Here is a 56,567-nt window from a genome sequence, read left to right as displayed (position 1 = left end):
ATGAACCTCCGCCCGGCGTATAGGATGAGCCGCCGCTCAGGAAACGGTCGAGCCGGGCCTTGCCGCGCTCGCGTTCAGCCAGTTCACGCGACTGTTCCATCGCGTCGGCGCGGTATTGCGCAGCAAGCAGCGTCTGTATCTGCATGATCTGTTCAGCGGAGAGCGCCGCTATCTGGTTGCCCGCCTGCAGCGCGGCGAGATTGCCCACCGCACCCTGACTGTCGCCGACAAGACTATGCAGTTTGTCGATGTCGTCGCGGATATTGGTGACGACCTGCGCCTGGACCTGCAGGGCGTGTTTGTAGGCCGAGCGCGACTGCTTCCAGGCATCGCGGGCTTCGGTGACGATAACCGGCGTCGGCGGCGGACTGGCCCCGTAGGTTTCGCGGTACACCACCTCATATTCGGTTTCGACTTCCGCAACCTTGTAGGAAATGCCTTCGGCGACCCTGATCAGCTGATCGACGGTGAGCATCTTATCCCGGATGTCATCGGCGATTGAGGATGGCAGGTTTTCGAGATCCTTGGCCATGTTATCCAGCATCTCGATTTCATGAGCGAGCTGCTGGATCTGCTGATTGATCTCCTGCAGGGAGCGAACGGCGGTGAGGATGTTCTGCGAATGATTGGCCGGATCGTAGACAATCCCGCCGAACTGGGCGTGCGCGGGCGGCGAAACTGCAACCGGCGCAACGGCCAAAACCAATACCATCAGTAAGCGTTTCATCATCGCCTCCTATTCCGCCGCCATGACCGGCGCGGATTTCACACAGGGCGCTTGCGCAAGAAGCTCTGCCGCCCACCCAAGATCCTTCGCTGTCAGGAATGCCGACGCGAAATCACCGCCTGCTTCGATCAGCTCATCCATGAGTTTCTGATCGCTCGGACTCGATGCGCCGCAAAAGGCGAGCGCGACGGGTCCAAGGCCGATTTCGAAAACGCGGGCGCCGCGCGATGACTGAAAGTAGTAGTCCCGCTGCGGTGTGGACTGAGAAATGATCTCGATCTGGCGCGGGTTCAGCCCGAAGCGTTCGTAGATTTCGCTTTGCTGTGATTCGACCGCGCGTTCATTCGGCAGGAAAATGCGCGTCGGACAGCTCTCGATGACGGCCGGGGCGATTGAGGAATTCGCAATGTCGGAAAGCGACTGGGTCGCGAAGATGACGGCAACGTTCTTCTTGCGCAACGTTTTCAGCCATTCGCGCAGGCGGGACGCAAACAACGGGTCGTCCAGGAAGAGCCACGCCTCATCGAGAATGATCAGTGTGGGGCGTCCATTGAAGCGATCTTCGAGACGGTGAAACAGATAGGTAATGACCGGGGCGACCGCGGAAGTCGACCCCATCAAATCTTCCATCTCAAAACAGACCGTGTCCGCCAGCGCCAGGTCGTCGTGGTCGGCGTCAAGCAGGCGGCCATGCGCGCCTTCCAGCGTATAGGGATGAAGCGCGGCTTTCAGCTCGTCATGCTGGATCAGCATGACGAGCCCGGTAAGGGTGCGCTCCGTGATATCCGCCGATGCGAGCGACTGGATTGCTGACCACAGGGCTTCTTTCTTGTCCGGCGTCATCTCGACGCCTTCCTTTACCGCGAGGCCGGCCAGCCAGTCGGCGGCAAACGTGGCGCCGCTATCGCTGTCCACATCACGCAACGGTTGAAGCGACGGGCTTGACGCGCCGCCAAGATCGATATGGGCGCCGCCCATGGCGAGGGTCGCTGCGCGCGCCGACCGGCCCTTGTCGAAAATAAAGACCTGCGCATCCGGGTAACGGCGCCATTGCATGGCGATTAGCGCCAACAGGACGGACTTGCCGGCGCCCGTCGGGCCGACAACCAGCGTGTGGCCAACGTCGTTGACATGCAGGTTGATCCGGAACGGCGTCGTGGAATGCGTGTGCCCTTGTATCAGCGCCGGTGCGTTGAGATGCCTGTTGGTCAGCTCCCCGGCCCAGACCGATGAGAGCGGCGTCATGTGCGCAAGATTGAGCGTATGCAGAACGGGCTGGCGAACATTCGCGTAAACATGGCCCGGTAAGGAGCCGAGCCAGGCTTCGACCCCGTTCAGGCTTTCACGAATGGCGGTGAAGCCGCGTGCTGAAATGACCTGCTCGGCGGCGCGCAATTGCGCATCAACGTCGGCGCGGCCTGCGCTCGTTACGGTTACTGTCGTGGTGACATAGCCGAACGAGACAAGATCACTGCCCAATTCCTGCAAAGCAGCATCAGCATCCGCCGCCTTATTGTCAGCGTCATTATCGACAAGGGCGGCCTGTTCATTGAACATCACCTCGCGGATGATGGCGCCCATATTCTTGCGTTTGGCAAACCAGTGGCGGCGCTGACGGGTCAGCACTTTTTCCGCTTCATGCTTGTCCATGGCGATGAAGCGAGTCGCCCAGCGATAGGAGAAGCCCTGACGATTGAGGTCGTCGAGGATGCCCGGCAATGTCGAAGCCGGAAATCCCAGGATGGTCAGCGTCCGCAGATGATGATCGCCGATCATCGGCTCCAGCCCGCCGGAAAAATCCTCATCGGCGAGAATGGAGTCCAGAAACACCGGAATCTCAGGCGGCGTCACAGAATGGCGTTTTGTCGAGACGCAATCATGCAGATAGGTGAGCGTTTCGGCGTCATCGAGGGGCGCGATTTCCTGCAGCGCATGTGACAGGAGATCGTAGGCGCGGTCACACTGTGAAACGAAGGCGTCGAGCCGGTCACGCCAGCCCTGCGCATCATGTTTTTCCGCGCGCTCGATCAATGCCTTCTCGGCGCGGCCTTTCGCGTCGGCGGGCGGCAGCCACAGGAGCGTCAGATAATAACGGCTCTCGAACTGATCCCCGCATTCTTCAAACCGCAAGCGCCGCTCCTGCTCGACAAGCCAGGATGCGGGATCGTCAAAATCCGAATGCGGATAATCATGGGCTTCCTGTCGCGCCGCTTCGAAGAACAAAGCCCAGCCGGAGCTGAAGCGGCGCAGCACATTGTTCACGCGCGCCATGACGGCCACCAGCTCGGCCTGCGTCGCGCTTTCAAGGTCAGGCCCGCGATAGCGATAGGTCTTCTGGAACGAGCCGTCCTTGTTCAAAATCACACCCGGCGCCGGCAGGCACGCCCAGGGCAGATAATCGGCAAGCAGCTTTGGCTTTTCCTGATATTCCCGGAGGTTCAGCATGTGAGATGCCCTTTGTGTCTGAGGGAGCGCATGGCGACGGCCATGAAATCGGGATCGGCCTTCGCCGCCCATACCGCTGCGGTGTGGCCGCAGATCCAGACCAGCAGGCCCGGTATCCAGAGGCGCAACCCAAGCGCCAGCGCTGCTGCGAGCGTGCCGATCAGGATGGCGGCCGAACGCGGCGCGCCGCCCATCAGGATCGGCTCAGTCAGCGAGCGGTGCAGCGGGATTTCGTAACCGTCCATTCTCCCCTCCGCCTACAGAACGACAGCGCCGCCGCCGAAGGAGAAGAAAGCGAGAAAGAAACTTGTCGCCGCGAACGCGATGGAGAGTCCGAAAACGATCTGGATCAGCTTGCGCATGCCGCCAGAGGTTTCGCCAAAGGCGAGCGCGAGGCCGGTCATGATGATGACAATGACGGCGGCAATCCGGGCCACCGGCCCTTCGATCGATTGCAGGATCTGGTCGAGCGGACCTTCCCAGGGCATGCCGGAACCTGCCGCATGAGCCGGTGAGGCAAGCAGGAAGACCGCCAGAATGAATATGGTGGAATGCACAAGCCACAGGATTTGACGGCTGTTATTGAGAACCATGATGACCTCCTTGGGGTTCGCAAATGAGTTCGGGGCCGGTGAGCGGCGCGAAGACATAATTGTCGTCATTGACGCCGGTGACGCGCAGGGCCTCCTCGACCCGGCGCGCGCCGTCGCGCCGAGCCATGAAGATGACGACGTCGATCGCTTCGGCGATCAGCTTGCGCGGGGGCAGATTGACGGCCTCACCGGCCAATTGTTCGAGACGGTCGAGCGCCGCCTCCGCAGAATTTGCATGCAGAGTCGTGATCCCGCCCGGATGGCCGGTATTCCATGCCTTGAGGAGGTCGAGCGCTTCGGGGCCGCGCACCTCGCCGACGACAATCCGGTCAGGGCGAAGCCGCATCGTGGAGCGCACAAGCTGCGTCAGCGTTACGCTGTTCCGATGCGTGCGGAGTGATACGGCGTTTACCGCAGCGCATGTCAGCTCGCGGGTATCTTCCAGGATGACGACGCGGTCATTAGCAAGGGCGGTCTCCGCCAGCAGCGCATTGGTGAAAGTTGTTTTGCCGGAAGATGTGCCGCCGGCGATCAGGATGTTCGATCGGTCCGCCAGGTGTCGCCTGAGCGCATCAGCAATGGCGGGCGCCAGCGCACCCTGATCGACATAATCCTGAAGAATGAAGGGAGTCGCCGCAGCTTTGCGGATCGCAAAGCATGGCGCCTCCGAGACAGGGGGCAGCAGACCCTCGAACCGCTCGCCTGAACCAGGAAGCTCGGCGGAGATAATCGGCGACGACCGGTCACACCTCTCGCCAATGGAGCTCGCCACCAGGCGAATGATCCGCTCACGCGCATCGCAATCCAGCGTTTCCGCCTCCCGGACAATCCCGATTCCGGCGCGCTCTATCCATACGCTGCCATCGGCATTAGCAAGGATTTCGATGACATCATTGGCTTCCAACGCCGCGCGCACAGCGCCACGGCAAGCTGAACGCAGCATGGTCTGGCGGCGGTTAGACGTTTCCGTATGCTGGGTGCCGTGCGACATTGGCTCGATCTCTCGAAGTCTGAATTCCGAGAGCGAGTGTCGGCCTGCAGCGTTTCAGCCGATAGATTGGAAAGCCGCAAATGGGCGGGCGTTCTTCATACGCGTTGCAAAGACTCACAAAGCCGTATGGTCAGTAGCGGTCCATGACGATTTCTGTGAGCAACGACCCTCACGAGGGCAAAGCCTAAGAGAAGGGCATAATGGTGTGGAAGCGTTTTGATATCGCAGTCCAAACAAACCTAATTCAAGCGCAACGTATTTCCACCCAAATCGCGAAAAGCACGTTGTCGGCAGGAAAGCACGAGAATTTGAAGATCGCCCGCCTGTCGATGCAAGGCGTCGAACATGGTTTCGATGCGGTCATCGTCAGTGAAGACAAGTGCGTCATCAAGTATGATTGGCGCGCTCTGTCCGCGCGTGGCCAACATGCGAGCAAAGGCCAGTCGAACGAGAAGAGCGATCTGTTCCTGGGTGCCGCCAGAAAGCACTTCGATAGATTCCTCTTGGCCGTCTCGGACCAGCGCTGTTGGGAGTAACGTCTTATCTTCCCAAACCAACTCGGCATCAGGCCAGAGCAGCTGGAGGAGTGGTCTAAGCTCAACCGCGACCGGTTCAAAATAGCGCTCATGCGCTTCGCTTCGCGCTTCCTCCAGAACTGACCCCAGCCTCTGCAGGATGGCGACCTCCCGCTCAATCGATGCAAAAACCACCTGTGCAGCCTTTAATTGCTGCTCAGTTTCAGCAAGTCGCTCTTCAACTGCATCTCCGGCGCTGCGCGTAATCTCGGTATCAAGGGTTGCGAGCGCCGGCTTGAGACGGGCTATTTCCGAACGCGCAGTCTCCTCAATTGATTGAGCACGTTGTAACTTTGCTTCTACCGTTTTCAAATCCGGCGCGGACTGAATTTTCTCTTTAAGTAAAGCTTCTGCAGCACGTAGCGCCGTTGCCGCGCGATCCAGCTCCTCCTCAAGGCTGTTTTGATCAAGATCGCCAAGCCTTTCCAATGAAGCTTCTGCCCGGGAAAGTCTTGCATGCGCGGCTTCAAACGCCGCATCAGCGCGCGATGACGCCGCTCGCGCGTCAGCAAGGTGCTCCACCGCCATGTTACGGTCCGCCTCAGCTTTAAGCCGCGCCTCGTCGGCTTCCAAAAGAAGCTGTTCTGCAACGGCCAGCGCCGGCACATCCTCTTCATCATCATCATCGAGAACCGGGATTGCTGCGAGTCTCGTCCTCAGGTCACCAATGCCGTCGGGCGCCAATGTCTCAAGACTCGCTTGCGCTTCTGCCCGAGTCCGTTCTGCTGCGTTCCGAGCCTCCGCAGCATCGCGCGCCTCTTCGATTGTAGAACAACCAAATTTTTGCAACCCGTCGAGCAGCGCTTGTTCCGCCTTCTCGACAGTGTTGTCATCCTGGCTTCCTGCACCTGCACGTATAGATAGTTTTCCTAATCCCTCAACATCGAGATCGGCTCCATGTGGGATTGCGACCGCTTGGCTATGAGGCAGGTCCGTACCATCAAGTTTTATCCGCGCAGAAACACCTGGGTCATAGGACATGACCAGTTGCGTCGCTTCACTGTCTCTGATGGACTGCGCCACAATCAAAGCCGAAGCTAGCTCTTCCAGCTTACGAAGAGCTTTGATATCCGGACCGCGCTGAGCGTTAGCCGCTGCCGCCTCCATCTCTTCCCGCGAGGCTTGGGCTTTCTTTATACGATCGCTGAGCTCTTGACGTCGTTCAGCACCATCTAACGCTGCCTGACGACGTTGAGACGAACGAAAGGCATCTTGCGCCAACTGATAGACGGATTGGATGTCGTCGAAATGCTTTTGGGCTTCAGCGCGTTTCTCTTCACACGAAGTCAGGGTGCCCTTTAATGCTTCTGCATCGCTCGTGGTGCCGACGACTCCCTCATTTGCTTCGTCGCGTTCCTTCAAGGCGTGCCGCAGACCGTCGAGACGTGACTGCAGATTCGAAACCCTTAGGCGACCAGCGTCCACTTTCCGAGCCTCAGCGTCCAAGGATTCAGCGTAACGCTCCGCAGCCTGAAATTCTGATGTTGCATCTTTCAAGCGTTGCCTTCGGGCTGCGCTGGCGTCAGCGTCTTCGAGTTCCACGAGTTCCCGACGCTTTCGTTTGCGTTCCTCAAGGTGTTCGCGCAGTTGTCGTACCATTTCAGCGAGCTCATCACGTTGCGCCTGAAGCCTTTCAACCCGTTCTTCCGCCTCTTTCCATGGACCTCCAGCTTTCGGCCGCCCGGTGGGCGTTGCGAAACCGAGCAGTTCTTCGCGACACCTTGCCAGCGCCATATCCATGCGCCTCCCACCGGTCATGGCTTCGACCTCGCCAGTCACGGAAGAAAGAAGATCGCGCCTCGCTTCCAGCGCCGCGTCTTTCTCCTTCTTAGATCCTTCGGACAGTGCAGTTAAACCCTGCCGCACCCAGAGGAGACCAGAAGGTCCACCATCTTCGCGCCCCAGCAAGTTGGTAATCCAGCTTTCGGCTTCGTCGGCTTGAGCGACCAGTCTACCTTGCTTTTCAATTGTTACGGCGGGTTTCGATATCCACCGCTTTGAAATGGTATAAATGCCATCCTCGATTTCAATGTCGATTGATACTTCAGGCGCACCACCGGCATGTGGACGAAGCGATTTGACCTCCTTGTCGCTCGAACCGTGCGCCTTGAAGAAAACCGCCTGAAGCGCATCGAAGACGGTTGATTTTCCGAATTCATTCGGTTCACAAAGTACATTAAGACCGTCGGTCAGACCTTCTATTCTGACAGGTTTGATAAAGCGCCTGACATTGTTGAGTGAGATAGATCGAATTCTCATTCTTCTGCCTCCTTCACATACGAATAGAGACGGGCAAGCGCGCCAGCGGAAATAGACCGGTCTTCCGATGAGAGCGACTCCGATTCAGCATCTTCTTTCAGGCGGCCTGCGGCCAATCTGAGTGCGCCGCCTTTATCGATCTCATCAATATCGGCCTCATTGTATGAGGTCTTCAGGTGTTCCTTACTGAGTTCGAAATGCGCGAAATTCGGTCCGCATTGGGCGGCGGCGGCGTCTAACTCTGATTGCGCTCGCAAGCTCGCCCAGCCTGTCGCTTTAACACGCATGAGAATGTCGCGGTGCCCTGCTTGCGGGAGAATATCTTCTAGCGCTGCAACAACATCTGTATCGGGAAGAAGTGGCAACTCATCTTCGGTCCAAAGGAATTCACCAATTTCAACATCTTCGACGAAAGGCGGAGCGCCTGGTGAGTCCAGTGAGATGACCAAGCAACATCCACGTCGCCCATGCTTGAATCGGTCTTGCTCTGGGCTGCCGCTATAATGAGTGCGCTCGGTTATCTGGAGACGGCCATGCCAGTCTCCAAGCGCCAGATAATCCAGGCCGGCTGTCCGGTCCCTATCGGGGGAGATATTTGCGCCCCTGTTGTTGAAATCTACGACGCCTGCATGGGCCAAACCAATACGCAATCCGCCATCATCTGTAGCCACGGAAGCGAGTCCCTCCGTCGGGTCGCTTCCGGACATTCGAAATGCGACAGGGCACGGGAGCAGCCGCACGCCTGAGGATAGTTCAATTGGTGAGGGGGTGATGAGCGCGTGGACATTCGAAGGCGCTTCTCGCCCGATCTTGTCCCACAGTGGCTCTGCATCCTTTAGATTGTCGTGGTTGCCAGGAAGGATCCACCACTGGACGTTCGCGTTTTCCGCCATAGCCGCGAGGGATTGTTGAACCACGGAGGCTGAAGGGGTGGATGTATCGAATGTGTCGCCAGCTAACAGTATGTGTTCGGCGCCACTTTCTACCGCAACCTGCGCCAGACGTTGGATTGACGCATGCCGAGCCTCCATAAGGCGCCCGCGAATGTTTCCGTCTGGTGCTTCGGGAATGCTCGCGAAACGACGACCGAGATGTAAGTCTGAGGAATGTACAAACCTAAATGCCATTATGATCCCAATTTATTGCCCCGCAGGTTTAGGATACTCTACCGCAATATAAGCCTCAAACGACATCGAGCTTTCGACTTTACTTACCATATCGATGGGCGGTGCGGTCCTCTTCTAGCGCTTGGTTGCGCTCAACTCTGTTCTTTGCACCACTGCACTTTACCCTTCCGCACCCAGAAGTGACTCTTACAGCCGACTTTACGCCAAACAGAAGGATGCAATGTCGGAGCTTTGGGGGCTGCGCTGGTCAATCTCCAGGAAGGGCTGGCCTCGGGAATGAGAGCTAACTCAATCCGCTCGCCGCATTTGCATGGACACATGAATGCCGCTGCCCATAGCTCGTCACCTTCACGTGCAACCACCATCTCGCCGCGCTTGATTTGGTCCGGAGGGGTGTCTCCCTCATGCCACTCAAGAATGAGATCGGGTCTTCCGCCGAACGCCCAGCGCCATAACTTTTGAAGCCAATTCATGCTACATCTCTTTCCGTCTCACGGGGGTTGAGAAGACCAAGAAGCGGGCGCTTCAACCCTTGACCAAAAATCCCGGAACGCCAAGCATTGCCAATGTCGGGTTCTCCGGCATGCTCTTCCTCGCCCGCAGCGAGGCTGAAATAGGTCGATGCGTACTTTTTATTCGCGTCGTGGCGGACTTCGTACAGCCTCGCTAGCCATTCGTTCACAGCGGCGCTCGCAGCACGCATATTCAACGAAATCACCGATGGAGCCTCCTCAGGCATCCCTTTCAAATATCCCTCTTGGATTTGACGGGCATGATCTTCGGGGTCAGCTCGGCGGAGGTATTCTTCCGCCAAACCTCCGCCAGTAACTTCTCCCCGCTGCCACAACGATGCACCGCCTGGCCGCACATAATCTATGCGTCCGCAAACATCTGCTATCTCCAATTTCCCGCCACGCAAACGCGTCGGAATTACAACACCCATGTCAATCAGAGGACAGAGAAACGCCTGCACCATCAGGTCGCAGTGATAGCGGCCCTCCATCGAATCCACGCAAGAGAATAGCACGTCGGCCTCACTGGCTGCTGCAATGACCGCTTCGTCACCGATCGATGTCTCAAAAGTCTCAACGGTTATATTTGGGGCATGCAGTCTGATAGCGTCGCGGAGGACATGCGTCTTGAACCGGCCGATATCTTGCGTCGTTGCATACAGGATTCTGTTGAGATTCCTTTTCTCAACCTTGTCGAAATCTATGAGAATGAGCCGCCCAACACCAAGCCTTGCTAGCGCTTCAGCTGTAATTGAACCCGTCCCAGAAATACCGATGATAACCGCGGTTTTCTTGGAAAGGTCGACTGTCATTCCTGAAGTGTAAGCAAGCAAGCTCCCAGCCGCAGCGATCTCCCGGGATCGGATATCGTGTCCAATTGTCGTAATTTTCAACACGTCGCGAGACTGTTGACTCTCATTGTATATCCGGGTGCGAACACGCCCATCGGGCAGCATGATAGCTGAGCCATGCGGGGCTCGGGGGTTTTGACACCCATGCTGCAGAACCGGGATCACGACACGGTCGCTATCGTCGTCGACTTCAGAAAAATGATCATGGCCGCCGGGATGCGAATGCATCAGGATGACAGCGCCATCAATGAGATCGGCTGCATCAATCGCTTGTTCCAGAAATTCGCCGGGCCATGTCAATCTTGTTGAAGTGCGAACTTGGCAGGCCTCGTGAGGAATGAGGATATGTTCCCGGAGCAGAAGCTGGTCCCTGTTGCGTCCTGCGACTCCGCAAACAAGGGCAGCCGCGGCTTCAAGCCCATCTCCTGGAAAGAGATGAGCTCGAAGGTCCGCATGGTGACGTTCGATCATTCGAAGTGCGGACACAATCACCCCCCCTCCACTTCTCGTAAGATGGCGTCCTCGATCAGCGCTATGTGGGTGATGAGACTGTCCGTCGCCGGATTCCAAGCGGTATTGCCATCGCGGTGGCGGGACCACCGCTGATATGACACGCCGCTGATGGTTTCGCGGCTCTCTGTAGCGGCAATTTTCCGCCCCGCTGCGAGCTGCAAGTGCGGCGCGCAATAGAACATGTCGAGTTGCGCAGCTGGGTATGTCGGCGGAATCAGGACAGCGATATCCGTTGTACTCTGACGGTAACCATCGGGCAGTTGATACGCCCTCCAGATGAACCACCTCTTTCTGCCTTCAATCAGCGTGTCCCACACGATCCCGCGGCTTTCGAGAAACCGCACATCCTCTTCGCGAAGACTGAAAACCCGGTGAAGCCCTGAAGAAGCTTCACCGTTGTTGACGTGGTTCGGACGAAGCCAGAGTTTCTCGATGCCCCTCCGGGAAAGGTCGATCGTATCATTGAGGTCCACAGGCTCTTTGGGCAAGCCAACAAACTTCAAGATAGCGGTCCATCCCTTGTCGGGATCGATACCTGCTTTGATGAGAGCGTCTTTAACGACCACCTTCGGCGTATTGAAGGTCAGGATCACGCCCTGAACAAGTAGCTCCCAGATACCTTTGCGGGTGAAGAGCCGCTCTAGCCCTTCGTTGTCGAGGGAAACCGTATCACCGGGATTCAAAACCCAGTCCGGCTCTGCCTGCCGTGTCAGAAAGATCTGGTGATGGTCGTCGACCTTGAAGATCAAGCGAAGCATATCTTCAGAGATATCTGGCGCGCCCCAAGGGAAGCGCTGGTCATTGAAAGCGCCGAACCAGAGGCGATCTGTGCGGAAGGCGAAGAACCTCTCTACCCGGCGCCCGGCAATTTCGACGACCTCACCGGGAGCAATTTCGCGAACTCCGTCTCGATCAAGTAGAAGAAGCACATACTCGTTCACCGGATGACGCCCGAAAGCATCAAGGACTTGGGCGCCAGTCGGGGAGGCATCCTTGATCAACCGCTTTTCGTCGAAACCATCGCCATCCCAGAGGCGCGCGCGGTAGGCCTTGGCGGCGGGGAGTTCCTGCTGGACGCTACCGCACGCCCACTGTTCGATGTCGATTTCATCAGTCATTGTGCTTCTCCATTACATTCGGCGTGATTGCCTGCAGCACAATCGACGTTTAGTCGGCGATTCGAGAATTGTCAATTATACCGACATTTATAATGTGCTTTTTCAGCACATTTTTGTGCGGTTCCTCCGCATCAGATTTGTGCTTCTGCTTGACAACCGTCAGATCTCGACGGATATCTGAAGGATGCAACAGACTGAATTCAATGAATCGATCGGTCGCCGAATTCGCGATTTAAGAAAGTCAAAAGGCCTGACGCAGGAGCAATTCGCGACCCTGTCCGGCTTTTCCCGCGGTACGATCGCGAATATCGAAACCGGCCGGCAGGCGATGTCTGCACACCAAGTCTATCACGTTGCAACAGTGCTTGGCCTGCAGAGCATTGGCGAACTATTTCCTGAGCTGCCGTTGCAAGAAGACGAACACGTTGAGGAAGTAAAAATACATCGCGCACCTGACCTCAGCGAAGACCAATTACGGCAGGTCCGCGCGCTCGCTAGTAAAGTAAGATAACGACAGCTATGCCTAGCAAACCTCAGATATCAATTGAAGACTGTGAACGTGCCGCACAGGCGTTGTTGCGCGATGAAGGCGTGGAGAGATGGCCCGTCAAAGTTGACCGCATAGCCAAACGGCGGGGAATAAAAATTCAGTACTCCCCCTTGGATGAAGAATTGTCCGGAATGGTCTTCTACAAAGACAATGTTGCGGTGATTGGTGTTAACTCGAAGCACCATGTCAGGAGACAACGCTTCACAATCGCACATGAACTCGGTCATCTTCAGCTGCACGACGACGTCCTGAGAAAAGGTATGCATGTCGACAAAGTCATTACCATGCTCAACAGAGATTCTAAATCAGCCGCTGGAACCGTGAACATCGAAATTGAAGCCAATCAATTCGCCGCTGAATTTCTCATGCCCCGAAAATTTGTGATGCAGTATATGGACGAAAACGACCTCGATTACGGCACGGTCGCGGACGAGCAAGCCATTGAGGACATGGCAAATGCCTTCAATGTGAGCTCGACGGCCATGACCTACCGTGTTGCAAAGATTCTTTAGTCGGGTGTCGCTGAAATGGCCTTTGTCTTCTACGACACCGAAACCACCGGGACAAATGTATATTTCGATCAGATCCTTCAGTTCGCTGCGATCCTGACAGATGATGAACTGAATGAACTCGATCGTTTCGAGATAAGGTCGCGACTGCAGCCCCATACAGTCGCCAGCCCGGGCGCTATGAACGTCACAGGTGTAACCGCTGCACAACTTGATGATCTAGCCCATCCCAGTCACTTCGAGATGGCCTGTGCCATTCATGCAAAACTTTCCGAGTGGGAACCTGCTCTATTTGTCGGGCACAACTCCATCCCATTCGATGAAATACTGCTCAGATCGCTTTTCTACAAATCGCTCCTACCGATCTATCTGACAAACATGAACGGGAATTCCCGTCTGGACACCCTGAAAATGTTGCAGTCGGCGTCTATCTACGAGCCAAGCCAAATCACTTTCCCTTTGGGGCTGAACAACAAGCCGATCTACAAACTGGACCAGTTGGCTCCGGCGAATGGCTTCAATCACGCAAACGCGCACGAAGCTATGTCAGATGTCGAAGCCACTATCTTCATGTGTCGGAAAGTTCGAGACTATGCGCCCGATACTTGGTCTCGCTACATGCGTTTCGCTAACAAGTCCTCAGTTCATGACTTCTGCGAGAGCGAAGAAGTTTTTGGTCTCACCGAATTTTATTTCGGAAAACCGTATACGTATCTACTGCATAAAATCGGTGTGAATCCTGACAACCCGAATGAGATCGTGGCGGTGGACCTCCATTTTCCGTATGGAGAATTGCTCCCCAAGTCTCACGATGATCTTGTTCGAATGGCGCACGGCAGTCCCAAGTTGTTCCGAAAGCTTAAAGCAAATGCCCTACCGGGAGTCATTGATGGCGAAGAGGCGCATCCACATTCCCGCCTCAGTAATGAAAACTTAGACCACATTGAGCACGCTGCTATGCAGCTTCGCGATGACGCGGTGTTGAAGGAACGGCTGTTCCAAGCCTTTCTCGCATCCGGGAAGGAATATGAACTGTCTCCGCATGTTGAAGAGCAGATGTATGCAGGCTTTGCCTCGTCTGCCGACCAATCCCGATTTCAATCATTCCATGAATCCGAATGGCATGATCGTTACGACATAGTCTGTCAGTTCGAGGACGAAAGGTTTCGCAGGATTGGTGAGTGGATTATATATTGCGAGCAGCCACATCTTTTGAGTTCTGAAAAGCGGCACCATTGGGATAGCTTTGTCCGGCAAAGACTTCTGGGCGAGGGAGATCCTTGCGACGCCTTATGCCTTCCGAAAGCGTTGGAACAGGCGAATGATTTGATATCAGGAGCCGAGGACTGGAAGTTGACGCTCTTAACAGGACACCGCGATAGAATTCTCAGCCGACTAGAAGAACTTGGTCCACCGGATTTCCACGGATTATGAGATTCGGCACGCTTATATCAGGCAGCTCGACCTGAACCATCATTCGCCCTTCCGGTCTGATTGTTCCACATGCGTTGTTTCAGGAAACAGCCGCGCCGATAAACTGTTGTCGCCCGACAGTTTGGTTGCGACCTGCTCGATGAAATAATCGAATCGCCGCTGCCCGAGATTATGCGCCCGGTTCCGTTCTCCTTCCGGCAACGGATCGGTTCGGGTCAGCCAGTAGAGAACGAACTGGCCGAGGGTTTCCAGGGTGAGCGCCACGTCCCGTTCGATCGCATCCTGACGCAGGTCGAACGCATTGAGGCGGCGCAACAGCACCGCCTCCTGGCTGTCGGCGCGCTCGGGATCGAAATAGAGGCGGATAGCCTCCTCGGCTAGCGCCGATTTGGTGACGCCCGGCGACGCGGCCGCCGCCTCCAGCCGCGCGAGCGTTTGAGGCGTCAGGCGGATATGAAGGCGCTGCTTTCTCATTTCAGAAATCCGGCAACAGGTCTTTGTCGACGCGGTCCAGCGTGGCGGCGCGCTGGAACCGCTTCACCGCCTCGTCGCCATCCTCCTGAAAATCATCCTCCGCCATCGACAGGTCGGGCGGCTCGGGATCGCGGCGCGGCGCTTCCTGATGCTCCCGAAGATCGGGATGGAGGTCTTTGCCATGACCGTCGCCGCTGTCACCTCCCCTGTTTTCCTCGGGGACCGGAACCGGCTCGCCGCCACGCGCTAGCACGCTGTCCGACCAGTCATTCGTGCGGCAGGGCGGATGCGTACCCGTCGCGGGCGCTGTATCGACGCGGCTGGTAAAGTTCGTATCGAGATAATAGCGCAGTTTGCGCGCCCGGATCGGCGGCGCTCCCGACACCATCACCACCGCTTCATCGGGCGGCAATTGCATGACCTCGCCGGGCGTGAGCAAGGCGCGCTGGGTCTCCTGACTGGACACCATGACATGCGACAGCCACGGCGCCAGGCGATGGCCAGCATAATTGCGCTGCGCGCGTTGCTCGGTGGTGGTGCCGAGTGCATCGGAAATTCGTTTGGCAGTGCGCTCGTCATTGGACGCAAAGGCGATGCGTACATGGCAATTGTCGAGGATCGAATTGTTCGGCCCATAGGCTTTTTCGATCTGGTTCAGCGATTGCGCAATCAGATAGGCGCGGATGCCGTAGCCCGCCATGAAGGCAAGCGCGCTTTCGAAGAAATCGAGCCGCCCCAGCGCAGGGAATTCATCGAGCATCATCAATACCTGACGCCGCTGCTCGCTGCGCCCCGGCAGATCCTCGGTCAGCCGCCGTCCGATCTGGTTGAGGATCAGCCGCACAAGCGGCTTGGTGCGCGAGATATCCGACGGCGGCACGACGAGATAAAGCGAACAAGGCCGCGCCGCGCCGACGAGATCGGAAATGCGCCAGTCGCTCGCCGCCGTCACTCGCGCCACCACAGGGTCGCGGTAGAGCCCAAGAAAGCTCATCGCCGTCGAGAGCACGCCGGAGCGCTCATTCTCGGATTTGTTCAGCAGTTCGCGGGCGGCCTGAGCGACGACGGGATGTTGTTTCGACCCCAGATGATTAGTGGACATCATCTTCGTCAGCGTCGCCTCGAAGCTGCGCGCCGGATCGGACAGGAAAGTCGCACACCCCGACAGGGTCTTGTCGTCTTCGGCGTAGAGCACATGCAGGATGACGCCGACGAGCAGCGCATGGCCGGTTTTCTCCCAATGGCTTCTGCGTTCGAGCGAGCCCTCGGGATCGACAAGAATATCGGCGATATTCTGTACGTCGCGCACTTCGTTCTCGCCGCGCCGCACTTCCAGCAAAGGATTGTAGCGGGCCGAATCCGGATTTGTCGGGTCGAACAACAAGCAATGGGAGAATTTCGACCGCCATGCCGATGTCAGCTCCCAATTCTCTCCCTTGATGTCATGGATGACGGCGCTGCCGGTCCAGCTCAGCAGGGTCGGCACAACCAGCCCGACGCCCTTGCCGGATCGTGTCGGAGCAAACGCCATGATATGTTCGGGGCCGTCATGGCGGAGATAATCGTTCTTCCAGCGGCCGAGAAACACTCCTTCGGGTTTCAGCAATCCCGCCCCTTCGACATCCCTGTGTTCCGCCCAGCGCGCCGATCCGTAGGTTGTCACATGTTTGCGTGTCCGCGCCCGCCAGACCGATCCAAGAACGGCGGCGACAGCGCCGAGAAACCCGCCCGCCGCCGCGATCATGCCGGCGCGGTTGAAGACATCGGGCGCATAAGCCTCGTAGGCGTACCACCACTGGAACAGCCGCCAGGGTTTGTAGATCGGCGTATCGGCGATCACGAACCATGGCGCGCCAAGACGCGGTTGGTATCCGAGTTCGGCGGCGGTCCATTGCGTGGCGCCCCACAGCGACAAGCCGATAATGGCGATCACGATGAAAAACTGTCCGATCAGGAGCTTTGTCGGCGTCATGGCGGCTCTTCCGAAATACCGCGCCATGGTCGGCGATAGACAAGCCGCGCGGCTAGTCCGGTTTCCCGCAAAAGCGTCGAAGGGGGAGCAAGACGACGCGGCGGCGTTGGAGGTCCGTCAGGGGGACGCCGCCGCGCCGCAGGTTTGGAGTGTTACCCGCCTGCCCCAGGTGAAAGAGCGAAGGACAGGTTGAAGGCGTCAGGTTTTTCGCGCCCTCATGAAACACGACGGGCGAACGCGATATTCATTCCAGATTTTTCCTCCGCAGTGTCAGCGGCCGATGCCGCGGGTCTTGCCGAGCGTCCAGGTCACGCCCTTGCCGGTGCGCTTGATGATCATCTGGCGGCCGCGATGACGCTCCAGCTCTGCGCGCCAAGGCACGAGGGTAAACTCCTTCGCCCGCGCGATCAGCGCAAACCGGCCCGTCGCCAGCGTCACCGGCCGCTCGTAAACACCCTCAAAGCTCGGGCCTTCGAGGCCGTCGACAAATCCGCGTCCGGACCGCGCCGCTTCTGAAGCCGCTGCCGCCCGCAGCACCTGCTGCGCCAGTTGGCCGCGCCGGGCCGGGTCAAGGCTTTGTGCGGTCTCCGACCACAGGCCTTCGCGCTGCAGATAGACCGCACGCCGCTGGCGGGCGTTCCTGACAGCGGCGCCGAAGCCATGCTCGGCGCACTCGTCAGGGTTGACCGTATCGAGCCAGGTTTGCGCGCGGACACTCAACTGGCTTTCAAGGCCGGTCCATGCCTTCACATCCAGACGCACGCGGGCGTGCGCTACGTCATGCCTCGTCGCGCGCTCGACATAATCCGGCCCGATCGTCCAGACGCCCTCGGCGTCGCGCTGGACAAGGCCCGCCCGCCGCAGCGCCTCCAGCCGTCTCTTGTGGGCTTCGATATAGGCGCTGCCTGCGCCCGGATCGTCGCGGGCGTGAAGCGCCGGTGAATATCGCCCGCCATTGATCGCTGCGATACCCGCAATGGTCCGGTCCGATGGTCGTGGCATGGGCGCTGGCGCGCTTACTTCGACAATCGCGCCGGCTTCCGGCAGCGTGCCCGGAAGCTGCTCCGCCAGATCGACATGCCACGTCTTGCCATCGAGACCGGCGATCACGATGGCGCGCCGGTCGCGCAATTCATCACCGGGCAGATCGGCGAGGAGTTTTCCGATGACGGTTGTCTGACCGGGGACGGCGGCGTCGAAGACGCAGAGGTCGTTCGGGTCGGCGGCGCGGCCGGCATGCGCCGACAGGGTGCGGATGATATCGCCGCGCTTGCCGAGACCGCGCAAATGGTCCTGCCAGCCCTCGCTCATCCGCCATAACGAACGCGACAGGGGCTTCGCCAGCCCGAGACGTTCCAGCGCCGCCATGCGCCGCAGCCGCAAGGTGCGTTCGAAGCGCGTCTCGCCGCTGGCGGCATCCGTCATGGAAATCACACCATCGCGTTGGAGCGCGCCGAGCCTGCGGTCGAGCCCGGTCAATCTTTCCTGCGCGATTTCATTTGCATTCGCCCGCGCAATCTCCAAATCGCGGCGCGGCCCGAGGCGATCCATCACCATGTCCTGCGCACGCTGGCGCAGCCCTTTGGTGAGATAGTCGCGCGCAATGACGAGATCGCGTCCGCGCGCATCCCTGCCGCGAATGACGATATGGGTATGGGGATGGCCGGTATCATGATGATCGACGGCGACCCAGTCGAGCCGGGTTCCGAGATCCTTTTCGACACCCGCCATGAAGGCGCGGGTCGACTCCTTCAGATCGCCGAGCTGATCGGCGTCTTCCGGCGAGAGGATGATCCTGAACTGGTGGCGGTCATCGGTGCTGCGCTCCAGGAAGCTGCGATCATCGAGCCTCTCATCCGACCGGTCGTAGAGATTTCCGGCGCGGTCCCGGCCCTCCGCCTTGTTGCGATCAACGCCGTCGCGCTGGATGTATTTGACATGGGCGCGGAAGGCGGCCTTGCCGACCCCGCGCGCCGCACGCGCGATATGGACCTTGACGATGACGCGCCGCATGCGGAATTTCGCGAAGGGATGGCCGCGCAGGCCGGCCATGCGGGCGGCGGCGACGCCCCGCCCGGTGCGCGCGCCGCTGAAGCCGCGCTTGCCTTTGGGTCTCGCAAGCTTTTTGGCCGCGCGCTTCACCCTGGCCACATAGCACTTCCCGGCGCCCGCCCCGCGATTGCCGGGACGCCCGAGTTTCGGGATGAACTCGTCACCCCCCATTGAAGGCTTGTGCGGATTTGTGGCGCCGGAAGTTCTGACTGAAAAACAGGCCAGTGGCGATCAGGCGACGCCACAAGAATATCAGGCTGGCGCTGAAAAAGAGATGTGCAGACAAGGCGGTGGCGGCGGTGTGGCGCCGTTGCTTTAATCTTGCCCTCCGGGTCCGCTTTCCATCCGCTTGCATCGCTTTCTGTCCTTTTGGATCGCTCTCTATTCGGACAATCAGTTCCAGCGCAGAAGGAGACGGGCGCCGCCCGTCACATCCTTCAAGTCGGTCGCGCCGAAATAGCGGCCATCGAGCGAGCGCGGATGACCATTCAGCAGGAAGACCTGGCTCGTGGAGAGCACGACACATCCCTGCCAGCGAGGGAGTTCGCGGCCCGCGCCATCGCGTTCCAGCGCGGTCGCGGCAGGGGCGCCGTTGATGAAAACCTCCAAACCGGAGCGGCAGATTTCATCGCCCGCCATGGCGCGCACCTGCTTGATGACGGGCCAGTCGCGCGCGAGATAGCCGTGACTGGAAATCCATTTAGACGACGCGGCCTTGCCGGAGACGACGGCCCACCCGTTGAGGGTGAGCGGCCCGTCGCTCCGCCAATAGAGCCCCTGCGGCGCACTCTCCGTCCGGTTCCAGACCAGATAATGTGTGGGAGGACAGACGCTGACCGCCGCCAGCGCCGCAAGACATGCAGCGGCGGCGCCGAGCGCAAACTGTCTCATGGCGCGGCCCGTGTCGCGGTATCCTGATATTGCCGCGCCTCCGACCAGGCGTTCAGTTCCTCCTCGGTATAGAAGACGCGCCCGCCATGTTTGCGGTATTTCGGGCCGCCGCCGACCCAGCGGTAATGATCGAGCGTCGAGCGTTTGAGGCCGAGATATTCCGCCGCCTCAACGACACTGAGAAAGCGGCATTTGGGGGATTTGTCCGACATGGGATGTCCTTTCACGGGTGGATTGAACCTGCGAAAAGTTTGCCGGGATTGATGGCGTCACGGCAGGGACGATCTCGAAACCGCCGAAAACGTCCCTCGGCCCGGGGCGCGTTCAGAGCAGTTTTCTGTAGCCGCTTTTCATCAGGGCGAAGCCTTTTTCGACGAGCCGCTTGGTGCGTTTCTTGTAGGTTTCATCACCATTGTCCCAGTCGCTGTCGATGCGGTCCTTGCCGAAAATCACCTCGGCGATGCGGCGGCGCCTGACCCCGGCAAGCGCGCCGTCGAGGGCGATAATCGTATCGCGGAGCTTTTCCGGGGACAGGCCGCGCAGGCATTTATGGCGCGGGCCAAGGCCGTGGCAGACCCGCGCAAATTCCTCAACATGCTGAAGATTCTGGCCGACGAGCTGGCCCGCGCCGAGGCGCAGCGAGAAATAAACCGCCTGCGGAATCGGCAGCGCCTGCGCATCGAGCGCGAGTTGCGCGGCGTAGCCCGGCGCTTCGATGACGAGTTTTTCGCGGCGGCCCGGCGTTATCAGGAAATGTTTCTCGCCGGGAATGTCATCCCAGCGCAGCAGCGCGCCGCCCCGGCGCAGCCTCGCCTCGATCTCGCTGGCCGCGTCGAAACTCGCCGACATGACTTCTGGCAGCCAGAACGGCGTCGTGTCGAAAGCCGACAGCGACGGCGGCGGAATGAAGTGCAGGCCGAACTGTTCGGCGACATAGCAGCGCTGATTGAGCCGGAAGATCATCGAGCCGTCGGAGCGATGCCCGCGGAAAGCGCGCACCGCGCCCGCGCGGCGATAAGCGGCTTTCAGGTCCGGATTGCGCCGCACATATTCCCAGCTCCAGCCGGAATAAGGCAGCGTCAGCAGACGGTCATATCCGGACTGATCCGGTTCCCAATGCCTTTGTTGCGCCATGACGCCTCCACACAGGCGACAGAAGCGGATGGCGTGACAGGTCACGAAGCGCTTGCAAAAGCCCCCGATATGATCGGAATACTCTTTCAAGTTGCGTGCCAGTAACGCCGGTTTTGCGCAGAAAAACGCCCGGATCGGATGATCCGGGCGCCTCCTGAATGTCATCGATGCGGAAGCCCTAGTCGGCAGGGTTCCAGAGGATGACGTGGCGGCCGTCCTGGCCTTTCACCGGCGCAATCGTCGCATAGAGTTTGCGCGGACCGATCATCGGCGCCGACAGGGTGAGCGAGACATATTCGCGTCCGCTGGAAGCGGCGGTGCGGAGCCATCCGCCGCCAATATCGGCGCTCGGCTGTCCGGCATAGACCCGGTAGTCGGGCTGCTTCTCGGCGGTCTTCCGGTCATTTCTGACGATGCGGATGGGCGCGGTCAGGCTCATCATTGCGAGGGTGCCTTCGAAGCCGGTTTCGGTTTCGTTGATATATCCAAGTGCGTTTGCCATGGTTTTCATCTTTCCTTGCTTGTCACGAGACCCCCATGGCCTCGTCGACGCCGAACCGTCCGGGCGATGGGCGGGACCGGCGAACCCTTCGGGCCGGAACGCATGTGGAGGACCGCCGATGGCGGCAAATTTGCTGCGCGAGGAATTGCGCGCGCAGCGCGCAAGGGGACATTTGGCGGCGGCGCCGGTTTCGCACGGGCGCACCCCTCGCCCAGGTTCACAGGCATAGACGTCTGGCCATTGGGCGGTCTCATGGGCGTCAGGCAAGGGATGAAAACCGGCTTGGCGACGGCAGGACCGGATCAACGCCGAGCGTGACCGGCAGGCGGCGACCACGATTCCCCACTGATCCGTGTTGCGCCCGTCTGGAGGCCGAACAGACATGAGCCGTCCGAAAGCCCGAGGCTCCCGAACGGCTCGACCCGCCCCTGACAGGAGGCGCTATCAGGGGGCGGGATGGTCGCGGGCTGGCGCATCCTCAGCGGCGCAAGGCGTCTCGCCCGGCTCAAACAGCGCTGCGATCCGGGTCCATGCCTCGGCGGGCGGCGATGCGGCACCTGCAACAAGGGCGGTTGGCGGCGTCATCATCCAGCCCGGCCGCCAGTCGGGTTTGCCCTCACGGCCATTGCCGGTGAGGCCATCGCGGATGATCTGCTTCTGCGTTTTCGCGGTGTCGGTGAGCACCGCCTTCGCGGCGGAGGGGCTCGCAATGTCGGCGACCATGGCGTTGATCGCGCGCTTGTCGCGCAGGAGGTCGAAGAAGGCCTCGTCCGGTTTCCAGTAGGCGCCCATGTCGGTGGCGGTGACATGCGCGACCGCCTCGACGGCTGCCCCGCCCGCTTCCAGACACGCGGCCATGACAAAACTCAGGACACGCATGACTTCCGCGTCGCACATTTTCATGAGCGCGGCGAAGACTTCGCAGAGCCGGTAATCGTCGCTGGTCCGCGTGATGTGGAAGCGGACGCCATGTTCGGAGAACAGGGTTTCGATTTCCAGTCCCTCATTGCTCATGGCGATGGCGGCTGGCGCGGCGGAGACGCTTTCGGCGGTCGCCGCCTTCGGCGTCCGCATGTCATGCGGGCGCACATCCCAGAGGGCGGACCCGGCGATCATGTGCGCGACGGTCAGCCGGAGCGCGATGGCGGGATGCTGCAACAGGCTTGCACGCGCTGCGCCATGGCGGTGCAACGCGATATATTGCGCCATCGGCCCGGACATTTCCGGCTTTGCCGGTTCAGTTACATCACCCGTTTTCGTTCGGGCCTTCTCAGAGCGCCGATGCTCGGCGCTGGTGACATAGCCTTCATGGAAGGTCACCTCGCCGTCATGGCGGATACTGACAAAGACCTTGCCGCCTTTCGATTTCGGGCATCTGACATGATCCCATGAATGGAAGAAGGCGCCGCGCTCCATGACGGTCACGTCCTTCCATCCCTTCTCGCGATAGGCGTCGATGCGGCCTGCAATCGCCGCCGACTGATGTTCCCAGAACAGGTCCGGGTCTTCGAACCGGGCGTGTTCGCCGAACAGGTCTTCGATCACGCGGCCCGGATAATCGGCCAGATCGAACAGCGCCTTGTCGGTCGCAATCGCCGCGCCGCCGAACAGCCAGTCCTTCAGGCGCTTGCCCAAGGGCGCGTGCTGGTCCTCGGCATGGTAGAGGTCCAGCCATGCGCGCTGCTGGTCGTGGCTCGCCATGGTGAGCGCGCGGATGGTGGCGGGGTCGATGGCGTCATCCGCATAGAGCGCCCTTATCTCCGGCAACACATCGGCAAGAGCCAGAATGCGTTTCACCTTGAGCGGCGTGACGCCGAAATAGTCGGCAATCTCATCTACCGAGCGCTGGGTCTTGGCCAATCGTCCGAAGGCTTCATATTGCTGCATTTCGGTGGCGGGCAGATGGCCGGTATTCTCAATGATCGAGGCTTCCATAGCGGCGGCGTCATCGCCGGGGGCCATGATGGCGCACGGGCCTTTGACCGGCCTGCCGGTTTCCTTGGCCTTGCGGCGCAGGGCGAACAGCCGCCGCCGTCCGGCGACCACGCCCCATTTCTCGCCCTCGCGGCGCACGATCATGGTTTCGAGCACGCCGGATTTCAGGACGGACGGATAGATGTCGTCGATGTCCGGCGGCTTTCGCCCGTGACGCATATTGAGCTTTGAGACTTTCAGCTCATCGATAGGAATATTCCTGAGTTGCATGCTTGCCTCCTCTTGATGGCGGTGGGTGAAAATTCAGCGGACGGATATGCCTGCGCAAAGCAGCCGGTAGGCCTCGTTCGCGGCGCGCTCGGTCTCGAACATGTGGTAACAACCGCAAACCAGCAGCGCCCAAAGGCCGAGGTCACCGGCATCGAGCGTCGAGCGCGCGATGTCGTCTGCGCTGATGCGGAAGGGCGGCGGGACGCTCATGCCGCTTCCTCCACGGGCGCGGCGTTCACCTCGGGCGCATTGTCCGACGTCTGAAACGCCAGAATATAATCGGCGGCTTTCGATGCCTGGCTTGCGGCGCGGAAGATCGCGCGATTGTCTTCGCGCAGCACGTCCAGCCATGCGCCCAGATAGTCGGCATGCCGCACGGTCGGGATGATCGATTGGGCCGCGCACAGAAAGGCGCTGGTCATTTCCGCGACCAGTTCCTCGCGCGCGTAATCCTTCGTTCCCTTGCTGGTCGTGAGGTCGCGGTCGAGGCGAGAGCCGTGGCCGGTCCAGTGGCCAAGCTCGTGAAAGCAGGTGCGATAGTAATTGATCTGATCGAAGAAGGCCGGTTGCGGCGGCACCTGAATGAAATCCTGCGACGGGACATAGAACGCCTTGTCGCCGCCGATCCTGAAATCAGCGCCCGTCGCTTCGATCAGCGCCTCGGCGCGGGGTATGGCTTCGCACTCGGGCAGCGGCACGGCGCGCAGGAGGCCGTCCGGCAGGCCGTCGCACTGGTCGGCATTGAACACGGTATAGCGTTTCAGGAACGGCACCTGCCGCGCCGCCTCGCCCGTTTCCCGCGCGCGCTCGCGTTCGTCTTTCGGTGTGAAGCGGTCGGCATAGACGACCGTCGTGCCGCGCTCGCCCTTGCGGACGCATCCGCCAAGTGCCAGCGCCTGTTTGAAGGTCAGCCAGACTTGGCAGGACCGCGCCTCCTCAATCGCCGCGCCCCACAGGAGCAGGATGTTGATTCCGGAATAGGCCCGCCCCGTCGATCCGTTCTCCGGCAATCCCACCGCCGCAGAGGCTCCGCCCCAAGGCTGCGCCCAAGGCGCGCGCCCGGCCTCCAGTTCGGCAATGATCCTGTCGGTCACCTCTTGGTAGAGGTCGCTCCCCTTCTTCCGGTTTCCGTTGTGTCGCGCCATGTCTCGCCTCCTTCTCCGCCTCGCACCAATTTCCCCGGCAGGCGGGGGTGGGCGGCGGAAAGGAGGGGCAGGCCGAGGGTATCAGGCGGACGGGCAAGGGGCTCCAGGTAGAACGACAACGACACATAGACGACACACAAACACCAGCCCCTTGCGCGGCCGGCGCCCTCGGGCAGACACGCCGTCCGCCCACCCCCGACTGCAGGGGAAATCACTCAAAAAGCCGGCGCGGTCAGCGCCGCCGATATCAGGCCCGAAGGGCCGTCGCGCCAGGGATCAACACCCGAAGGGCCGGGCCAATGGCCCGGTTCATGCGAGCCCGGCCGGCGTCAGCCGGCGGCGCCCGAATTCAGCAAGGCTTCAAGCGGCGCACGCGCGGCCGGATCTTTCTCCTGAGACAGGAACTCCAGGATGATCTGCCTTGTGGTGACGATATGCCCGTTGCAGAACCGGATGCGTTCAAGAAACACATGCTCGCGCCCGGGATCTTCGGTCACGACCTGATCGGCGCAGACGTAGACGTCATAGCCTTCCAGCAGGGATGACAGGGCAACCTGAGTCACCGCGCCCTCCAGCCATCCCCCGCATAGGATCAGGGTGCGCCGGTTCTTCTCGGCGATCCGCGCACGCAATGAATCGTCGATGAGGAAGTCGCAGCTGTCGACCAGATCGATCACCGGCGCGCCGATGGCGGCAGCGACCGCTTCCAATTGCACGAGCTCCACCTCGCCTACTGACATCAATATGTTCGGGCACGTCGCTTCGCCAATTATGACCAAGGCGCAATAGCGAGCAACGAGGATGGGTTCGCCAGCCATCAACACGCTCCTAAAGACAGATTATCGAATCCGGCGCCTCTGAATTCTCCAAGCCACCTAATTCAACGACGCGCGTGCGCGAGAGTTATTCCAGAAATCTTTGGTTGCGGGCCGTCACTAACGGGTGCCTACTTTCTTTTTTTGCTCGAGCCAAAATGACCTGCGCCCCGAGCACCCTCGTTTAGTTAGAGAGTCCTGCTGCTCAATATTCTTTCGGTGGGTTGATGGGAAGCGCGTCGGGAGCGGAGCCGTCAGATCACTCGAGCGCAGGGCTCTCCTGACGCAGCACCGTACCGCGCGCCCGCCCATTCATTTCAGCTGCTAGAATTGGGCTATTGCTGGTTCATTGAACAGTATGGAGGCAGATGACTGGTTTTATTCGTACAGCGCTGCTGTAGCAGCTCGTTCCAACGATTGTACTGCTCTGCTTTTTCAGGGTCTGGATCTTCAACGCCCATGAGCCAAAATTTGAACCAGTCAACGCTAAGTGACTGCAGCCTAAATTGATGCTTAGGCTGCACCGGCTTGTGAGGCGTGTCCGGAAGCAAAAAGTACTCTGCTGGTTCAGCGTTTTCTCTCATAGCAACGTAAGGTTCCCACCAAAAAGGAAGATACCTAGCGTCTCCATAAGCAGTGATAAGCAGTGGCAGTTGGAAGAAAGGCACTCGCGCAACCGGATCACTCGCCTCCCATTCATTCCGTTGACTAGAGAAGGGCGAAACTCCGCCTGATACCTTTAGCGGTGTCTCGCGCCAAGAGGCCCACCAATTATGATAGAACAAGTAAGACCATTTGCCAAAAGAACTGGCGTCAGAAGCTACTGCTGCAGCAAATAATTTATCGTCGGAAGCCATTGCTTCCTGTATCCAGTAGCCCGAGCGGCTCCAAGCAGCGACACCTACACGGTTCTCATCAATGATACCATCCAAACTCAGTGCGGATATCGCGGAGCGATACCCCTCGGCTTGCACTTCAAACTCATCGTCTGACCGCGTAATGTCACTTCTTTGAAATCCCACTGTAAGTACAGCGAAACCTTCAGACGCCAGTGCTTGTGCAGAGAAGCCGGCAGAAGAGCCGCGAGTTCCAGTTATAACAAACTCTTCTGGGGAGAATGTATGCGTTTGGATTATGAGCGGGAGGCGCACGTTCTCTTCGCGTATTTTCGGTAGGATGAGCCCACCTGACCAATTCAAGCCATTTTTATCAGTCCATTCAAATCGGGTTGCCGGATTGAACCGATCTTTGATCTCTCTATTGATTTCACCAACAGGTATTGGGTTTAACTCACTCGGACCAGTTAGAAATAATTGAGCTGGTTTGCTTACGCTTTGATCGACGAATAGTTGAAATCTATTTACGCTGTCGTTGGATAGGGAACCTGACGCTTCAACCTCGACCCAACCTCTAGACGATTGTTCGTAGAAATGGCTAGTGTCACCACGGATTACCTCAAGTCGCCGTTGCCCGATGTCATAATCTGCCCTTAAGAAAGGCCCGAGTCTTCCAACTTCGGGCACCGGCGATTCATCTATAACAGCGGTAACGCTTTTGGAGCTCAAGGAGTACTCAAGAATGGCAGGGTTTTGCTCACCTTCTACTATAAGAGCTGCCGCAATGTCTCGCGACACAAATTGATCGATGAGGAAAACACGATCGCTATCCTCATCCCAGACCACCTGGCCACTCGCAGTTGGGTTCGACATCGGTGCGTCGCTCAATTCATAGACATCACCGGTTGGCAAATGAACTAGTCGAAGTTTAGCAAGCAACGGGCCTGCGGGATCTCCCGCGCGAACACTGTCGTCGAGCACCGGGAATTCGATCCATTCTTTTGGTACAATTGGTGGACTGGTGGCAACGATAGCGTAATTGCCACTAGGTGACACGGATACAAAAGGCGGAAAGTAACTAGTCGCGTTTGAGAGGCCAATAAGTTCTCTAGGTTTTCCGCCATCGGCAACGTAGTACTGAACTGGCTCCAGGTTACGAATACTGATTTCGGCGAGCTCACTTAGGGTCCGGTTTCCAACAACGTAACCTGTCTCTGAAGCGAACTCATCAACAAAATGGGCTGCTTCGGGAACACCAAAAACCACTGTTCCACTATCCGACACATCAAAATTCGATCCTACATCGAGATGATCGTTTCGCGCATGGCTTCTTATTGCTCCGCTCAAATCGGACGTTAGAATATGCACCTCTCCGTCGATTTGCGTACCTATGAGGCCGATGCGCTCCTCTGACAACCAACGGAACGCGTAAATCGGGGGTCGGTTTGTTTGCGAACTAAAAGTAGCAAGCTCCTTGTGTACGAGCCTTCCGTTCTCAAACCTTACCAGATGCAACGTTCCAAGAGTAGAATTCGACGCAAGATCTGCGCTCCGTGTAAAGAATATTGCGCTTTCTCCACTTGGCGAATACTCGGCGATGCTTAAATAATCATTTTGAATGTCTGTATTTAAAACAACAGCGCCATCTGCAGATACATACCATTCCGCTTCCACCGCATTCTCTACACTAATGCCATCCGCAACTGCACTACTCTGGGCAGCGACATGGAAACAAGAAAACAAAATAAACAATAGCTTAGTCGAAATGGGCTTAAACATATCCTACAAACTCTCGGTATTTTGCAAGCACAGAGCGCCCACAAAGGCTTCGGCACGCTATTCCGTTTAGGGCGTGCCAACGTGTGCGACATTGAAGCCGTCCAACTAAACCACGATTCAAACTAGAACTTCTTTGATATTTCAAACGCTACGAAACGCCCAAGAGGTGAGGCGTTCGTTGGGTCGTACCCATCGACGTCTAAAACCGTATTTACTGGCGCGCTGGGCGGGTCTTCGTCGAACAAGTTAGTGACGGATAACCGCAAAGTCATGCCACTAAGAAGAGAATCTCTGCTTGTGAAAGGCACGGAATAAACGGCCGACGCATCTACAGTGATCCAGTCAGACAAACGTGGTGCGTTGGGCGTATTATCAATCGGATAATCATTCACGTAATTCACGAATAGGTTAAGTCCGAGGTTATTCGAACGATATCCCAAATTTGTTCGTAGACTCATCTCTGCTGGGTTAAATAACGTATTTACTTGTTCGACCAAGGGCGAGGTCTCTGCAGCCTGTTGCTTGAATTCTGCAAGGTATGTGCCGTTTAGGCCTGCAGTAATCTCGTCAGCGCCGATCTGATAAGAATATAGCAAATCGAAGTCTAACCCACTCACTTTTGTTCTACTCAAGTTTCTGACAATGGTAGCATTGTTGATAGCTATCGCGTCTAGCGGGTCTAGGCCGAAGGGGTTCCCAAAGTTATCGAGGCTGTCGATCAAGGTAGTTATATCTTGATCTGATGGATTAAAAATTACAGTTCCTGATGGGAACGCATCCGGATCCAAAAAAGCAATATTTACAGCTGCAAAATTTATCTGCGATCCAGGAATTGGTGTTGTGCCAAGTCGATTTTCGAAATCAATGTCAAAAAAACTGGCTGACGCTTCGAATCCATGATTGCCCCAGCTGTCGTTATAGTCGAAACCAAATGTAAAAGCCTCGGATTCTTCTGCATCAAGATTTTCCGCAGTACCGCTTCGGGTAATCACTGGAACGTCATCTAGAGACGGATCTGGTGACGTTAGACCAAAGATTTGATTGATTAAGGACGTAGGGAGCAAGGAAGCCGAACGGTCTATAGCCCCCACCCGTCCCAAAACAGGCGCTTTGAAGGAGGTGCTGTAAGAGCCGCGGAGTTTTAATGATTCAACCGGAGAGTATAGCAGCCCTATCTTTGGGTTCACAGTTGAACCAAAATCGCTATATTCTTCAAATCGACCTGAAATGTTCAATTCCAACCGGTGTACAAGCGGAATGTCGTTGTCTTTAGCAATGAGTGGAACGAACGCCTCACCGAACACGGCAAAAATTTCACGGGAGCCATCGCGATCAGTTCTCGTATCGCCAGTAGCGCCAAATGTTACTGTTTGATCGAGCTCCTCCTCTCTGTAGTTTGCTCCGACCGCCATCTGCACCTCACCGGATGGCAGGGTTACTATTGGTCCTGAAAAAACAACGTCACCGGACCAAATTGTTGAATTGGTTTGGCGGAGATCTTCGGTAAAAAGGGATGACTGATTGGAGGTATCAATGGTACTAAAGGTTCCCGAGAAGTCTAAGTACCAATCTCTGCTTAATTCCCAATTAAGACCAGCTGAAAGATTGAAGCTCTCCGACTCGGTGTCTTGGCGAAAGGTGTTTCCTGAAATATCGGACCGAATTTGTCGAGCTTCCCTTCTCGATGCCGTCATATCTGCGGATAATTCGAGCCTAGGGGCGATTTGCTGAGAGATAGACCCGAGCAAACTATTTCGCTCCTGGCTGGGCAGAAGAAAGCCCGGAATAAACGTCTTAGACGCGAAGTCACGATCTTCGATATTCAGCTCGTCTTGAGAAAAGTATTCATAGACAATAAGCCCATTTCCGTTTTGCCAATTTGTTCCTGCCGTCAAGCTTGCGCGGTATTGTGATGGTGTCGCCTCCTCGGTTCCTACTCCGTACCGAAACGCAGCTTCGATCCCATCAAAATCGTCGCGAAGAACGAAGTTTACAACACCGGCCACAGCATCGCTCCCATAAATTGAAGACGCGCCGTCAGTAAGTGTCTCCACCCTTTCGATGGCGGACGCTGGGATCATGGAGATGTCGGTGAAGTCTCCAATTACTGACGCAGGTGCCACTCGACGTCCGTTGAGCAAGACCAAGGTGGAACCCGAACCAAGCCCACGCAGATTGACGCTTGAGCCAAATGAACCAAATCCGCCGGTGTTTGAACCAGCGCCACTGTCATTTGGCAAACCACCAGGTATGTTTGCGTTAGAACCACCTGAAAAGTTGAAGGGAAGCGTTTGGATGAATTCTTGTGCTGTTGCTGCGCCGGTCGCGTCAATGTCTTCTTTTGTAAACGTTCTAACAGGCGAGCTATCAGGTGCTAATCCTCGAATATTCGTGCCTGTGACAACAATTACGTCTTGTCGCGCCTCATCGTCATCGTTATCGCGTCGATCTATTTCCCGAGCATTTTCTTCCTGATCCAGCTGAGCCAGGCGAAAGGGCTCGGGGGCCGGCTCCGTCGCTTCCACTGAAGCGAGCGTGATTGTGAAGGCGCCCGTCGGCAGTTCGTTTGATTTCAGACCGGACCCTGTGAGGATTTTTTCAAGGGCCTCCTCAGGCTCCATGGCGCCGCGAACCTCCGGGGCGCTCTTGCCTTGAACGAGATCGCGCGGCGCGGCGACGGTTAAGCCGGACTGCTCATTGAACTCAAGCAGCGCCTTGGCCAGCGGCTGCGCTTCGATGTCGAATTGCTTTTCTTCTGCCCAGGCATTCGCCGATGCCAGTGACAAAGCGATCAAGGATGCTGCACCCGATAGCGTAAGTCTGGTTGTTTTTGATCTGGTCATGAGTTCGCCCTCCCGACGATGTTGCCGTAATCCCTCGCGGCCAGGAGCGATACGAACACCCCGCACTTCCGGCCTCATGACAACGACGAGGACCCTCCATCACCGTTCCAAAAAAGTTTCACGAATACTTCATCATGGCGAAACAATTGCCGCTAGCGCTTTCTGCGGACGGTGATTTCGCCGGATGCAGGCTTGTCGATGGTGACGGGATAAATGGCTTCCATGACATCAAAGACCTGGTCGATCTCAGCGGTCTGAAACGCCATGGTCGCGCGCATATCGCCGACATCGGACGATGCTATCCGTATAGGGCGGTCATAATAGCGGTTCAGATCGGAGACGATTTCCGCAAGGCTTGCATCTTCATAGGCAAGCCGCCCCTTGCGCCAGGCACCTGGCTCGATCTGCTCGACTTGCTTCGCCTGCGGCAATGCCACGCGGCGCGCGGCGCTGACACGATCGCCTGCGGTCAATACCTGCTTGTCGATGCCGCTGGTGTCATCCGAGACAATAGCCTCTTCAATATCGCCGGGCTTCATCACCTCGACGACGCCTTCAAGCACGGAAACATGGACGATGTCCGCGCTACGCTTCACGTCGAATTTTGTGCCGACAACCCGAACCAACGTGTCCTGGGCAGCGACGAAAAACGGGCGATCCGGATCTTTCGTGACTTCGAAGAAGGCCTCGCCATCCAGAAGCGTGACCTGACGGCGGGTGGCGGTGAACTCCGTCTCGATGCGCGATTTGGCGCCCAGCGTGACGACTGTGCCATCTTCAAGCGTCAGCTCTCGGATTTCAGCGACCTGAGTCTGGAATTCAGGCGCGGCGACTACGGTAGGCGTACTGACAGGCGTTTGAATATTGGAGACGACGACCAGACCGATCGCTGCAACGGCCGCCAAAGCGGCGCCGCCCACAAAGGCCGGCTTGCGCAGCCATTCGGGGAACAATGCAGCCCACACTGACTTTCTGCGACCTAGAGCCTCGTCGACGTCGACGCCCGCTTCGCTGGAGACATAATCAAGATCGCGGTAGACCTGCTCGAATTCGCGGTAAGCGATCTTGTGTGCGCGGTCGCCATGGAGCCAGGCTTCAAAGCGCTCACGGGTTTCACTGTCGGCGTCGCCGGAGTGCATGGTGGTGAACCATTCCGCCGCCTCTGCTTCCAGCTCTTCTTCGGATTTGACCCGTTCGCTCATATTCCTGTCTGTCACGTCTGATCCGGCTCATTGCCGGTTTGTTCGTCTGCCGAACGCCTGATTCGCTCTGCCCGCTTGATGGCGATGACGAGCGCGGAGATCCCGGCATTCATGTTCCGGCTGATGTCGCCAGCCGACCAGCCCGTCTCCTCGCGGATTTCACGATAGCTTTTGCCCTCCAGCCTGCTCATGGTGAGAATGAGCTGTTGTTTTTGCGGCAGGCTGCGCATCGCCTCCACGAGCGTTTCGAAACGTTGTCTTGAGTCTACGACGCGCTCAGGCGTTATTCCTTCCAACTTCAATTCGAAATCGAGGGCGATCTGTTCGGCGATGTAGGCGTTGGCCACCTTGGCCGACCGCTTATGGTCGAGCACCACATTGCGCGCCGCGATATAGAGAAAGGCGCGGGGGTCCCTCACCTCTTCGGGATTTTCGAGGCTGGCGAACTTCGCAAAGGCTGTCTGGACGGCGTCTTCGGGCTCTGGCGGCCCGGAGCCGAATGACTTGCGGATATTGGCGCAGAGCTCGTCGAAATGACTGCGATAAAGATCGTCCATGCGGGCGTCGGCCTGGCCTGCATGGCTGGCGGGGGTCGCCGTTTTCCGGCCCCGGCCGATGATCCTTCCGCGTCTCACTCTATCGCCATCATCTCCCTGTCAAAAATTCAGGGTAGGATGCAATCCCTTTGACCGACAAGGGAATTAGCGAGCCAAACACCAGGCTTCTTCCAGAAATGGGGCTTTCCGGACACAAAGCGTGCGCGCGCAGACACAGCTTCAGAGAATGTTGCCTCGCAGCTAAAAAAAGCTGGAACGAAACCGCTCTTCGCCCGTCTACGCGCCGAATGCACGCGCGCGCCCCGTATTCACCTCGCCTGATTTGGAAAGCCTATGAGAGACGCGAATCGTCGAAGCCAGGGAGTTGAAATTGAGATCATCGCCTTGGGCAAAAGTGAAGGAACCAAAATTTCACCAGCGGCGAACAGCGCACACTTCTGAAGAGTAGCGGGCGCCGGGAAATGCACCTCGCCTTGCCCCCCCCCCCCAGAGGCAGGCATTTCCAGATAACATTCCTATACGCCGCAGGCGATAAAATCGAATTATACGGCACAGCGTATATTGACAAATTATGCGCCACGGCGTATATGAGCTTCGACCCAACAGGAACAGGCCCATGTCAGACCTTGTCAGATCACCAAAACAGCTCGGCGTCGCCTTGCGGCGCGTTCGCCGTGCAAAAGCCCTGACACAGGCTGATCTCGCCAGCCGGGCCGGCATGAGGCAGGGAACCGTTTCACAGATCGAGAATGGACTGGAAACCGTCAAGCTCGCCACGGTCATGGACCTCTTGCGGGCACTGGATCTCGAAATCGTTGTCCAGCCGCGCACGAAAGGCTCTCATAGCGACATCGAGGACCTGTTCTGATGGCGCGGTCGCGGCGTAGCGCAACACTCATCGTTGCCCTCAACGGGCGCCTCGTCGGTATGCTTGACCGGGCTGCGAACGGCGCGATTTCCTTTGCCTATGCAAAGGAGTGGCTTGCAGATACGGGACGGGCAATTCCCGTCTCGCTTTCGCTTCCTTTGCGGGAAGAGCGTTATACCGGGGCCGAAGTTTCAGCCTTCTTCGACAATCTTCTCCCGGACAATGATCAGATCAGACGTAAGGTGGCAGAAAGGGTCGGCGCAGACGGCACAGATGCTTTCAGCCTCCTCGACCAGATCGGCCGCGACTGCGTTGGCGCTCTGCAATTCGTATCAGAGGGCGATGAGATCACACCGCCCGGCCCGCCGGAGTATCTGCAACTGAGCGATGCAGACATCGCCGAAATCATTCGCAATCTCGCCACAGCGCCGCTCGGTGTGAGGCCGACCGGCGAACGGGAACTGCGCATCTCCATCGCGGGCGCCCAGGAAAAGACCGCCCTCCTCTGGCAAGAGGGCTGGTGCCTTCCAAAAGGCACAACGCCCACGACCCATATTCTGAAGCCAGAACTCGGCAAGCTTCCGAACGGACTGGACATGACGTTCAGTGTCGAGAACGAACATTTTTGTCTGACCCTGTGCCGGGAACTCGGACTCGACGTCGCGCAGAGCCAGATCGTGGATGCCGATGGCATTCGCATCCTCGCCGTAGAGCGTTTTGACCGCTTAAGAGCCGGCGATGGCCGATTGCTCCGTATACCGCAGGAAGATTTCTGTCAGGCGCTCTCGGTGCCGCCGACCCGCAAATACAATAATGAAGGTGGACCAGGCATTCGCGAGTGCCTCGGCCTGCTCGCCGGCAGCGACTATGCTGAAGAAGACAGGCTCGCATTTCTAAAGGCCCAGATCGTGTTCTGGCTTATCGGCGCAACCGATGGCCACGCCAAGAATTTCAGCCTCTTTCTGACACCCGGCGGGCGTTACAGGATGACGCCGCTCTACGATATCGTGTCCCTCCAGCCGAACTATGAAGCGAAGGAACTCAGGCGGAAGGAATTCCGTCTCGCCATGGCCGTAGGAGACAACAGATATTATCCTGTCGAAAGCGTTCTGCCCTACCACTTCCTGGAGGATTCAAAGGCGGCCGGGATGGCGCAGGATCAGGTCAAAGACCTCTTTGCGGACCTCAGCAAGACGGCTGAAAGCGCCCTCGAACGGGCCGTCGCCATCATGCCGGAGGATTTCCCGCAGCACCTGGCTGAACAAATCGGCGACGCCTTGTGCAAGCGTTCCGCCAAGTTGTTGAATTGAGAGAATGTAGGCTATGCGCATTCACGCCATCGAAATTGAAGGGTTCAGAGGAATACGCCGAGGCAAAGTCACTCTGGGTGACTTCACGGTTTTAATTGGCCCCAACAATTCCGGCAAAACGACAGTAATCGAAGCGCTGGCACTCCTCTTTGGACGTGATCGCCTCGTCCGATCCCTGACGGAACATGATTTTCATGGCTCAAATCCAAAGGCACCGGACCGGATCAAGCTTGTTGCGACGATCTCAGGATTTTCTCCCAATGATCCTGAGCGCCATCCTGATTGGTTTCGGCATGGCCGCGCCGTGCCCAAGTGGCTGAACCCGGCAGACTCGAAAATATACGCGCAGCAGCAGGGAGAAGGCGATCTTCTGGTTTGTCAGGTCGCATTCGAAGCCCGATTCGACCATGCGAGCCTGGACGTCGAAAGTATACGCTACTTCGTGGATGATGAGGCCGCAACAGACCCGTTTGCTGATGATGCCAGCGTAACTCAAATCCCGCTCAGCCTCGTCAAAGACCTCGGCTTCTTTCTGGTTCCTGCAAGCCGAACATGGGATCGGATGATCTCCTTCGGTTCCGAACTCTTCAGGCGCGCGGTAACTTACGTAGGCGGAAAACCGGCCGAAGCCGTCCTGGAAGAACGCGATCGCCTTCGAAATCCAGCATCCCCGCTCGAAGACGATGAAAAGATGAAAGCCCTCGTTGAGGCCGTAAATAAAGACATCCTCAGCCTGTTTGGCCGAAAGACAGAACTCAAGCTTCGTTTGACGGCAACAGATAGCGATAGCGTTCTCGAATCTGTGATTCCTCATTTCGCTGAAGGTGAGCAAATCCCTCTACCATCCCGCCGCCATGGCAGCGGATTGATATCGCTCCAGACGTTGATCTTACTGATGCGCTTTGGGGCTCTTCGGACAGCCAATGACGAAAACTTCCTGATGTGTATTGAAGAACCTGAGCTTCACATCCCGCCGCCTCAGCAGCGTCGCCTGCTACATCTCATGCAAAAGCATGCCTCACAGACCATCGTCACAACCCATTCACCCACAGTCGCCGCCGTTCCAAGCCCGCATCAACTTGTGCTTCTGGTCAACAACAGCGGAGAACTAACTGCACGCCCGTTATTACCAGGCCCGATGCCTCTGAACGCAACAAGTCCTCAAAGGGGACTCTTCCTCTCGGATAGAGATGCCACCGTCACAGCAATCATGAATCCAGCAGTGCTTATCCCAGAGGGCAAAACGGATGCCGCCTGGCTTCGGCTTTTTGGGAGGATCGCAGACATTTCCGCCGCCAATAATGGTCCGGCCAGTTTCACGCACGAGATTGGTGTTATTCCAACGAAAGATGCTCGCATTGCTGACGTCTTTGATGACCTGCAAAGTGTCCATCCGATGCTGACATGCCTTGTCGACGGCGACACGCAGGGCAAGACCTATGCGACGTCGCTTTCAAATAAGCGAGAACCGCCAACTAGAGTTATTTCGTGGCCTGATGAATGGACCATGGAACACGTCGTGGGCTGGATTGTCGCTGCCGATGAAACAGTCCTGCAGGATCCAGAACTCCAGCCTTTTGGCGTGCCACAAAGCGCCGGAGAATTGGCAGCATTCCTATCTCAGCAAGCGAATAAAGGTGATGAAGTGCTACATGGGATCATCGCGGACGCCATTTCCCAGAAGCCGCGATGCTGCACGCGCGTCACTCACGTGCTTACAGTCTTGGCATCGATTGCGATGGGAAGACCCGTGGCGCCAGAGATTGCCGTTCCCTCGACACGACCGAACGGACACACAACAATCTGGACATTTAACGATGACGTTCCGGGGGTTTGAAGGCCCTGCGGGCACAGGAAAAACATACCGGCTCATAGAAGAGGCCGGCGAGCATCTCAATCGGCATCCGCTCGGATCACACCAACGCGTACTTGCACTTACCTTTATGCATGGATCACGAAAGCGCCTCGACAGCCGCTTTCGTGATACCGCTCAACTGCGTGGCAGAGTGCAATGCATGACCATCGACAGCTTCGCTCATTCAATTTTTCAACGATGGCGTTCCATGGCAAGCACCAAACAATTGCAGGCAGAAGACTTTGACCAAACTTGCAACGCTTGCGGACAACTTCTGGAACAGCCACTGATTGCCAAATGGGTCGCGCAGAGCTTTCCCGTAATTGTGGTCGATGAAGCTCAGGAACTGAAACCTGAGCGCCTGCGAATATTGAAGGCTTTGACACCGCATGTGACGCTCTTTGTGGCTGCTGACGAGTTTCAGTGCCTTGATGAGCGGCTCGACACAGCTCCATTTCTCGAATGGTTTCGGGCTGGCAATATCGAGGAATTGACGTTTGTTCGACGCACTGGCCAAAGAGGATTGCTGGAGGCTGGTGTCGCGCTTCGCTCTCTGCAAAACCCCGCACCCGGGACGGGGCTTCGTATTGAATATAAATTCAAGAACGTCATGCCGTTTGCCGTTGTAGCTTCGCTGTCTCGATCGCGCGGCACTCGAGCCCTTATTTATGCGCCGTCAGGCCGTTCCTGGGCGGATGAAATCATAGCGAGAGCCGCACAAGGCATGCAATCTCAGGGGTACGGGACTATTAGACCTTTACGGCTCGTTCACGAAGATTCTCATCGCGAAGAAAAGGCGAAGATCTTGGAAGCTGTCGAGGGACGGGAACTCCTTGAACATACAGAATTCCTGGACCTGCTTTCGTCAATTGACGAAGAGCCCTGCTGGATGACGTCAGTAATTTCGGCCATCCGTCGGTCAGCCCAAACCCAGGGAAAGTCACAATGGACGGCATCGGAAGCAACGGATCTGATCGAACGGAAGGCTGCGCATCACCGTGCCTACGGTTTCAGTCGCATGAATGGTATTCCTGTGATGTCAATTCATCAGGCAAAGAACCGACAATTCGATCACGTTGTTTTACTCTGGCCACCCGGTGTTTCCGGAAGTGATGAGCAAAAAGCTCGACTGCTCTACAATGGCATCACACGTGCTGCGCATAGCTGCTCTGTTTTTGTCCGAACTCAGCCATTGCTTAGTCAACCGCCTTTTTTATTCGGGCATGCACCGACATAGTCACAAGTGGCTGCTGATCGCTTTCTACCTATCCTGGCGACTGAAAATAGCTGGTGCGGACGGCGGGACTCGAACCCGCACGGGGATACCCCCGACAGATTTTCTTACCGACTACGGTTTTCACCGCCGGCGCGTCGTGCGCCGTTTGTGGTCTGGACTATCCCTTCATCCTAGTCGCGAAGCGACCTTAGATGCTGCCCGTCTAGTCTCTACACCTTCCGGCCGTTCGACCGGCTTGGCTCGGGATTGGCATCGGCCGCAGGCGACCATTAGCTTTCCCCGAATTTGAGCAGTTCTACTCCCGGCGTTTCCACCGGGGCACTCAATGACATGGCTTAAGTCTGTTGTGTCTACCGATTCCACCACGTCCGCATTTGCACGCTCTTCTATTTCTGTTGACCCCCATTTGACACCCAGGGTCAATCATCAGGGACTATTTGGGCGCCGACTTATTCTCCTATTACGCTGCTTTCATTCAATTTTTTAACACCGCACCCATGACCAAAAAAGGACTTGCCGACAGATTTTAAGTCCCCTGTGTCTACCATTCCACCAAGCGCGCGAACCCTTGTGGTTGCCTTTCTGGCATACACGCCCGATCCGCGACAACACCATGTGTCATCATGAACTTTGAGCATGTCTCAGAATGACAAAGCCCGGATAATCCCCGAAAAATTCAGCTTCCACAGGTCAATCCGGCCGCTTCATCGCACCGTCAAGGAATCCTTCCCGCCGGGGTAGACTTGGCGGACCTTGCCGGGCGATGCTGCGCGAAGAACGCCGCACCCTGCCGTCCGGAGGAGACGATGCTCAAAGCCCTGCCCTTCCTGTGGTTCCTGCTCGCAGCATTGGGCGCAGCCGCACAGCTGTTCGTGGCACGCATGGCGGGCGGAGACGCCATGGGCACAATGCTGATCAGCGCGGCGTCCACCGTCCTCATCACAACCGTCAGCACGATCGGCATGGCGCTGGTCTACCTGCTGATCCTGCGCACGCGGCCTTCGCTGTCCGTGGCGATTATCGGCTACAGCCATTTCTTCCTGGCAAGCGCCGCCTATGTCGGCCAGACGGTCGGCACGCTGGAGCGCAACCGGTACCTGTCCGGCACGGGAGACATGACGGCCGCCGGCTTTGCTTACACCGCCAGCGGCCTTGCCAGCCTGCTGGCCGGCATTGTCTTCATCCTGGCGCTGATCGTGGCGCTGAACACGCGCCACGAACGCCTTGAGGATATTTTCTAGACGACGCGCTCGAAGACAGCAGCCAGTCCCTGCCCGCCGCCGATACACATGGTCTCGACACCATAGCGGGCTTCGCGGCGGTCCATCTCACGCAGCAACGTGGTCAGGATGCGCACGCCCGTACAGCCAACCGGGTGGCCCAGCGAGATACCGGAGCCGTTGACGTTCAGGCGGGTCATGTCGTCGTCACTGAAGTTCAGCGCCTTGGTGCAGGCGAGCACCTGCGATGCGAAGGCTTCATTCAGTTCGAACAGGTCGATGTCCTTCAGTTCCAGCCCGGCGCGCGCCATGGCTTTCTCCGAAGACGGAACCGGGCCAATGCCCATGACTTCCGGACCGACACCGGCTACCTGCCAGGACAGCATCCGGCCGAGCGGCTTCAGGCCATACTTGTCGGCCGCTTCGCGCGTGCAGACGATACAGGCCGCCGCGCCATCGTTCTGGCCGGAAGCGTTACCTGCCGTGACCGTAGCGTCCGGATCTGCCTTGCCGCGAATGGCGCGGAGAGAGGAAAGTTTTTCCAGCGTGGAATCGGCGCGGATATGCTCGTCCTTGTCCACCACCGTATCGGACTTGCGACCTTTCACCGTGAACGGAATGATCTCGTCATCGAACTTTCCAGCGGCCTGAGCGGCGGCGGCTTTCTGGTGCGAGTTGTAGGCGAACTCGTCCTGTGCTTCGCGGGTGATCTGGTAGTCACGGCGCAGGTTCTCTGCCGTCTCGATCATGCCGCCCGGCACCGGGTGGTACTTGCCGCCCGCAGTGTAACGCCCGCGGGAAAGGCCGTCATGCAGCATCAGGCCGTCGCCCTTGATGTCCCAGCGCATATCAATGGAGAAGAAGGGCGCATTCGACATGCTCTCTGCCCCGCCCGCGATGACGAGGTCGTTTGCGCCGGACCCGACCTGCATGATCGCATTGATCACCGCCTGCAGGCCTGATCCGCAGCGACGGTCGATCTGGTAGCCGCCAGTCGTCGTGGTGAGACCAGCGTCCAGCGCCACCATGCGCCCGAAGGCCGGGGCCTCCATGGTCGGGTAGCATTGCGCAAAAATGCAGTCTTCGACCGCCTCTGCCGGCAGGCCGGTGCGCTTCATCAGCTCGCTGATGACATGGCTCGCCATCTCATGGGCATGCACGGTCTTGAAGCTGCCGCCAAAGCCGCCGACCGCGGTACGTACGGGCTCACAGATTACAACGTCTCTCATCGGAACTATCCTTGCTGGTCGCGGCCACGGGCGGTGACCTGTTTACGGGCTTCTTCAACGGAATCGGCGGTGACGGAATTTGCGTGCTCGATCGAGCGGCGCACTTCTTCCTTCATCGCATCAGCGAACGGCATGCCGAAGCCGTCATCGATCAGCGCTTTGTATTTCTTCAGCAGCACAGGCTGCGTGCCACACATTTCATGGGCGAGCTTCATCGCCGCCGGCACGAGTTCGTCTGCCTTGTAGACGCGGTTGACGAGGCCCCAGCGTTCCGACATTTCCGCATCGATGAAATTGCCGGTGAAGGAGAGTTCCTTGGCGCGGCTGATGCCGATGAGGCGCGAGAGTTTCTGCGACAGGCCCCAGCCCGGCACGATGCCGACGCGGGCATGCGTGTCAGCGAATTTCGCATTCTCGGAGGCGAGCAGCACGTCACACATCAAGGCGAGTTCAAATCCGCCGGTGATGGCAAAGCCGTTGATCGCGCCAATGATTGGCCACGGATAGGCTTCCATAGCAGCGAGGATATTGATCGCCTTGGAGTCTTCATCCGCGCCAAGGGCGAAGCCGGTCTGGCCAGCCTCTTTCAGGTCGACGCCCGCGGTGAAGGCCCGGCCAGCACCGGTCAGCACGACAGCGCGGATCTCCGAATCGTCCTTCAGCTCGGTGAACACGCGCACGATTTCGGCGCGCAGCGCGCGGCTGAGCGCATTCAACGCGTCCGGCCGGTTGAGGGTCACGAGCGCAACCGGTCCGTCGCGCTCAACAAGAATGATGTCGTCAGCCAAGATGGCCTCCTTTGTTCGTCAGTCTGGGAATATTCAGGCCTGCTTCCGGCGAAACAGGTTCACGATGGCGATGATCAGGGCAACGAGCGCTATCGCCGCAGCCAGGAAGAATAGACCGAACTTCAGCGGCGTCAGCCACTCCTTGGCATCCAGCACGTCGGCAGAGCCTTTCAGGGCCAGCGCCTGCACCGTGTTTTCGGTCAGGTCCACAATGATGGTCGCAAAGGCCGGCATGGCGGCGGCGGTACCGAGGCTGCCGAAGAAACGCAGCGCCATTCCGGCAAGGAAGCCGCCATAGGCCAGCGGGTAAGCCGTATCCAGCAACACGGTCACCCAGAAATGCACATCGCGCTGTTCTGCGGTCATGCCCGCCACGATCTCGCGCGCCTGCACGGCGGAAGACGACATGTCGAGATAGGTGCCACCGACCGCCTCCTTGAACACACCGAATCCGGCACCGATCACGATCATCAGGACGAACAGCGTCCAGATGACCGGCGTTCTCTTCAGGAATTGTGTCATGTATTGGCATCCTCCAGCCGTTCGGGTCTTACGCCCGCTTGTTCGATGATCGCCGACAGTTTCGCGGCGACCTCTTCAATCAGCTCTTCATGGAGGGTGGAGGCAACGAGGTGGACCCCATTGTCGCCAACGGTCCGGAACCAGGGATAGGAGCCGAAGGAGACCTGCGGCATTTCCTTGGCCAGCGCGCCCAGCGGCTCGGCAATGTCCCCTTCCCTGAGGCCCGTGCCGCGGATCGTGATCTTGTGAACGACGGCGCCGGTTTCGAGACGAGGGCCGATGTCTTCCAGCATGGCGCGGGCCACTTGCGGGACGCCGGCCAGCGTGAACACATTGCCCGTCTGGAAGCCTGGCGCGCCGGACACCGGATTGGCAACGACCGACGCCCCGTGCGGGATGCGCGCCATGCGCCGACGGGCCGGCGTGTATTCGGTGCCCATGGCCTTGTAGCGTTCGGCCAGCATGGCGGTGACTTCCGGATGCTCCGAAATGCCGACCCCGAAAGCCTTGGCGATGGCGTCCGCCGTGATGTCATCATGCGTCGGGCCGATCCCACCTGTGGTGAAGACATAGGTGTATTTCACCCGCAGCTCGTTCACCGCCGCAACGATTTCCTCTTCGGTATCGCCCACCGTGCGGCTTTCCCGCACCGGGATGCCGAGCGGGGCCAGATAGGTCGCGATCTGCTGGAGATTGATGTCGCGGGTACGCCCGGACAGGATTTCATCTCCGATCAGGAGGACGGCGGCGGTGGGTGAACTATGCTCAGTCATGCCATTCCATCTCCCAAGCAGCGTCACTCTGCAAGCGCGCGATAAACGAGATCCGCCGATTGCGCCCGCATGGACCGGTCGAGACCGCCCGGAAACCGCTGGATCATGCCGATAAAAAAGAGGTCGTTTTCCGGATCGATCCAGAACCACGTCCCGGCCGCGCCGCCCCAGTAATAGACGCCCTGCGGCTGGCTGGCCCCGGTCAGCGACGGGTCGACAAAGACGGCAAAGTCCAGCCCGAATCCAATCCCGGCCATATCCGGATTGGGGCTGACGCCATCGGAAAACAGGCTCACACCATCCGGCAGGACATCGGTGCGCATCAGCTTCACCGTCTCCGGCTTCAGGATACGGGCGCCGTTCAACTCGCCGTCATTGACCAGCATCTGGCAGAAACGGGCATAGTCACCCATGGTCGAGACGAGGCCATGCCCGCCTTTTTCCATGCCGATCTCGCCTTCCCGGAATGCGAAGCCCGGCGCCTCCAGCGGCACCAGCTTGCCGGTCTCATCATCCGGCGTGAAGACTTCGGAGAAGCGGTCGCGTTTCTCCTCCGGCACATAGAAGCCGGTATCCACCATGCCGAGCGGCGCAAAGACTTCATCCTGAAGGTATTGGCCCAGCGGCTTCCCGCTCAGCTTCTGGACGATATAGCCCTGCACATCGACGGCCGTGCTGTAGGCCCAGTTGGTGCCTGGCTGGTAGAGCAGCGGCACGGTGGCGAGCCGCGAGATGTAGGTCTCAAGATCCGGCGACCCCAGCACGTCCGCCTCCGCGAACATGTTGTTGACCGGGTCGTCGCTGAACAGGCCATAGGCGAACCCCGCCGTGTGGCTCATCAGTTCACGCATCGTTGCCGGCCGGTCGGCATTGACGAGGATAGGCTCCCCGGCCTCATCGAAACCTTCGAACACTTTCAGGCCGGCCAGTTCGGGAATGAATTTCGTGATCGGATCATCCAGGCTGAACGCGCCGTCATCATAGAGCGTCATCAGCGCCACGCCGGTGACCGGCTTCGACATGGAATAGATCCGGAAGATCGTGTCCTCGGTAATAGGCGCCTCGTCGGCGGCCCGCCGGATGCCGTACTGGTCGTAATTGATGACCTGTCCATCCTTCACCAGCAGGGTGGAAACGCCCCGCACCATCCCGTCATCAACCGCCTGACGCATGGCGCCATCCAGCGCGGCCAGTCCGCTGGCGGAAAATCCGGCTGGAGATTCCGTTGCCTCCAGCTGGCCAAACGTGATGGCGTCCGGTTCCTCCGCCCCGGCGGTGGGACAGGCCGTCAGGCTCAAAATGGCCAAAGACGACAGAAAGACACTTGGACGCCAGTTCACCGGATGCTCCTCCCAGCCCCTCATCGGAGACTTTTTTCCTTGGTTGCGGGCACCCTACAGAAATCGGACGCCGCGCGCCAAGCCGGAACGTTGCGGCATGTCACGCATTGTTTCCCCAGGTCCTGCAACGAAAGGAGATCCCCATGAAACGCACCGCCACCGCCGTCTGGAAAGGCAACCTGCGCGAAGGCACCGGCACGCTCGGCACGCAGAGCGGCGCCCTTGCCGACCACCCCTATTCCTTCAAGGCGCGGTTCGAGGATAAAAGCGGCAAGTCCGGCACCAATCCGGAGGAATTGCTGGCCGCCGCACATGCCGGCTGTTTCACCATGCAGCTCTCCCACCTGCTGGCCGAGGCGGGTCATCCGGCGGAACGGTTGCTTACCGAGGCCACCGTCTCGGTCGAGCCCAAGGATGGCGGCGGCTTCCAGATTACGCGCAGCGAGCTTGGGCTTGAGGCGAAGGTCCCGGGCATTGAATCCGACGTGTTCGACGCGATCGCTGGCAAGGCCAAGGCCGGATGCCCCGTCTCCGTTGCGCTTGGCGCCATCGACATCACGCTCGAGATGAAGCTCGACAGCTGAGCAAGGGTGGAAATTTCCCCTGTTTGCTGCCACATTGCAGCGCTTAAGCAGAAAGTTTCCTGATGACCGATACAAACCTCCTCCTGCCCATGCGCACGGGCGAAATCCGCATCCATGATGCTGAAGGCTTCGCAGGCATGCGCAAGGCCGGGCGCCTCGTCGCGGAATGCCTCGACATGCTGGTGCCGGAGGTGAAGCCGGGCGTGACGACCGAGCACCTCGACAACCTGATCCGCGACTTCGTGCTGGACCATGGCGCGACCTCCGCGACGATCGGTTATCGCGGCTACCGCCACGCCTCCTGCATCTCGCTGAACCACGTCATCTGCCACGGCATTCCAGGGCCGAAGCCGCTGAAGGAAGGCGACATCGCCAATATCGACGTGACCCTCATCATCGATGGCTGGCACGGCGACCATTCCCGCATGTACGGCGTCGGCGAAGTGAAGCGGAAGGCCGAGCGCCTGATGGACGTCACCTATGAAGCCATGATGGCCGGCATCGCCCAGGTGAAGCCGGGCAACCGCTTCGGCGACATCGGCGGCGCGATCAGCGAGATCGCCCGCAAGAACCGCATGTCCGTGGTCGAGGATTTCTGCGGCCACGGCCTTGGCCGTCTCTTCCATGACGAGCCGAACGTGATCCACTCCGCCGACTACAATACCGGCCCGGAACTGAAGCCTGGCATGTTCTTCACGATCGAGCCGATGCTGAACCTCGGCCGCAAGGACGCGGCCATCCTGCCGGACGGCTGGACGGCCGTGACGCGCGACCGCCAGCTCTCGGCCCAATACGAGCATTCGGTCGGTGTCACCGAAGACGGCGTGGAGATCTTCACGGCAAGCCCGAAAGGCTGGCACCAGCCGCACAAGGTGGTGCTCTAGGCCCCTATTCCTGTTCCGGCGGAGGCGGCGGCGCATAGTACGGCGCGGCCTCGGCGGGCATCTGTTCCATTGATATGATGATGCCGTGCTCTGCGGCGAGCTGGCCGATGACGGCGCCGGCCTCTTCCGCATTGGCTGGCTTCGCTTCAGCGATGCGCGGTGCGGCGGTCTTCATGAACGCTTCGAACGAGCTGCCGGTCGTGGTCATGATCAGTTCGGTCGGCGTATCGCTGCCATTCCAGAACATGTGGGCATGCCCCCGGTTCAGGGCGGCGAAGTCCCCCGGATTGAGGCGCAGCGTCTCACCATTCGACAGCACGTCGAGCGTGCCGGAGAGGACGTAGAAATACTCGTCTTCCAAGCTATGGGTGTGCGGCGGCGAGCCCGGGCTCTTCGGCGGCAGCAGGAATTCGTAGATCGTCACCTCGCCAGACGATTCCTCGTTCGACAGCAGGAGCCGGATCGGATGGAACGGATTGTCGACCATTTCGCCGGTGGCGGCCCGGACCAGCTTGTCGGGATGGTCGGCATGGTCCGTTATGGTCATGGCATCATCATCCGCATGCGTGTGCGGGTGGGTGCCGTGTGCACAGGCGGCGAGACCAAAGGCCAGTGCTGGCAGGATTGCATTTGTCAGTTTCATGCTGGTGTCCCCTTTTTCTCTTTTCTACAGGCCTCTTGGCGGGCCATGCGCTTGACGCTTCCACAGGATTCCGGCTCCGGCAAGCGCGCCAAACCCACTTTGTCGAAACGAATTTTCGTGGTTTCTCCGCTAAGGATGAAAACCGGAACAGACAAACCTCACCAGCAGGTCCATTGCGAGCGCCGGCGCGGCAAACTGCTGGCGCGCGGGGCCGCGGCGCTTGACGAATAAGAGATTCTCGAAGTCCTGCTGATAGCCTTCCTCCCCCGGCGGGACGTGAAGCCATCGCCAAGGCGCCGGAAGCGAAATTTGGCAGTCTCTCCGGTGTCCTTGCTGCGCCAGCTGCCGATCTCGTCAAGGTAGATGGGAGCGGTGAGACCGTTGCCGCCTATCTGAAAGCCGTTGCCGAACTGCAGAGCCGCGCCAGTCTTCAGGAAATCCGCAGGCGCGAGGTGATCTCGTCCTGGTCTGCCCTGCTGGAACATGTCCGCCGCGAGATGCCGCACGAAACGCGCGAACAGTTCCGCGTGCTTTTCCTCGATGGAAAAAATCAGCTGATTGCCGATGAGGTGATGAGCCAGGGCACACATCGACCATGCGCCGGTCTATCAGCGCGAGATCGCCCGGCGCGCGCTGGAGCTGGCGGCGTCCAGTCTGATCCTGGTGCACAACCACCCTTCGGGTGACACGACGTTCTCCCGCGCCGACATCGACATGACACGCGAAATCATCGACGCGCGCATTCCCTTCGAGATTGAGGTTCATGATCATCTGACCGCCGGAATGGGCTGTGTGACCAGCTTCCGCTCGGCCGGGCTGATATGACAGTTCCCTTACGATAAGGCTTGCAGCGGGCGCGCGGGGCACTACCGTGGTGACATCGCCAGCAAATGCTCCGATCAGAAGGGCAACGCTGCATCGGAGGAGACTACATGAGCGATACGACAGCCGGCCAGGCAGCACAGCCTGGCCACATCACCGGTTTTGGCTCTCGTGGCTACAGGACGTACGTCCTGATGTCGCTCATGCTGGTTTACACGCTGAACTTCATCGACCGGTCGCTGATCGGCGTGGTCGGCCAGCCGATCATGGATTCCTTCGGCCTCAGCGACGCGCAATGGGGCCTGCTGAACGGCCCGCCCTTTGCCCTCTTCTATGCCCTGATGGGCATTCCGATCGCCATGTGGGCCGACCGCGGCAACCGCGTGTTCATCATCGGTCTCTGCATCATCATCTGGTCGATCATGACGGCGCTTTGTGGCCTGGCCGCGGGCTTTATCTGGCTGCTCCTCTTCCGCGTTGGCGTGGCTATCGGTGAAGCCGGCTGTACGCCGCCTGCCAACTCGCTGATCACAGATTACTACCCGCCGAAGAGCCGCGCCAACGCGCTCGGCATCTATTCAATGGGCGTCACCATCGGCGGCGTCCTGGCGCAGCTGTTCGGCGGCACGATCGCCTCCATCAAGGGCCCCGACATGGGCGACTGGCTGCATTCCCTCGGCCTCGGCTTCATGTTCGACCACCTGAACTGGGAAACGGTTGAAGGCTGGCGCATTGCCTTTGTCGTCATCGGCACGCCCGGCGTCCTCATCGCAGCGCTGATCTGGTTCACGATGAGGGAGCCGCCGCGCGGACACTCAGACGCGCCGTCACTCCATATTGAGAAGGCCGGCATTCTGGAGGCCTTCAAGGAATTCGGGCGCAAGCCGACCTTCTGGACGCTATCGCTCGGCGCCGCCTTTGTGGCCTTTGTCGGCTATGGCCTGTTTGCTTTCCAGACGCCGTTCCTGATGCGCGTGCACGGGGTCAGCCTGCATGATGCCGCCGTGAAGTTCGGCGCGCCGCTGTCCGCAGTTGCCGCAGGCGGGACATTCCTTGGCGGTTACCTGTCCGAAAAACTGTCACACCGATTCCCGGCCGTTTCGGCATGGCTGCCCGGTGTCGGCCTGCTGATCGCTGTGCCGGCCTATTCCTTCGCGTTCCTGACCTCGTCGCTGACCCTGGCGATCTTCTTCTGGGTCATCGCGGCCGTCACGCACTATGCCTATCTCGGCGCCCAGTACACGGTGGGCACTGGCATCGTCAGCCCGCGCGCCCGCGCAACCACCATTTCGGTGCTGCTGTTCATCGTGGCCCTGATCGGCAACGGCATCGGCCCCATGTTCACCGGCTGGATGAGCACGCATTTCATGTCTTCGAGCCTGGCGGCCCAGGGCCTTTCGGACCAGTTCGCCACCTTCGAGCCAAAATTCTGCGGCGTGAATGTCGACCAGCTCGGCGCGGACGGCCCGGCCCTCTGCTCGGCCTATGCCGAAGGCCTGCGCCATTCCATGGTCGCCACGGTCATGATCTTCATCATCGCAGCCGCATTCTATTTCCTTGCTGCTCGCACCTTCATGCGGGACCGCTACGATCCGGCCGCACCTTCCGGACAAGGATGATTTCGAACCCGGCCCAATAACAGGAGACGCCCATGACTGACGCCGCCTTGACCCGACCGGGACACGAAACGGGATACGGATCCTCCGGATACCGTGCCTATGTCCTCAGCGCTCTGCTCGTTGTCTACATCTTCAATTTCATTGACCGGTCGATCTTCGCGATCCTGACCGAGCCGATGAAGACTTCGCTGCAGCTGGAAGACTGGCACATGGGCGTGTTGGGCGGCCTCGCCTTTGCGATCTTCTACACCACGCTCGGCATTCCAATTGCGCGCCTTGCCGAACGGCGCAGCCGCATCGGCATCATCGTGGTGGCACTCACCCTGTGGAGCCTGATGACCGTGCTGTGCGGCTTTGCCATGGGCTTCATGTCGCTGTTCATGTTCCGCCTCATGGTGGGCGTCGGCGAAGCGGGCTGCACCCCGCCGGCCCAGTCCGTCATTGCCGACTATTTCAAGCCCTCCAGCCGGGCGACCGCGGCTTCCATCTACGCCCTCGGCGTGCCGCTGGGCGGCATGGTCGCCGGCCTCGCCGGTGGTCCGATCAACGACTATGTCACCGGCCACAATGTCCACAATCTGCTGGATGGCTGGGGCTGGACCTGGGCGCGTGATGCCATCGACTGGCAAAGCATGGAAGGCTGGCGCATCGCCTTTGTCGCCGTCGGCTTGCCGGGCGTGCTGATCGCCGCGATCATCGGCTTCACCATCAAGGAGCCGCCGCGCGGCTATACAGACCCGCCCAACGCTTCCGGCATGCCGACAGAGCGCTCAAGCTTCGTATCTGCCTTCAAGACGCTGATGAAGAAGCCGACCTATGTACATGTCGTCGCCGGCGCGGCCATTGCCTCCTTCGCCGGCTATGGCATCGCACAGTTCTCGACCTCCTTCCTGCGCCGTACGCACGGCCTCAGCCTGACGGAAGCAGCGCTGATCTTCAGCCTCGTCATCGGTCTGATGGCGGCCATCGGCGTCTTCCTGTCCGGTTTCCTGGCCGACAAGATGTCGGTGCGCCATCCGAAGGCCCTGTCCTGGATGCCGGCGCTCGGCATGGGCTTGTCCGTCCCGCTTTACTGGCTGGGCTACCTTGCCCCGACCGTGCCGCTGATGCTGCCGCCGCTGATGGCGGCTGCAACGCTGCACTATTTCTATCTCGGCCCGATGTATGCGGTGTCCACCGGCGTGGCTGACGCCCGCACCCGGGCCACGGCCGTCGCCCTCACCCTGTTTGCCGTGAACCTGATCGGCATCGGCCTCGGCCCGACCCTGATCGGAATCCTGTCGACTGTCCTGAAGACGATGATGCTGGGCGGGCACGATCTCGGCCTGACGCTGGAAATCTGCAAGGACGTCACCGGCCTGCCGGACGCCCAGGCAGCGGCCTGCAACAGCGCCAATGCCCGCGGCCTGCAATGGTCGATCATCATCTTCGCTACGCTGTATGGCTGGGCGGCCCTGCATTATCTGTGGGCCGGCAAGACACTCCAGCGTGACATGATCACTCGGGCAGCTTAATCCGGCTGTATGGCTGTCTACACTCAGGTTTCCGACGAGGCGCTCGCCGCCTTCCTGACCGAATACGATCTCGGCGCCCCGCTTTCCTTCAAAGGGATCGCGGAGGGCGTCGAGAACTCCAACTATTATCTTGAGACCGAAAAAGGCCGCTACATCCTCACCCTGTTCGAGAAGCGGGTGAATGCGGACGAGCTGCCTTATTTCGTCGCTCTGAAACAGCACCTTGCCGCCAAGGGCTATCCCTGCCCCTCGCCCATCACCGCGCGGGACGGAAAGGCCCTGCGCGAACTGGAAGGCCGCCCGGCGCTGGTCGTCACCTTCATCGATGGTCTCTCTCCCCGCAGACCGAACGTCTCCCAGTGCCGCGAACTCGGCGCCGGCATGGCGCGCATGCACCTCGCCCTCGCTGACTTTGACATGGAGCGCGCAAACAGCCTTGGCCCGGCATCCTGGCCGCGGCTCTGGGCTGGACGCGAAGCCGATGCCGACGCATTGCAGCCCGGTCTCGCGGACGCCATCGCAGGCGACCTTGCCGCCACCGCCGCGGCGAAGCCCGCTTCGCTGGACCTGCCACGCGGCACGATCCATGCGGATCTCTTCCCCGACAATGCCTTCTTCCTCGGCGATACGTTTTCCGGCGCCATCGACTTCTACTTCGCCTGCACCGATGCCCTCGCCTATGACCTCGCCATCTGCCTCAATGCCTGGGCGTTCGAAGATGGCGGCGGCGCCTCGCTCGACTATAATTTCTCCAAGGGCGCGGCCCTGATCGCCGGCTATGAAAGCATGCGCCCGCTGGAGGCCTCGGAGCGCGATGCCCTGCCCGTGCTAGCCCGCGGCGCGGCGCTGCGCTTCTTCCTCACCCGTCTCGTCGACTGGTCGTCGACACCGGAAGGTGCCCTCGTAAAGCCCAAAAACCCCCTCGAATATGCCGGACGCCTCGCCTTCCATCGCAAAGTGGAAACGGCGGAAGGCTATGGTGCATGACACGAGACTGGAAACAGTGGCTTAGGCTCACCCTCGCCGTCCTGTTTGCCCCCATCCTCGCTGCAGGCCTCGTCGCGGCGCTCCTCGCTATGATCATGGTGCCTGAACTCGTGTTCCAGACCGAGATCAATTCCGCAACTTACCGCCCGGCCACGGCTCCCGAAATCATGGCCAGCCTGTTCGGCTTCGGTGCCATTGGTGGGGCGCTTGGCATTGTCCTCGGCTGGCCTGCCATGATCCTTGGCGGCCTGCCAGTGCATGCCTGGCTGATTCGCAAGGGCCGGACGGACTGGATGCCCTACGCCTTGATCGGCCTCGGCGTCGGAACAATCACCATGCTGATCTATCTCCTTGCCACGGGCAGCTTGCAGGATCCGTTGCGGGCGCTGGATGTCGGCCCGCTTCTAATGTCCGGGCCGCTGACTGGCTTCCTCGCTGCGAGCCTGTTCTGGCTGATCCGCCTACCCGGCCGAATCCCGGCGCCATGACACCGGCGCCCGAACCCGCCGAGCTTCCCAGCTATGCCGGACCGGCTGCGCGGCGCAGCTTCAGGCGCATCAAGCTCGCCCTGTTCCTGTCTTCGATGGCGGCCTGCCTGTTCGTCACCCTTATCGGCGTCGTCTGCACACGCATTCTGATGCTGGCTATGGGCATCACCGGCGCGGCGACCAATTACAGCATGCTGAGCGGCGGTGGCTTTCTCGGCGGGATGAGCGGCGCGTTCCAGCTGGCGAGCTATAATTTCCTGCTCTTTTTTATCAACGTGCCAGCCGCCTGGCTGGCGCTCGGCCTCTCCATCGGTCGCCTGCCCTATCGCGGCATTATGCACCGCAAGCCTTACGTCCGCTGGGGCAGTATCTGGGGTGCGATTCTTGTCGGCGGCACGACAAGCCTGTTCGGTTTCCTGGCGGGCTTTGTCAGCGGCACCGGCGCCCTCCTTGGCGGCGCCTTTATCGGTGCCATAGCAGGCGCGCTCTGCGGCCTGCTTTTCTACGCCATCGTGAAACCCGCCAACCAGCTTGCCGATGTGGACATCGACGTCTTCTGACGCTTGACGCCTGTCCCGAAGCCAACCACCTGAAAAGCCATGACCGATATGATCGAAATCTGGACCGATGGCGCCTGCAGCGGCAATCCCGGCCCCGGCGGCTGGGGCGCGCTGATGCGCTGGAACGGCCATGAGAAAGAATTGTGGGGCGGCGACAGCGCCACCACCAATAACCGGATGGAAATGCAGGCCGTGATCGAGGCGCTGAACGCGCTGAAGAAGCCGTCAAAGATCACGCTGCACGTCGATTCCACCTATGTGAAAGACGGCCTGACCAAATGGATCCATGGCTGGAAACGCAATGGTTGGAAGACGGCTGCCAAGAAGCCGGTCAAGAACCAGGACCTCTGGATGGCGATGGACGAAGCCTGCCAGCGCCACGATATTACCTGGAAATGGGTGAAGGGCCATGACGGCGACCCCGGCAACGAAAAGGCTGACGAACTCGCCCGCCGCGGTACCGAAGAAGCCCGCGGCCGCTAGAGCCAGCGAAGCGGCGGTGCGTCGGAGCGCAAAGTCTCCACTGTGGATCTCAGCTGGTCCATGAAACCCGCCTTGTTGCCGGACCATTTGAAGGCCGATCCGACAATTGCACTGCAATTGAACGGCACGAGGACTTTCGCGCCGCGCGGCAGCACCCTGCCTGCGCCCTGAATGTAGACCGGCACGACCGGCACTTCCGGAAAGGTCTCGGCAAGCCGCGCAACGCCAGACTTGAACGCGCCCATCTCTTCTGCCTTGCCGCGGGAGCCTTCCGGGAAAATGATCAGGATCTCGCCCCGGGCGAGCGCCTCCTTGCAGCCGGCCAGCACGTCTTCACCGCGCCCACCGCCCTTGCGGTTCACCGGCAGAATGCCGACGACTTTCCTGTAGAACCAGCTCGAGACCGGTGTGGACAGGAAATGATCGGCCGCGGCCACCGGCCGGATCTTCGGCAACAGACGGGAATGGAACAGGCAGATCAGGATCAGTGTATCGATGTGGCTGTTGTGATTGGCCGCAATGATGGCCGGACCATTTTTCGGCAGGTTCTCCTCACCATGGACATCAAGACCAATGACCAGCCGCGCAAACGGCTTTGCAATCAGCACAAGGACGAGACGGCGCAGTAACTGGATCATCAGAAGCGCTCCAGGGCAAAGTAAGCGAGCATGTGGAAATACCAGGGCGCCGTGAACATCAGGCTGTCCAGCCGGTCCAGCGCGCCGCCATGGCCGGGGATCAGGCGGCTCGTGTCCTTGACGCCCAGGTCCCGCTTGATCGCCGACATGGTGATGTCACCGAAGAAGCCGAACACCGGCAGGGTCAGGCCAACCCAGATGCTGGGCCACAGGGTCAGCGGTGTGAAGTAAGGCGCAAGGCAGACGAACACGAGCGCCGTTGTCAGGAAGCCACCGATCGCCCCTTCCCATGTCTTGTTGGGGCTGATGCGTGGACTGATCTTGTGCCGGCCGAGCAGTTTTCCCCAGACATACTGGGTCACATCGTTGAGCTGCGTGATCAGGATCAGCAGGAAGACCAGGCCCGCCGGGCCGGCCTGCGGCACTTCCTCTGCCGGAACGCGCATCAGGAATGCGACATGTCCCAGATTGAAGACACAGACCACCATCGCCCACTGCATGATCCCCGCCGTCGCGAGGAAGCCTTCCGTCCGGCCTGACAAGGTGAGCAGCAAAGCCGTCAGCAGGAAGACGTAAACCGGGATTGTGACGAGGAAATAGGCGTAATTGTTGATCCAGACGGCGAAATAGCTCGCCACCAGCGCAATATAGGCAAACAGGACGACAAGCCGGTCTTCCCGCCGCGTCGGGGCGAGGGTCATGAACTCCTTCAACGCAATGAAGCTGATGAAGGCAAACAGGATGGTGAAGACCTGCCAGCCAAGGATAAGCGCCCCCCCGACCAGCAGGCAGATGACCCACCAGCTGCGCATGCGGGGCACCAGGTCATCCCATTTACCGGGCTTGATGCGAGGCAGCACGATCGCCGCGACACTGCCCAGTACGAGCAGGACAAGCAGGCCGGCAAATCCGACGGTCAGGGGCAAAGGCAGAGTTGACAACATCACCGTATCTCTTGCATATAAGTGTGAGTAAACACTAACTTACTTAGCAAGGCAAGTGCCAACCATGTCCGTCAGACCATCCATTTTCAGCCACACGCTAGTGCATGTTGGTTTCGCATTCCTTGCAATGGGAAGTTGGGCCGTATTCGCCAATCGCACTTATGCCTTTCCGGATCCCCTGATCGCCGGCGTGGTTCAGGGTACCCTTTCCGCGACCATCACCCTGGTCATGAAGAAGTCCCTGGAAGCGCTGTCTTCCTATTTTTTCCACAATAACAACAGAATATTGGCGCTGATCGCTCCGCCGCTCACCGTCTGCGCCGTTTCCTTGTCCGTGCTGATCGGCTGCCATGTGGCGGCCGGAACGCCCGAAATCGCTGCGACGATCGCTGTTCCATTTAGCGTAGCATTCACCTATGCGTGCTTATACACGTTCGGATTGTGGCGCCAGGAGCCCCAGGAATCATGACTGAACCGGACGCCCGCAGGCCAATCGCCTCACGAGACGCCGCCTGGTCCAAGCGCACCGCCGCCTGGCTGGCCCGCACCGGCGTGACGCCAAACCAGATTTCCGTCGCCAGCATGGTCTGCGCAGCGCTGGCCGCCGCCCTGCTTTACGGCGCGGCCCACACGCTGGGCGGTCTGCGGACCGGATTGCTGATTGGCGCTATTGTAGCCTGCCAGGGCCGCCTTCTGTGCAATCTCTTTGACGGGATGGTGGCGATTGAAGGTGGCCTGGCCGCAAAGGACGGCCCGTTCTGGAACGAATTCCCGGACCGTGTGTCTGACACCCTCATCCTCGTCGCAGCAGGATACGCAGCTGGCAGTCTCGCGCTCGGCTGGGCGGCCGCCGCGCTCGCCATCGCCACCGCCTATGTCCGCGAACTCGGCCGGGCCGTCGGCGCGCCTGCGGACTATCGCGGACCGATGGCCAAACAGCACCGCATGGCCCTTTTGTGTGCGGCCCTTGCCGTCTCCGCGATTGAGCCTTTCTGGAACTGGCAGGGCGAGAGCCTGCAGATCGCCCTGCTTGTCATCGCCCTTGGCAGCGGCCTCACTGTCCTGCGCCGGGCCACGGCCCAGGTATCGGCGTTGAAATCAGGCTGACCCGGGATCTTTCAATCACGCCAGCAATTGCGTGGCGGCGGCGCTGAAATCTTCCTTGCCGGTTCCCGCCATCTCGATCACCGTTTCCGGCTTGTCCTCCCGCCGCTTGCGGCTGCGGGCGTAGAGCGGGTCGTAATGCTGCTGCATCAGCTGGCGTGCGAGTTCGGTGAAGTTCTTCTGCGCTGCAAGCGCCAGCCAGTCCTCAATGGTTTCCTTGGACTGGATGCCCTTCAGTTTACCGATGGCCGCTGAGAGTCGCGGTGACTCCGCGATAATGTCCGCATACGTTCGAACAAGATAATCCGCCCGCACGTCGAGGCTCATATGCATCTCGATGCGCGGCGCGGCCAGCATGGAGCGCCACAGGCGCCTTGGCACGCGGCGGCGGCCGACAAGGGCCGACTCCGCTTCCACAAAGACCGGTTTCGTCAGGTCCATCCGGCGGAGTGCATCCCAGATCTCCGTCTCAAACAAGCGTTGGGCAGGCTGTGCCCCGTCCACATCGCCGAAGGCGGAGCCGCGATGATTGGCGATGCCTTCAAGGTCCAGCACCTGCCCGCCCTGCTCCGCCAGAGCATGAAGCAGCGCCGTCTTTCCCGTGCCGGTCTGCCCGTCGATGAGGTGCACCGGCAAGAGCGGTTCGTCGCAATCGAGCCCTTCGACCACTTCCCGGCGCCAGGTGCGGTAGCCGCCCTTCACCACGCCCGTCGGCCAGCCGACCGAAGACAGGATCGTCGCCATCGCGTTCGACCGCATGCCACCGCGCCAGCAATAGATGAGCGGCCGCCAGCTTTTCGGCTTGTCGACCAGCGCCGTTTCCAGATGCTGGGCGATATTTCGGGCCACAATGGCGCCGCCCACGCGGTTCGCCCGGAACGGGCTCTCCTGCTTGTAGATCGTGCCGACCTTCGCCCGCTCGTCATTCGACAGCACAGGCAGGCTGATCGCGCCTGGCATGTGGTCGTCCGCGAATTCGGCCGGCGAACGCACATCCACGATGTCGTCATAGCGGGCCAGGTTTTCCGGGCTGAGATCGGAGACGGTTTCAAGATAGGGCATCGGTCACAGACCTATCAGGTTTTCCCCGGCGCACCAGAGCGCTAGAGTGCGAGGAAAGCAGGAGAAAACAGAATGGCCGATACACTTGTTGAGCCCCGCCTCACCTCCCTCGCCCATGGCGGCGGGTGCGGCTGCAAGCTCGCGCCCAACGTGCTGGCCGACATCCTCTCCGAAATGCCGCTCGCCATCGGCTCGAAGGATTTGCTGGTGGACGCAGGCACCAGCGATGATGCGGCCGTCTACAAGATCAACGAGACGACAGCGCTCGTCGCGACGACGGACTTCTTCACCCCCATCGTGGACGACCCGCACACGTTCGGGCGTATCGCCGCCACGAATGCGCTCTCTGATGTGTTCGCCATGGGGGCCAAACCGATCTTTTCGCTCGCTATTGTCGGTATGCCCATCGGGCAGATCTCACCGGAGACGATCCGCGCCATCCTCGCAGGCGGGCAATCGGTTGCGGAGACGGCCGGCGCGCC

The 56,567-nt window shown here is 59.2% G+C and carries 55 protein-coding genes and 2 pseudogenes (1 of these 57 running past the window's edge); 21 read left to right on the top strand and 36 right to left on the bottom strand.

Going from position 1 to position 56,567, the window contains the following annotated elements; all coding sequences use genetic code 11:
* The 11 genes and pseudogenes from trbJ to HY17_RS06590 all read right to left on the bottom strand — a co-directional run.
* A protein-coding gene (trbJ, locus tag HY17_RS06630) for a P-type conjugative transfer protein TrbJ (protein ID WP_051599794.1) crosses the window boundary here: on the bottom strand, positions 1-727 show its 5' portion. 2 nt of this gene lie to the left of the window's left edge; 727 of the gene's 729 nt are visible here — the first part of the coding sequence; the start codon lies at positions 725-727; only part of the stop codon is in view: it crosses the left edge, with 1 base visible at position 1.
* A 9-nt stretch (positions 728-736) separates the two neighbouring features.
* Positions 737-3,172 carry a conjugal transfer protein TrbE gene (gene trbE, locus HY17_RS06625; RefSeq protein ID WP_034764633.1) on the bottom strand — a complete coding sequence of 812 codons (2,436 nt, stop codon included), beginning with the start codon at positions 3,170-3,172 and terminating at the stop codon, positions 737-739.
* Entirely contained in the window at positions 3,166-3,417 is a 252-nt protein-coding gene (locus HY17_RS06620) for a VirB3 family type IV secretion system protein (protein WP_034764631.1), read from the bottom strand. Before HY17_RS06620 ends, trbE begins: the two co-directional genes overlap by 7 nt.
* A 12-nt stretch (positions 3,418-3,429) precedes the next feature.
* Positions 3,430-3,765: a TrbC/VirB2 family protein gene (locus HY17_RS06615; RefSeq protein ID WP_034764628.1), complete on the bottom strand. Its 336-nt coding sequence runs from the start codon at positions 3,763-3,765 to the stop codon at positions 3,430-3,432.
* The gene (gene trbB, locus HY17_RS06610) at positions 3,752-4,756 is read right to left on the bottom strand and encodes a P-type conjugative transfer ATPase TrbB (protein ID WP_051599782.1); all 1,005 of its coding nucleotides are present in this window, start codon (positions 4,754-4,756) and stop codon (positions 3,752-3,754) included. Before trbB ends, HY17_RS06615 begins: the two co-directional genes overlap by 14 nt.
* 239 nt (positions 4,757-4,995) lie before the next feature.
* Positions 4,996-7,590, bottom strand: coding sequence for an AAA family ATPase (locus tag HY17_RS06605; RefSeq protein WP_034764625.1), 2,595 nt, complete (start codon positions 7,588-7,590; stop codon positions 4,996-4,998).
* The gene (locus HY17_RS20510; RefSeq protein ID WP_233348677.1) at positions 7,587-8,261 is read right to left on the bottom strand and encodes a hypothetical protein; all 675 of its coding nucleotides are present in this window, start codon (positions 8,259-8,261) and stop codon (positions 7,587-7,589) included. The genes HY17_RS06605 and HY17_RS20510 overlap by 4 nt, the downstream gene beginning before the upstream one ends.
* A gap of 144 nt (positions 8,262-8,405) precedes the next feature.
* Positions 8,406-8,717: pseudogene (locus tag HY17_RS20685) on the bottom strand (exonuclease SbcCD subunit D); the annotation flags it as partial.
* Positions 8,718-8,848: 131 nt separating this feature from the next.
* Positions 8,849-9,082 (bottom strand): DUF6527 family protein, encoded by a 234-nt coding sequence (locus tag HY17_RS20680; protein ID WP_369802180.1) that lies wholly within the window; start codon positions 9,080-9,082, stop codon positions 8,849-8,851.
* Positions 9,083-9,186: 104 nt separating this feature from the next.
* Positions 9,187-10,551, bottom strand: coding sequence for a ThiF family adenylyltransferase (locus HY17_RS06595; RefSeq protein ID WP_034764619.1), 1,365 nt, complete (start codon positions 10,549-10,551; stop codon positions 9,187-9,189).
* Between the two features lie 17 nt (positions 10,552-10,568).
* Positions 10,569-11,711, bottom strand: coding sequence for a multiubiquitin domain-containing protein (locus HY17_RS06590; RefSeq protein ID WP_051599779.1), 1,143 nt, complete (start codon positions 11,709-11,711; stop codon positions 10,569-10,571).
* A 184-nt stretch (positions 11,712-11,895) separates the two neighbouring features.
* On the opposite strand from HY17_RS06590, the gene HY17_RS06585 reads away from it, so the two are divergent.
* From HY17_RS06585 to HY17_RS06575, 3 genes are read left to right on the top strand one after another with little or no spacing between them, the layout of a single operon-like run.
* Entirely contained in the window at positions 11,896-12,222 is a 327-nt protein-coding gene (locus HY17_RS06585) for a helix-turn-helix domain-containing protein (protein WP_051599778.1), read from the top strand.
* 8 nt (positions 12,223-12,230) lie between these two features.
* Positions 12,231-12,773, top strand: a complete 543-nt coding sequence (locus HY17_RS19880; RefSeq protein ID WP_034764616.1) for an ImmA/IrrE family metallo-endopeptidase — start codon at positions 12,231-12,233, stop codon at positions 12,771-12,773.
* Between the two features lie 15 nt (positions 12,774-12,788).
* On the top strand, positions 12,789-14,204 hold the full coding sequence (locus tag HY17_RS06575; RefSeq protein WP_034764613.1) for an exonuclease domain-containing protein: 1,416 nt from the start codon (positions 12,789-12,791) through the stop codon (positions 14,202-14,204).
* Positions 14,205-14,243: 39 nt separating this feature from the next.
* On the opposite strand, the gene HY17_RS06570 is transcribed toward HY17_RS06575, so the two are convergent.
* From HY17_RS06570 to HY17_RS06500, 15 genes are all read right to left on the bottom strand, one after another.
* Positions 14,244-14,678 carry a ribbon-helix-helix protein, CopG family gene (locus HY17_RS06570; RefSeq protein WP_051599775.1) on the bottom strand — a complete coding sequence of 145 codons (435 nt, stop codon included), beginning with the start codon at positions 14,676-14,678 and terminating at the stop codon, positions 14,244-14,246.
* A 1-nt stretch (position 14,679) separates the two neighbouring features.
* Complete coding sequence (locus tag HY17_RS06565) at positions 14,680-16,650, bottom strand: conjugal transfer protein TraG (protein ID WP_034764610.1); 1,971 nt, start codon at positions 16,648-16,650, stop codon at positions 14,680-14,682.
* A gap of 270 nt (positions 16,651-16,920) precedes the next feature.
* Complete coding sequence (locus HY17_RS06555) at positions 16,921-18,873, bottom strand: DUF3363 domain-containing protein (protein ID WP_034764605.1); 1,953 nt, start codon at positions 18,871-18,873, stop codon at positions 16,921-16,923.
* Positions 18,874-19,095: 222 nt separating this feature from the next.
* On the bottom strand, positions 19,096-19,593 hold the full coding sequence (locus HY17_RS06545; protein WP_034764599.1) for a S26 family signal peptidase: 498 nt from the start codon (positions 19,591-19,593) through the stop codon (positions 19,096-19,098).
* On the bottom strand, positions 19,590-19,805 hold the full coding sequence (locus HY17_RS06540; protein WP_034764596.1) for an AlpA family transcriptional regulator: 216 nt from the start codon (positions 19,803-19,805) through the stop codon (positions 19,590-19,592). Before HY17_RS06540 ends, HY17_RS06545 begins: the two co-directional genes overlap by 4 nt.
* A 112-nt stretch (positions 19,806-19,917) precedes the next feature.
* Entirely contained in the window at positions 19,918-20,727 is an 810-nt protein-coding gene (locus HY17_RS06535; RefSeq protein WP_034764593.1) for a DUF2285 domain-containing protein, read from the bottom strand.
* Positions 20,728-20,905: 178 nt separating this feature from the next.
* Entirely contained in the window at positions 20,906-21,229 is a 324-nt protein-coding gene (locus tag HY17_RS06530; protein WP_034764775.1) for a DUF736 domain-containing protein, read from the bottom strand.
* Between the two features lie 444 nt (positions 21,230-21,673).
* Positions 21,674-23,434, bottom strand: a complete 1,761-nt coding sequence (locus HY17_RS06525; protein WP_051599773.1) for a ParB/RepB/Spo0J family partition protein — start codon at positions 23,432-23,434, stop codon at positions 21,674-21,676.
* A 33-nt stretch (positions 23,435-23,467) separates the two neighbouring features.
* Entirely contained in the window at positions 23,468-23,644 is a 177-nt protein-coding gene (locus HY17_RS20190) for a hypothetical protein (protein ID WP_155843548.1), read from the bottom strand.
* Positions 23,641-24,579, bottom strand: a complete 939-nt coding sequence (locus HY17_RS06520) for an ArdC family protein (RefSeq protein ID WP_051599772.1) — start codon at positions 24,577-24,579, stop codon at positions 23,641-23,643. The genes HY17_RS20190 and HY17_RS06520 overlap by 4 nt, the downstream gene beginning before the upstream one ends.
* A gap of 329 nt (positions 24,580-24,908) precedes the next feature.
* Positions 24,909-25,397, bottom strand: coding sequence for an isochorismatase family protein (locus HY17_RS06515; RefSeq protein WP_034764590.1), 489 nt, complete (start codon positions 25,395-25,397; stop codon positions 24,909-24,911).
* 332 nt (positions 25,398-25,729) lie between these two features.
* Entirely contained in the window at positions 25,730-28,009 is a 2,280-nt protein-coding gene (locus HY17_RS20185) for a prolyl oligopeptidase family serine peptidase (RefSeq protein ID WP_155843546.1), read from the bottom strand.
* A 122-nt stretch (positions 28,010-28,131) separates the two neighbouring features.
* Complete coding sequence (locus HY17_RS06510) at positions 28,132-30,852, bottom strand: TonB-dependent receptor (RefSeq protein WP_034764587.1); 2,721 nt, start codon at positions 30,850-30,852, stop codon at positions 28,132-28,134.
* Positions 30,853-31,004: 152 nt separating this feature from the next.
* A complete protein-coding gene (locus HY17_RS06505; protein WP_155843544.1) occupies positions 31,005-32,069 on the bottom strand; it encodes a FecR domain-containing protein in 1,065 nt (354 codons plus the stop codon).
* Positions 32,066-32,689: an RNA polymerase sigma factor gene (locus HY17_RS06500; protein WP_155843542.1), complete on the bottom strand. Its 624-nt coding sequence runs from the start codon at positions 32,687-32,689 to the stop codon at positions 32,066-32,068. The genes HY17_RS06505 and HY17_RS06500 overlap by 4 nt, the downstream gene beginning before the upstream one ends.
* Positions 32,690-33,227: 538 nt before the next feature.
* Here HY17_RS06500 and HY17_RS06495 point away from each other — a divergent pair.
* The 5 genes from HY17_RS06495 to HY17_RS06475 all read left to right on the top strand — a co-directional run bounded on the left by HY17_RS06495 (position 33,228) and on the right by HY17_RS06475 (position 39,122).
* On the top strand, positions 33,228-33,479 hold the full coding sequence (locus HY17_RS06495; RefSeq protein ID WP_034764580.1) for a helix-turn-helix domain-containing protein: 252 nt from the start codon (positions 33,228-33,230) through the stop codon (positions 33,477-33,479).
* Positions 33,479-34,789 carry a type II toxin-antitoxin system HipA family toxin gene (locus tag HY17_RS06490; RefSeq protein ID WP_034764578.1) on the top strand — a complete coding sequence of 437 codons (1,311 nt, stop codon included), beginning with the start codon at positions 33,479-33,481 and terminating at the stop codon, positions 34,787-34,789. Before HY17_RS06495 ends, HY17_RS06490 begins: the two co-directional genes overlap by 1 nt.
* Before the next feature lie 13 nt (positions 34,790-34,802).
* Positions 34,803-36,626 (top strand): ATP-dependent endonuclease, encoded by a 1,824-nt coding sequence (locus tag HY17_RS06485; protein WP_034764576.1) that lies wholly within the window; start codon positions 34,803-34,805, stop codon positions 36,624-36,626.
* Positions 36,607-37,881 carry a UvrD-helicase domain-containing protein gene (locus HY17_RS19875; RefSeq protein WP_081813020.1) on the top strand — a complete coding sequence of 425 codons (1,275 nt, stop codon included), beginning with the start codon at positions 36,607-36,609 and terminating at the stop codon, positions 37,879-37,881. The genes HY17_RS06485 and HY17_RS19875 overlap by 20 nt, the downstream gene beginning before the upstream one ends.
* A gap of 806 nt (positions 37,882-38,687) precedes the next feature.
* Positions 38,688-39,122 carry a hypothetical protein gene (locus HY17_RS06475; protein ID WP_034764569.1) on the top strand — a complete coding sequence of 145 codons (435 nt, stop codon included), beginning with the start codon at positions 38,688-38,690 and terminating at the stop codon, positions 39,120-39,122.
* Here HY17_RS06475 and HY17_RS06470 read toward each other — a convergent pair.
* Genes HY17_RS06470 through HY17_RS06450 form a run of 5 tightly spaced genes read right to left on the bottom strand, consistent with a single transcriptional unit; the run spans position 39,119 to position 43,777 of the window.
* Positions 39,119-40,330, bottom strand: coding sequence for an acetyl-CoA C-acetyltransferase (locus tag HY17_RS06470; protein ID WP_034764566.1), 1,212 nt, complete (start codon positions 40,328-40,330; stop codon positions 39,119-39,121). The two genes, HY17_RS06475 and HY17_RS06470, sit on opposite strands and share 4 nt — an antisense overlap.
* 5 nt (positions 40,331-40,335) lie before the next feature.
* Positions 40,336-41,118 carry an enoyl-CoA hydratase gene (locus tag HY17_RS06465; protein ID WP_139068875.1) on the bottom strand — a complete coding sequence of 261 codons (783 nt, stop codon included), beginning with the start codon at positions 41,116-41,118 and terminating at the stop codon, positions 40,336-40,338.
* A 33-nt stretch (positions 41,119-41,151) separates the two neighbouring features.
* Positions 41,152-41,640: a hypothetical protein gene (locus tag HY17_RS06460; protein WP_034764563.1), complete on the bottom strand. Its 489-nt coding sequence runs from the start codon at positions 41,638-41,640 to the stop codon at positions 41,152-41,154.
* Positions 41,637-42,413, bottom strand: coding sequence for a molybdopterin-binding protein (locus HY17_RS06455; protein ID WP_034764559.1), 777 nt, complete (start codon positions 42,411-42,413; stop codon positions 41,637-41,639). The genes HY17_RS06460 and HY17_RS06455 overlap by 4 nt, the downstream gene beginning before the upstream one ends.
* A gap of 23 nt (positions 42,414-42,436) precedes the next feature.
* Complete coding sequence (locus HY17_RS06450; protein WP_081813019.1) at positions 42,437-43,777, bottom strand: serine hydrolase; 1,341 nt, start codon at positions 43,775-43,777, stop codon at positions 42,437-42,439.
* A 119-nt stretch (positions 43,778-43,896) separates the two neighbouring features.
* Here HY17_RS06450 and HY17_RS06445 point away from each other — a divergent pair, with 119 nt between their 5' ends.
* Entirely contained in the window at positions 43,897-44,337 is a 441-nt protein-coding gene (locus HY17_RS06445) for an OsmC family protein (protein ID WP_034764556.1), read from the top strand.
* Positions 44,338-44,399: 62 nt separating this feature from the next.
* A complete protein-coding gene (gene map, locus HY17_RS06440; RefSeq protein WP_034764553.1) occupies positions 44,400-45,221 on the top strand; it encodes a type I methionyl aminopeptidase in 822 nt (273 codons plus the stop codon).
* A gap of 4 nt (positions 45,222-45,225) precedes the next feature.
* On the opposite strand, the gene HY17_RS19265 is transcribed toward map, so the two are convergent.
* Together HY17_RS19265 and HY17_RS20505 are read right to left on the bottom strand one after the other, a co-directional pair.
* Positions 45,226-45,864: a cupin domain-containing protein gene (locus tag HY17_RS19265; RefSeq protein ID WP_051599771.1), complete on the bottom strand. Its 639-nt coding sequence runs from the start codon at positions 45,862-45,864 to the stop codon at positions 45,226-45,228.
* Positions 45,865-46,022: 158 nt separating this feature from the next.
* Positions 46,023-46,454, bottom strand: a complete 432-nt coding sequence (locus tag HY17_RS20505) for a hypothetical protein (RefSeq protein WP_233348689.1) — start codon at positions 46,452-46,454, stop codon at positions 46,023-46,025.
* Between HY17_RS20505 and HY17_RS20500 the strand changes: the two genes are divergently transcribed.
* From HY17_RS20500 to rnhA, 8 genes and pseudogenes are all read left to right on the top strand, one after another.
* On the top strand, positions 46,362-46,550 hold the full coding sequence (locus tag HY17_RS20500; RefSeq protein ID WP_233348687.1) for a JAB domain-containing protein: 189 nt from the start codon (positions 46,362-46,364) through the stop codon (positions 46,548-46,550). The two genes, HY17_RS20505 and HY17_RS20500, sit on opposite strands and share 93 nt — an antisense overlap.
* A pseudogene (locus tag HY17_RS20495) lies at positions 46,468-46,689 on the top strand (JAB domain-containing protein); the annotation flags it as partial. The gene HY17_RS20500 and the pseudogene HY17_RS20495, both read left to right, overlap by 83 nt.
* A 107-nt stretch (positions 46,690-46,796) precedes the next feature.
* Positions 46,797-48,305 (top strand): MFS transporter, encoded by a 1,509-nt coding sequence (locus HY17_RS06425; RefSeq protein ID WP_051599770.1) that lies wholly within the window; start codon positions 46,797-46,799, stop codon positions 48,303-48,305.
* Positions 48,306-48,337: 32 nt separating this feature from the next.
* The gene (locus HY17_RS06420) at positions 48,338-49,819 is read left to right on the top strand and encodes an MFS transporter (protein WP_034764550.1); all 1,482 of its coding nucleotides are present in this window, start codon (positions 48,338-48,340) and stop codon (positions 49,817-49,819) included.
* A 9-nt stretch (positions 49,820-49,828) separates the two neighbouring features.
* Complete coding sequence (gene thrB / locus HY17_RS06415; RefSeq protein ID WP_034764548.1) at positions 49,829-50,806, top strand: homoserine kinase; 978 nt, start codon at positions 49,829-49,831, stop codon at positions 50,804-50,806.
* Complete coding sequence (locus HY17_RS06410; RefSeq protein ID WP_034764545.1) at positions 50,803-51,294, top strand: hypothetical protein; 492 nt, start codon at positions 50,803-50,805, stop codon at positions 51,292-51,294. The genes thrB and HY17_RS06410 overlap by 4 nt, the downstream gene beginning before the upstream one ends.
* Positions 51,291-51,854 (top strand): hypothetical protein, encoded by a 564-nt coding sequence (locus HY17_RS06405; protein ID WP_034764543.1) that lies wholly within the window; start codon positions 51,291-51,293, stop codon positions 51,852-51,854. The genes HY17_RS06410 and HY17_RS06405 overlap by 4 nt, the downstream gene beginning before the upstream one ends.
* 39 nt (positions 51,855-51,893) lie before the next feature.
* Positions 51,894-52,337 carry a ribonuclease HI gene (gene rnhA, locus HY17_RS06400; protein ID WP_034764539.1) on the top strand — a complete coding sequence of 148 codons (444 nt, stop codon included), beginning with the start codon at positions 51,894-51,896 and terminating at the stop codon, positions 52,335-52,337.
* On the opposite strand, the gene HY17_RS06395 is transcribed toward rnhA, so the two are convergent.
* Both HY17_RS06395 and HY17_RS06390 read right to left on the bottom strand, forming a co-directional pair.
* Positions 52,334-52,975, bottom strand: coding sequence for a lysophospholipid acyltransferase family protein (locus HY17_RS06395; protein WP_034764536.1), 642 nt, complete (start codon positions 52,973-52,975; stop codon positions 52,334-52,336). The genes rnhA and HY17_RS06395 overlap by 4 nt on opposite strands.
* Complete coding sequence (locus HY17_RS06390; RefSeq protein WP_034764533.1) at positions 52,975-53,919, bottom strand: phosphatidate cytidylyltransferase; 945 nt, start codon at positions 53,917-53,919, stop codon at positions 52,975-52,977. Before HY17_RS06390 ends, HY17_RS06395 begins: the two co-directional genes overlap by 1 nt.
* Positions 53,920-53,983: 64 nt before the next feature.
* Between HY17_RS06390 and HY17_RS06385 the strand changes: the two genes are divergently transcribed.
* Both HY17_RS06385 and HY17_RS06380 read left to right on the top strand, forming a co-directional pair.
* Positions 53,984-54,388 (top strand): hypothetical protein, encoded by a 405-nt coding sequence (locus HY17_RS06385; RefSeq protein ID WP_034764530.1) that lies wholly within the window; start codon positions 53,984-53,986, stop codon positions 54,386-54,388.
* Complete coding sequence (locus HY17_RS06380; RefSeq protein ID WP_034764527.1) at positions 54,385-55,026, top strand: CDP-alcohol phosphatidyltransferase family protein; 642 nt, start codon at positions 54,385-54,387, stop codon at positions 55,024-55,026. The genes HY17_RS06385 and HY17_RS06380 overlap by 4 nt, the downstream gene beginning before the upstream one ends.
* Positions 55,027-55,041: 15 nt before the next feature.
* Here HY17_RS06380 and mnmH read toward each other — a convergent pair whose 3' ends face one another.
* Positions 55,042-56,085, bottom strand: coding sequence for a tRNA 2-selenouridine(34) synthase MnmH (gene mnmH, locus HY17_RS06375; RefSeq protein WP_034764524.1), 1,044 nt, complete (start codon positions 56,083-56,085; stop codon positions 55,042-55,044).
* 72 nt (positions 56,086-56,157) lie between these two features.
* Between mnmH and selD the strand changes: the two genes are divergently transcribed.
* Positions 56,158-56,567, top strand: a 410-nt coding sequence (gene selD, locus HY17_RS06370; RefSeq protein WP_034764755.1) for a selenide, water dikinase SelD, incomplete at its 3' end; no start/stop codon positions are given.

It is taken from the genome of Hyphomonas sp. CY54-11-8, from assembly GCF_000682735.1.
In the GTDB taxonomy this organism is placed as follows: Bacteria; Pseudomonadota; Alphaproteobacteria; order Caulobacterales; family Hyphomonadaceae; genus Hyphomonas.
The sequence above is the reverse complement of the archived record's forward strand: the minus strand, read 5'-3'. Positions and strand labels throughout refer to the sequence as shown.

Excerpts from the sequence above, each read along its gene's own strand:
- HY17_RS06615 (WP_034764628.1), bottom strand. The coding sequence starts at position 3,765 with ATGGTTCTCAATAACAGCCGTCAAATCCTGTGGCTTGTGCATTCCACC.
- HY17_RS06620 (WP_034764631.1), bottom strand. The coding sequence starts at position 3,417 with ATGGACGGTTACGAAATCCCGCTGCACCGCTCGCTGACTGAGCCGATC.
- HY17_RS06490 (WP_034764578.1), top strand. The coding sequence starts at position 33,479 with ATGGCGCGGTCGCGGCGTAGCGCAACACTCATCGTTGCCCTCAACGGG.
- HY17_RS06570 (WP_051599775.1), bottom strand. The coding sequence starts at position 14,678 with ATGAGAAAGCAGCGCCTTCATATCCGCCTGACGCCTCAAACGCTCGCG.
- trbB (WP_051599782.1), bottom strand. The coding sequence starts at position 4,756 with ATGTCGCACGGCACCCAGCATACGGAAACGTCTAACCGCCGCCAGACC.
- HY17_RS06485 (WP_034764576.1), top strand. The coding sequence starts at position 34,803 with ATGCGCATTCACGCCATCGAAATTGAAGGGTTCAGAGGAATACGCCGA.
- trbE (WP_034764633.1), bottom strand. The coding sequence starts at position 3,172 with ATGCTGAACCTCCGGGAATATCAGGAAAAGCCAAAGCTGCTTGCCGAT.
- HY17_RS06545 (WP_034764599.1), bottom strand. The coding sequence starts at position 19,593 with ATGAGACAGTTTGCGCTCGGCGCCGCCGCTGCATGTCTTGCGGCGCTG.
- HY17_RS06410 (WP_034764545.1), top strand. The coding sequence starts at position 50,803 with ATGACACGAGACTGGAAACAGTGGCTTAGGCTCACCCTCGCCGTCCTG.
- HY17_RS06455 (WP_034764559.1), bottom strand. The coding sequence starts at position 42,413 with ATGACTGAGCATAGTTCACCCACCGCCGCCGTCCTCCTGATCGGAGAT.
- HY17_RS06495 (WP_034764580.1), top strand. The coding sequence starts at position 33,228 with ATGTCAGACCTTGTCAGATCACCAAAACAGCTCGGCGTCGCCTTGCGG.
- HY17_RS06555 (WP_034764605.1), bottom strand. The coding sequence starts at position 18,873 with ATGGGGGGTGACGAGTTCATCCCGAAACTCGGGCGTCCCGGCAATCGC.
- HY17_RS06380 (WP_034764527.1), top strand. The coding sequence starts at position 54,385 with ATGACTGAACCGGACGCCCGCAGGCCAATCGCCTCACGAGACGCCGCC.
- HY17_RS06530 (WP_034764775.1), bottom strand. The coding sequence starts at position 21,229 with ATGGCAAACGCACTTGGATATATCAACGAAACCGAAACCGGCTTCGAA.
- HY17_RS06565 (WP_034764610.1), bottom strand. The coding sequence starts at position 16,650 with ATGACGCCGACAAAGCTCCTGATCGGACAGTTTTTCATCGTGATCGCC.
- HY17_RS06525 (WP_051599773.1), bottom strand. The coding sequence starts at position 23,434 with ATGCAACTCAGGAATATTCCTATCGATGAGCTGAAAGTCTCAAAGCTC.
- HY17_RS20185 (WP_155843546.1), bottom strand. The coding sequence starts at position 28,009 with ATGTTTAAGCCCATTTCGACTAAGCTATTGTTTATTTTGTTTTCTTGT.
- HY17_RS06595 (WP_034764619.1), bottom strand. The coding sequence starts at position 10,551 with ATGATCGAACGTCACCATGCGGACCTTCGAGCTCATCTCTTTCCAGGA.
- HY17_RS20505 (WP_233348689.1), bottom strand. The coding sequence starts at position 46,454 with ATGTGTGCCCTGGCTCATCACCTCATCGGCAATCAGCTGATTTTTTCC.
- HY17_RS06475 (WP_034764569.1), top strand. The coding sequence starts at position 38,688 with ATGCTCAAAGCCCTGCCCTTCCTGTGGTTCCTGCTCGCAGCATTGGGC.
- HY17_RS06520 (WP_051599772.1), bottom strand. The coding sequence starts at position 24,579 with ATGGCGCGACACAACGGAAACCGGAAGAAGGGGAGCGACCTCTACCAA.
- HY17_RS19880 (WP_034764616.1), top strand. The coding sequence starts at position 12,231 with ATGCCTAGCAAACCTCAGATATCAATTGAAGACTGTGAACGTGCCGCA.
- HY17_RS06605 (WP_034764625.1), bottom strand. The coding sequence starts at position 7,590 with ATGAGAATTCGATCTATCTCACTCAACAATGTCAGGCGCTTTATCAAA.
- HY17_RS06395 (WP_034764536.1), bottom strand. The coding sequence starts at position 52,975 with ATGATCCAGTTACTGCGCCGTCTCGTCCTTGTGCTGATTGCAAAGCCG.
- HY17_RS06540 (WP_034764596.1), bottom strand. The coding sequence starts at position 19,805 with ATGTCGGACAAATCCCCCAAATGCCGCTTTCTCAGTGTCGTTGAGGCG.
- HY17_RS20680 (WP_369802180.1), bottom strand. The coding sequence starts at position 9,082 with ATGGTGGTTGCACGTGAAGGTGACGAGCTATGGGCAGCGGCATTCATG.
- HY17_RS06450 (WP_081813019.1), bottom strand. The coding sequence starts at position 43,777 with ATGAGGGGCTGGGAGGAGCATCCGGTGAACTGGCGTCCAAGTGTCTTT.
- HY17_RS06460 (WP_034764563.1), bottom strand. The coding sequence starts at position 41,640 with ATGACACAATTCCTGAAGAGAACGCCGGTCATCTGGACGCTGTTCGTC.
- HY17_RS06575 (WP_034764613.1), top strand. The coding sequence starts at position 12,789 with ATGGCCTTTGTCTTCTACGACACCGAAACCACCGGGACAAATGTATAT.
- HY17_RS06420 (WP_034764550.1), top strand. The coding sequence starts at position 48,338 with ATGACTGACGCCGCCTTGACCCGACCGGGACACGAAACGGGATACGGA.
- HY17_RS06425 (WP_051599770.1), top strand. The coding sequence starts at position 46,797 with ATGAGCGATACGACAGCCGGCCAGGCAGCACAGCCTGGCCACATCACC.
- mnmH (WP_034764524.1), bottom strand. The coding sequence starts at position 56,085 with ATGCCCTATCTTGAAACCGTCTCCGATCTCAGCCCGGAAAACCTGGCC.
- HY17_RS19875 (WP_081813020.1), top strand. The coding sequence starts at position 36,607 with ATGACGTTCCGGGGGTTTGAAGGCCCTGCGGGCACAGGAAAAACATAC.
- HY17_RS06510 (WP_034764587.1), bottom strand. The coding sequence starts at position 30,852 with ATGACCAGATCAAAAACAACCAGACTTACGCTATCGGGTGCAGCATCC.
- map (WP_034764553.1), top strand. The coding sequence starts at position 44,400 with ATGACCGATACAAACCTCCTCCTGCCCATGCGCACGGGCGAAATCCGC.
- HY17_RS20190 (WP_155843548.1), bottom strand. The coding sequence starts at position 23,644 with ATGAGCGTCCCGCCGCCCTTCCGCATCAGCGCAGACGACATCGCGCGC.
- HY17_RS06445 (WP_034764556.1), top strand. The coding sequence starts at position 43,897 with ATGAAACGCACCGCCACCGCCGTCTGGAAAGGCAACCTGCGCGAAGGC.
- HY17_RS06405 (WP_034764543.1), top strand. The coding sequence starts at position 51,291 with ATGACACCGGCGCCCGAACCCGCCGAGCTTCCCAGCTATGCCGGACCG.
- HY17_RS06515 (WP_034764590.1), bottom strand. The coding sequence starts at position 25,397 with ATGGCTGGCGAACCCATCCTCGTTGCTCGCTATTGCGCCTTGGTCATA.
- HY17_RS06590 (WP_051599779.1), bottom strand. The coding sequence starts at position 11,711 with ATGACTGATGAAATCGACATCGAACAGTGGGCGTGCGGTAGCGTCCAG.
- HY17_RS06390 (WP_034764533.1), bottom strand. The coding sequence starts at position 53,919 with ATGTTGTCAACTCTGCCTTTGCCCCTGACCGTCGGATTTGCCGGCCTG.
- HY17_RS20500 (WP_233348687.1), top strand. The coding sequence starts at position 46,362 with ATGCCGCACGAAACGCGCGAACAGTTCCGCGTGCTTTTCCTCGATGGA.
- HY17_RS06385 (WP_034764530.1), top strand. The coding sequence starts at position 53,984 with ATGTCCGTCAGACCATCCATTTTCAGCCACACGCTAGTGCATGTTGGT.
- HY17_RS06535 (WP_034764593.1), bottom strand. The coding sequence starts at position 20,727 with ATGGCGCAACAAAGGCATTGGGAACCGGATCAGTCCGGATATGACCGT.
- rnhA (WP_034764539.1), top strand. The coding sequence starts at position 51,894 with ATGACCGATATGATCGAAATCTGGACCGATGGCGCCTGCAGCGGCAAT.
- thrB (WP_034764548.1), top strand. The coding sequence starts at position 49,829 with ATGGCTGTCTACACTCAGGTTTCCGACGAGGCGCTCGCCGCCTTCCTG.
- HY17_RS19265 (WP_051599771.1), bottom strand. The coding sequence starts at position 45,864 with ATGAAACTGACAAATGCAATCCTGCCAGCACTGGCCTTTGGTCTCGCC.
- HY17_RS06470 (WP_034764566.1), bottom strand. The coding sequence starts at position 40,330 with ATGAGAGACGTTGTAATCTGTGAGCCCGTACGTACCGCGGTCGGCGGC.
- HY17_RS06585 (WP_051599778.1), top strand. The coding sequence starts at position 11,896 with ATGCAACAGACTGAATTCAATGAATCGATCGGTCGCCGAATTCGCGAT.